At 63.1% G+C, this 57,671-nt stretch carries 50 protein-coding genes; 26 read left to right on the top strand and 24 right to left on the bottom strand.

Going from position 1 to position 57,671, the window contains the following annotated elements; translation table 11 throughout:
- Positions 1-72: 72 nt before the first annotated feature.
- Positions 73-378: an ArsR/SmtB family transcription factor gene (locus BLR25_RS15050; protein WP_394701327.1), complete on the bottom strand. Its 306-nt coding sequence runs from the start codon at positions 376-378 to the stop codon at positions 73-75.
- 75 nt (positions 379-453) lie between these two features.
- On the opposite strand from BLR25_RS15050, the gene BLR25_RS15045 reads away from it, so the two are divergent.
- From BLR25_RS15045 to BLR25_RS15035, 3 genes are read left to right on the top strand one after another with little or no spacing between them, the layout of a single operon-like run.
- A complete protein-coding gene (locus BLR25_RS15045) occupies positions 454-1,806 on the top strand; it encodes a murein hydrolase activator EnvC family protein (protein ID WP_091938719.1) in 1,353 nt (450 codons plus the stop codon).
- Positions 1,807-1,827: 21 nt separating this feature from the next.
- Positions 1,828-3,249 (top strand): S41 family peptidase, encoded by a 1,422-nt coding sequence (locus tag BLR25_RS15040; RefSeq protein WP_091938718.1) that lies wholly within the window; start codon positions 1,828-1,830, stop codon positions 3,247-3,249.
- A gap of 30 nt (positions 3,250-3,279) precedes the next feature.
- Positions 3,280-3,708 carry a hypothetical protein gene (locus tag BLR25_RS15035; protein ID WP_091938717.1) on the top strand — a complete coding sequence of 143 codons (429 nt, stop codon included), beginning with the start codon at positions 3,280-3,282 and terminating at the stop codon, positions 3,706-3,708.
- A gap of 35 nt (positions 3,709-3,743) precedes the next feature.
- Here the strand turns inward: BLR25_RS15035 and ribD are convergent, their stop codons facing one another.
- Genes ribD through glyA form a run of 3 tightly spaced genes read right to left on the bottom strand, consistent with a single transcriptional unit; the run spans position 3,744 to position 6,625 of the window.
- A complete protein-coding gene (ribD, locus tag BLR25_RS15030) occupies positions 3,744-4,841 on the bottom strand; it encodes a bifunctional diaminohydroxyphosphoribosylaminopyrimidine deaminase/5-amino-6-(5-phosphoribosylamino)uracil reductase RibD (RefSeq protein ID WP_091938716.1) in 1,098 nt (365 codons plus the stop codon).
- Positions 4,842-4,849: 8 nt separating this feature from the next.
- The gene (gene nrdR / locus BLR25_RS15025; protein ID WP_091938715.1) at positions 4,850-5,323 is read right to left on the bottom strand and encodes a transcriptional regulator NrdR; all 474 of its coding nucleotides are present in this window, start codon (positions 5,321-5,323) and stop codon (positions 4,850-4,852) included.
- 51 nt (positions 5,324-5,374) lie between these two features.
- On the bottom strand, positions 5,375-6,625 hold the full coding sequence (gene glyA / locus BLR25_RS15020; RefSeq protein WP_091938714.1) for a serine hydroxymethyltransferase: 1,251 nt from the start codon (positions 6,623-6,625) through the stop codon (positions 5,375-5,377).
- A 298-nt stretch (positions 6,626-6,923) separates the two neighbouring features.
- Here glyA and BLR25_RS15015 point away from each other — a divergent pair, with 298 nt between their 5' ends.
- Together BLR25_RS15015 and BLR25_RS15010 are read left to right on the top strand one after the other, a co-directional pair.
- The gene (locus BLR25_RS15015) at positions 6,924-7,517 is read left to right on the top strand and encodes a TRAP transporter small permease subunit (RefSeq protein ID WP_091938713.1); all 594 of its coding nucleotides are present in this window, start codon (positions 6,924-6,926) and stop codon (positions 7,515-7,517) included.
- The gene (locus BLR25_RS15010; protein WP_091938712.1) at positions 7,517-9,142 is read left to right on the top strand and encodes a TRAP transporter large permease; all 1,626 of its coding nucleotides are present in this window, start codon (positions 7,517-7,519) and stop codon (positions 9,140-9,142) included. The genes BLR25_RS15015 and BLR25_RS15010 overlap by 1 nt, the downstream gene beginning before the upstream one ends.
- Positions 9,143-9,236: 94 nt before the next feature.
- Here BLR25_RS15010 and BLR25_RS15005 read toward each other — a convergent pair whose 3' ends face one another.
- The 3 genes from BLR25_RS15005 to pmbA all read right to left on the bottom strand — a co-directional run bounded on the left by BLR25_RS15005 (position 9,237) and on the right by pmbA (position 13,110).
- Positions 9,237-10,319, bottom strand: a complete 1,083-nt coding sequence (locus BLR25_RS15005) for a TRAP transporter substrate-binding protein (protein WP_091938711.1) — start codon at positions 10,317-10,319, stop codon at positions 9,237-9,239.
- 172 nt (positions 10,320-10,491) lie between these two features.
- A complete protein-coding gene (locus tag BLR25_RS15000) occupies positions 10,492-11,574 on the bottom strand; it encodes a TRAP transporter substrate-binding protein (protein WP_091938710.1) in 1,083 nt (360 codons plus the stop codon).
- A gap of 162 nt (positions 11,575-11,736) precedes the next feature.
- On the bottom strand, positions 11,737-13,110 hold the full coding sequence (pmbA, locus tag BLR25_RS14995; RefSeq protein WP_091938709.1) for a metalloprotease PmbA: 1,374 nt from the start codon (positions 13,108-13,110) through the stop codon (positions 11,737-11,739).
- 89 nt (positions 13,111-13,199) lie between these two features.
- On the opposite strand from pmbA, the gene yjgA reads away from it, so the two are divergent.
- From yjgA to BLR25_RS14980, 3 genes are read left to right on the top strand one after another with little or no spacing between them, the layout of a single operon-like run.
- Positions 13,200-13,751: a ribosome biogenesis factor YjgA gene (gene yjgA, locus BLR25_RS14990; RefSeq protein WP_091938708.1), complete on the top strand. Its 552-nt coding sequence runs from the start codon at positions 13,200-13,202 to the stop codon at positions 13,749-13,751.
- 37 nt (positions 13,752-13,788) lie between these two features.
- On the top strand, positions 13,789-14,610 hold the full coding sequence (locus tag BLR25_RS14985; protein WP_091938707.1) for a thymidylate synthase: 822 nt from the start codon (positions 13,789-13,791) through the stop codon (positions 14,608-14,610).
- A 1-nt stretch (position 14,611) separates the two neighbouring features.
- Positions 14,612-15,085, top strand: coding sequence for a dihydrofolate reductase (locus tag BLR25_RS14980; protein WP_091938706.1), 474 nt, complete (start codon positions 14,612-14,614; stop codon positions 15,083-15,085).
- A 58-nt stretch (positions 15,086-15,143) separates the two neighbouring features.
- Here BLR25_RS14980 and BLR25_RS14975 read toward each other — a convergent pair whose 3' ends face one another.
- Both BLR25_RS14975 and dcd read right to left on the bottom strand, forming a co-directional pair.
- The gene (locus BLR25_RS14975; protein ID WP_091938705.1) at positions 15,144-17,390 is read right to left on the bottom strand and encodes an arginine/lysine/ornithine decarboxylase; all 2,247 of its coding nucleotides are present in this window, start codon (positions 17,388-17,390) and stop codon (positions 15,144-15,146) included.
- Positions 17,391-17,478: 88 nt separating this feature from the next.
- Positions 17,479-18,048, bottom strand: a complete 570-nt coding sequence (dcd, locus tag BLR25_RS14970) for a dCTP deaminase (RefSeq protein WP_091938704.1) — start codon at positions 18,046-18,048, stop codon at positions 17,479-17,481.
- Between the two features lie 221 nt (positions 18,049-18,269).
- On the opposite strand from dcd, the gene BLR25_RS14965 reads away from it, so the two are divergent.
- Entirely contained in the window at positions 18,270-18,869 is a 600-nt protein-coding gene (locus BLR25_RS14965; RefSeq protein WP_091938703.1) for a 6TM ABC transporter family protein, read from the top strand.
- Between the two features lie 54 nt (positions 18,870-18,923).
- Entirely contained in the window at positions 18,924-19,073 is a 150-nt protein-coding gene (locus BLR25_RS21350; RefSeq protein ID WP_176785921.1) for a hypothetical protein, read from the top strand.
- Positions 19,074-19,198: 125 nt separating this feature from the next.
- Here the strand turns inward: BLR25_RS21350 and BLR25_RS14960 are convergent, their stop codons facing one another.
- A complete protein-coding gene (locus BLR25_RS14960; protein WP_245715579.1) occupies positions 19,199-19,732 on the bottom strand; it encodes a superoxide dismutase family protein in 534 nt (177 codons plus the stop codon).
- Positions 19,733-19,956: 224 nt separating this feature from the next.
- On the opposite strand from BLR25_RS14960, the gene BLR25_RS14955 reads away from it, so the two are divergent.
- Positions 19,957-20,916 carry a sensor domain-containing diguanylate cyclase gene (locus BLR25_RS14955; RefSeq protein ID WP_176785920.1) on the top strand — a complete coding sequence of 320 codons (960 nt, stop codon included), beginning with the start codon at positions 19,957-19,959 and terminating at the stop codon, positions 20,914-20,916.
- Here BLR25_RS14955 and apbC read toward each other — a convergent pair whose 3' ends face one another.
- Positions 20,917-22,008 carry an iron-sulfur cluster carrier protein ApbC gene (gene apbC, locus BLR25_RS14950; RefSeq protein ID WP_091938701.1) on the bottom strand — a complete coding sequence of 364 codons (1,092 nt, stop codon included), beginning with the start codon at positions 22,006-22,008 and terminating at the stop codon, positions 20,917-20,919.
- A 145-nt stretch (positions 22,009-22,153) separates the two neighbouring features.
- Between apbC and metG the strand changes: the two genes are divergently transcribed.
- The 11 genes from metG (at position 22,154) to BLR25_RS14895 (ending at position 33,639) form a co-directional block, all read left to right on the top strand.
- The gene (metG, locus tag BLR25_RS14945) at positions 22,154-24,286 is read left to right on the top strand and encodes a methionine--tRNA ligase (protein WP_091938700.1); all 2,133 of its coding nucleotides are present in this window, start codon (positions 22,154-22,156) and stop codon (positions 24,284-24,286) included.
- Between the two features lie 76 nt (positions 24,287-24,362).
- Positions 24,363-24,626 (top strand): hypothetical protein, encoded by a 264-nt coding sequence (locus BLR25_RS14940; protein ID WP_091938699.1) that lies wholly within the window; start codon positions 24,363-24,365, stop codon positions 24,624-24,626.
- Positions 24,619-26,625 carry a hydrogenase 4 subunit B gene (gene hyfB / locus BLR25_RS14935; protein WP_091938698.1) on the top strand — a complete coding sequence of 669 codons (2,007 nt, stop codon included), beginning with the start codon at positions 24,619-24,621 and terminating at the stop codon, positions 26,623-26,625. The genes BLR25_RS14940 and hyfB overlap by 8 nt, the downstream gene beginning before the upstream one ends.
- A 7-nt stretch (positions 26,626-26,632) precedes the next feature.
- Positions 26,633-27,580 carry a respiratory chain complex I subunit 1 family protein gene (locus BLR25_RS14930; RefSeq protein WP_091938697.1) on the top strand — a complete coding sequence of 316 codons (948 nt, stop codon included), beginning with the start codon at positions 26,633-26,635 and terminating at the stop codon, positions 27,578-27,580.
- A 2-nt stretch (positions 27,581-27,582) separates the two neighbouring features.
- Positions 27,583-28,263 (top strand): formate hydrogenlyase, encoded by a 681-nt coding sequence (locus BLR25_RS14925; RefSeq protein ID WP_091938696.1) that lies wholly within the window; start codon positions 27,583-27,585, stop codon positions 28,261-28,263.
- The gene (locus tag BLR25_RS14920) at positions 28,260-29,711 is read left to right on the top strand and encodes a hydrogenase 4 subunit F (protein WP_091938695.1); all 1,452 of its coding nucleotides are present in this window, start codon (positions 28,260-28,262) and stop codon (positions 29,709-29,711) included. Before BLR25_RS14925 ends, BLR25_RS14920 begins: the two co-directional genes overlap by 4 nt.
- A gap of 3 nt (positions 29,712-29,714) precedes the next feature.
- Positions 29,715-31,262 carry a hydrogenase large subunit gene (locus BLR25_RS14915; RefSeq protein ID WP_091938694.1) on the top strand — a complete coding sequence of 516 codons (1,548 nt, stop codon included), beginning with the start codon at positions 29,715-29,717 and terminating at the stop codon, positions 31,260-31,262.
- Between the two features lie 2 nt (positions 31,263-31,264).
- Positions 31,265-31,813 (top strand): NADH-quinone oxidoreductase subunit B family protein, encoded by a 549-nt coding sequence (locus tag BLR25_RS14910; protein ID WP_091938693.1) that lies wholly within the window; start codon positions 31,265-31,267, stop codon positions 31,811-31,813.
- The gene (locus BLR25_RS14905) at positions 31,786-32,079 is read left to right on the top strand and encodes an acylphosphatase (protein ID WP_091938692.1); all 294 of its coding nucleotides are present in this window, start codon (positions 31,786-31,788) and stop codon (positions 32,077-32,079) included. Before BLR25_RS14910 ends, BLR25_RS14905 begins: the two co-directional genes overlap by 28 nt.
- Before the next feature lie 180 nt (positions 32,080-32,259).
- Complete coding sequence (locus BLR25_RS14900) at positions 32,260-32,862, top strand: peroxiredoxin (RefSeq protein ID WP_091938691.1); 603 nt, start codon at positions 32,260-32,262, stop codon at positions 32,860-32,862.
- 213 nt (positions 32,863-33,075) lie between these two features.
- Positions 33,076-33,639, top strand: coding sequence for a Yip1 family protein (locus tag BLR25_RS14895; RefSeq protein WP_091938690.1), 564 nt, complete (start codon positions 33,076-33,078; stop codon positions 33,637-33,639).
- A gap of 36 nt (positions 33,640-33,675) precedes the next feature.
- Here the strand turns inward: BLR25_RS14895 and BLR25_RS14890 are convergent, their stop codons facing one another.
- A complete protein-coding gene (locus BLR25_RS14890) occupies positions 33,676-34,143 on the bottom strand; it encodes a WbuC family cupin fold metalloprotein (RefSeq protein WP_245715578.1) in 468 nt (155 codons plus the stop codon).
- Positions 34,144-34,154: 11 nt separating this feature from the next.
- A complete protein-coding gene (gene dnaE, locus BLR25_RS14885; RefSeq protein WP_091938688.1) occupies positions 34,155-37,652 on the bottom strand; it encodes a DNA polymerase III subunit alpha in 3,498 nt (1,165 codons plus the stop codon).
- 154 nt (positions 37,653-37,806) lie between these two features.
- On the opposite strand from dnaE, the gene BLR25_RS14880 reads away from it, so the two are divergent.
- Complete coding sequence (locus tag BLR25_RS14880; protein WP_218122765.1) at positions 37,807-38,250, top strand: hypothetical protein; 444 nt, start codon at positions 37,807-37,809, stop codon at positions 38,248-38,250.
- A gap of 227 nt (positions 38,251-38,477) precedes the next feature.
- Entirely contained in the window at positions 38,478-39,398 is a 921-nt protein-coding gene (locus BLR25_RS14875; RefSeq protein WP_091938687.1) for a hypothetical protein, read from the top strand.
- Between the two features lie 63 nt (positions 39,399-39,461).
- Here BLR25_RS14875 and BLR25_RS14870 read toward each other — a convergent pair whose 3' ends face one another.
- The 6 genes from BLR25_RS14870 to ahpC all read right to left on the bottom strand — a co-directional run bounded on the left by BLR25_RS14870 (position 39,462) and on the right by ahpC (position 45,554).
- On the bottom strand, positions 39,462-40,466 hold the full coding sequence (locus tag BLR25_RS14870; protein ID WP_091938686.1) for a M48 family metallopeptidase: 1,005 nt from the start codon (positions 40,464-40,466) through the stop codon (positions 39,462-39,464).
- Positions 40,463-41,563, bottom strand: a complete 1,101-nt coding sequence (locus BLR25_RS14865; RefSeq protein WP_218122764.1) for a YjgN family protein — start codon at positions 41,561-41,563, stop codon at positions 40,463-40,465. Before BLR25_RS14865 ends, BLR25_RS14870 begins: the two co-directional genes overlap by 4 nt.
- Before the next feature lie 15 nt (positions 41,564-41,578).
- Entirely contained in the window at positions 41,579-42,205 is a 627-nt protein-coding gene (locus BLR25_RS14860) for a ParA family protein (RefSeq protein ID WP_091938685.1), read from the bottom strand.
- 1 nt (position 42,206) lies between these two features.
- Positions 42,207-43,181 (bottom strand): quinone oxidoreductase family protein, encoded by a 975-nt coding sequence (locus BLR25_RS14855; RefSeq protein WP_091938684.1) that lies wholly within the window; start codon positions 43,179-43,181, stop codon positions 42,207-42,209.
- A gap of 160 nt (positions 43,182-43,341) precedes the next feature.
- Positions 43,342-44,898 carry an alkyl hydroperoxide reductase subunit F gene (gene ahpF / locus BLR25_RS14850; protein ID WP_091938683.1) on the bottom strand — a complete coding sequence of 519 codons (1,557 nt, stop codon included), beginning with the start codon at positions 44,896-44,898 and terminating at the stop codon, positions 43,342-43,344.
- Between the two features lie 89 nt (positions 44,899-44,987).
- Positions 44,988-45,554, bottom strand: coding sequence for an alkyl hydroperoxide reductase subunit C (ahpC, locus tag BLR25_RS14845; RefSeq protein ID WP_091938682.1), 567 nt, complete (start codon positions 45,552-45,554; stop codon positions 44,988-44,990).
- Positions 45,555-45,690: 136 nt separating this feature from the next.
- Between ahpC and BLR25_RS14840 the strand changes: the two genes are divergently transcribed.
- Together BLR25_RS14840 and BLR25_RS14835 are read left to right on the top strand one after the other, a co-directional pair.
- Positions 45,691-46,608 (top strand): hydrogen peroxide-inducible genes activator, encoded by a 918-nt coding sequence (locus tag BLR25_RS14840; RefSeq protein WP_091938681.1) that lies wholly within the window; start codon positions 45,691-45,693, stop codon positions 46,606-46,608.
- A 69-nt stretch (positions 46,609-46,677) separates the two neighbouring features.
- The gene (locus tag BLR25_RS14835) at positions 46,678-46,932 is read left to right on the top strand and encodes a SemiSWEET transporter (protein WP_091938680.1); all 255 of its coding nucleotides are present in this window, start codon (positions 46,678-46,680) and stop codon (positions 46,930-46,932) included.
- Positions 46,933-46,956: 24 nt separating this feature from the next.
- Here the strand turns inward: BLR25_RS14835 and BLR25_RS14830 are convergent, their stop codons facing one another.
- The 5 genes from BLR25_RS14830 to BLR25_RS21345 form a co-directional block, all read right to left on the bottom strand.
- Positions 46,957-49,203, bottom strand: coding sequence for a UvrD-helicase domain-containing protein (locus BLR25_RS14830; protein WP_091938679.1), 2,247 nt, complete (start codon positions 49,201-49,203; stop codon positions 46,957-46,959).
- A gap of 75 nt (positions 49,204-49,278) precedes the next feature.
- The gene (locus BLR25_RS14825; RefSeq protein WP_176785919.1) at positions 49,279-51,489 is read right to left on the bottom strand and encodes an SLC26A/SulP transporter family protein; all 2,211 of its coding nucleotides are present in this window, start codon (positions 51,487-51,489) and stop codon (positions 49,279-49,281) included.
- 23 nt (positions 51,490-51,512) lie between these two features.
- Positions 51,513-53,114, bottom strand: a complete 1,602-nt coding sequence (locus BLR25_RS14820) for a ShlB/FhaC/HecB family hemolysin secretion/activation protein (protein WP_176785918.1) — start codon at positions 53,112-53,114, stop codon at positions 51,513-51,515.
- Positions 53,115-53,121: 7 nt separating this feature from the next.
- The gene (locus BLR25_RS14815) at positions 53,122-54,537 is read right to left on the bottom strand and encodes a FecR family protein (protein WP_091938676.1); all 1,416 of its coding nucleotides are present in this window, start codon (positions 54,535-54,537) and stop codon (positions 53,122-53,124) included.
- The coding region (locus BLR25_RS21345; protein ID WP_245715577.1) for a beta strand repeat-containing protein at positions 54,528-57,671 on the bottom strand (3,144 nt) is incomplete at its 5' end. The genes BLR25_RS21345 and BLR25_RS14815, both read right to left, overlap by 10 nt.

Below are 57,671 nucleotides of genomic sequence, written 5' to 3'. Positions count from 1 at the left end.
AAGGAATTCCAAGAAAAGCTCCATCCAAAGAGGAAATCGAAGAAACTGGCGGAAACAGGCAGAGCCGACGACTCAGCCGCAAAAGACCTCGCGCATCATACCGATCAACTGCAAGGTCCGCTTGTCGCCGATGCGGTAATAGACCCGGTTGGCTTCCTTGCGCGTCACCAGAACGTCCTTGTCGCGCAGGATCGCAAGGTGCTGGGAAATATTGCTTTGCGACGTACCGACCGCCTCGACAATCTCTTGCACACAGGCTTCCTGATCGCCGACAACGCACAGTATTTTCAGGCGCAAAGGGTGCGCGATCGACTTCAGCGCGCGCGCGGCCGACTCGATGTGCTCCTGCTTGTCGATAAGACTGGTTTGAATCGCCACAATGCCCAACCCTCGTTAAACAAGGGGAATCATTATAGAATAATTCCCGTTCCGGGGGGCCCCCCTAGGCAATACATGAACCGACCCGACTTTTTGCGACCCCAGTCCTCACCGTCCGACCCCGGCGCTCCTCCGGCACGTCCGAAATTCGCCCGCCGACAACGCATCCTGGCTGCCATCATCAGTGCACTCTTGCTGCTCGATGCAGACGCACACGCGGCAAAGGAAAAAAAGAAACCGGCGCAGCATCCGGCCACGCAGAACGAAGTCACGGCGAAACAGGGCGACTTAAAGGAGGTTCGCAGCCAAATCGAATCGCTGCGTAAAGGCATTGCCGATACCGAGGGAAAGCGCGCCACCGCGGCAGACCAACTCAAGGGGGTCGAGCAGGAAATCTCGGCAACGCAGCGGGAACTTCATGCCCTGACGATTCAGCGGGAAAAAATCCAGGCGGCGCTCAAAGATCTTGCCACACAATCGAAAGAGCTGGAAAACCGCTTGTCCGGCCAGCAGGCACAGCTCCAGAATCTCGTCTATCGGCACTATGTGCGGGGCACACCGGACACGCTGCACACCCTGCTCAACGGCGACAATCCCAGCCAGGTCACGCGCGACCTTTACTATCTCTCGGTCATCGGCAAGGCGAGAAGCCAGCTTGTCCATGAAATCGAAACAACCTTGCAGCGCAAACAGGCGCTGGCGCTGAAGACACGGGAGCAAGCACAGGAACTCTCTGCCGTCGAAGGGCGCCAACGCGAGCAACACGCCAAATTGCTCGCTCAGCGCGAGCAGCGCAAGCTCATGCTGGAGAAGATATCGGCCAAGATCAGCGAGCAGCGGCGGGAAATCGGCGCCCTGCAACGTGACGAAAAGCGCCTGACGCAACTGATCGAACAACTTGCCAAGACGCTCGCCGCCAAAGCGGCACCGCGCAAGGAGTCGCGCCCGAGCAGCACATCCCTGCCAGGGAAGACACAGACGCCGGCAAGGGAACTCGTCAATGACAGCACACCGGAAGCCTCACTGGGCGGCGGCCTGAGCCAGTCCAAGGGGCAATTGCGACTGCCGGTGAAAGGCACGGTCACCAACCGTTTTGGCGCACCGCGCCAGGAAGGCAACGCCTGGAAGGGCCTGTTCATCCGGGCCGGACAGGGCACCAGCGTCCACGCCATTGCCGGCGGGCAAGTCGTCTTTGCCGACTGGATGCGCGGATTCGGCAACCTGCTGATCGTCGATCATGGCGGCGGCTACCTCTCGGTCTACGGCAATAATGACGCCCTGCTGAAACAGGTTGGCGACCGCCTGCACGGCGGGGACGTCATCGCCTCGGTCGGGAACAGCGGTGGCAACCCGGAATCCGGTTTATACTTTGAACTGCGCCATAATGGCCAGCCGCAAGACCCGCTCAAATGGGTCAGTCTCAGATGATTTTGTACTGGAGTCGAAGCGATGGGTAAGTTGAAACAGGCCGGTCTGATCTGCGCAGGAATGCTCGGCGGCATCCTCATCAGCCTGCAGATTTCGGCGCTTGCCGAAAAGGAAACCCGCGCCAGCCTCCCGATCGAGGAGCTCCGGACGTTCGCCGAAGTGTTCAATGCCATCAAGCAAGGCTACGTCGAACCCATCGAAGACAAGAAGCTGATCACCCATGCCATCAGCGGCATGCTCTCCAATCTCGACCCGCATTCGGCCTACCTCGACGCCGACGCGTTCAAGGATCTCCAGGTCGGCACGCAAGGCGAATTTGGCGGACTTGGCATTGAGGTCGGCATGGAAGACGGCCTCGTCAAAGTCATTTCGCCGATCGAAGACACCCCGGCCGACCGCGCCGGCATCAAGTCGGGCGACCTGATCTTCAAACTCGACGACACGCTGGTCAAAGGCCTCACACTCTCGGACGCGGTCAAGCGCATGCGCGGAAAGCCGAAAACGCAGATCAAGCTCTCGATCCTGCGCAAGGGCGAAGCCAAGCCGCTTGAAATCACCCTGACGCGCGAAATCATCAAGGTGCAGAGCGTCAAGTCGAAGCTCGTCGAACCCGGCTACGGCTACCTGCGCGTCACCTCGTTCCAGGAAAACACGGCGGCATCGGTGGCCAAGCATCTGGGCGATCTCTACAAACCCGGCCAACTCAAGGGACTGGTTCTCGATCTGCGCAATGACCCGGGCGGATTGCTCAATGCGGCCATCGGCGTCTCAGCGGCTTTCCTGCCGCCCAAGACACTGATCACATCGACAGATGGGCGCACCCCCGACGCGAAGCATCAGTTTTACGCAGCGCCCGAAGATTATCTGCGGGGCACACGCGACGACTTTCTCAAGGCGCTGCCTGCTGAAGCGCGTAGCGTGCCGATGGTCGTGCTGATCAACGGCGGCTCGGCCTCGGCTTCCGAAATCGTGGCGGGCGCCCTGCAAGACCATAAGCGTGCGGTTCTGATGGGAACGACGAGTTTCGGCAAGGGTTCCGTGCAAACGGTGCTGCCGCTGCCCAACAATACTGCCATCAAGCTGACGACCGCTCGCTATTTCACCCCGTCGGGCCGCTCGATCCAGGCCAAGGGTATCGTTCCCGACATCGTCGTCGAAGAATCCGCCAACGGCACCTCGGCCATGCGCCTGCGTGAAGCCGACCTCGAACACCACCTCGAGAACGATCGGGATCCCGGCAGCGACAAGGCGGCGCCAGCAGCCAAGCCGCAAAGCAAGGCGCCTGGTGCGGCAAAACCGAAGGGCGCGTCTCCGGCCAAGGATGACGACGACAGCGGTGAACCGCCGATGCGCGAAATCGCCTCGAAGAAGGATTACCAGCTCAACCAGGCGCTCAACCTGCTCAAGGGCTTGCAGATCATGCAAGGCAAGCCGAGTTCCTAGTTCCTGCGTCGCATCCCTCCGGAGTCCGTCATGAAACGTCCGCCGGCTGCCCCACCTCGAACCCCTCCGCCCATCCGGAAGGAAAGGACGATTTATTTTTCCGAGATCCCTCCGGGCCAGGTCGAGGAAGCCACCCGCTTCCTCGCCGGCCTCAGCGGATTGAGTATCGTCCCTCACCCGGAGCGACTGAGCATCGATGTCAGCTACGACCTCCACGACCACTCGCTGGAAGAGCTCGAAACGGCGCTGATCGACAAAGGCTTCCACCTCGGCTGTGCGCTACTGGTCAAACTGCTGCGCGCGCTCTATTACTACGTCGAGGAAACCGAACTGCACAACCTCGAAGCGCCCGAACGCCTGCTCAAGAAATCACAGAATCAGGCCTACATCCAGGCATGGGAACGCCATCCGCACGGCGATCACGACGACACCCCGCCCGAGTGGCGGGAATACAAGTAGGCTGCGCTGTCCTTATTGCCGGAGGCGCTGCTGGCTCACGGCGCCTTCGCCGGCACAACTCGTGCGAGTATGCGCAAATCGTCGCCAAGCACACGTAAATCGCTGATCTTTAACGCCACTTTTTCTGCCAGCGAACTCAGCTCCGGCAAATCCACCAGCCCGCGCGCGTCGCTGCCCAGGAGGCAGGGGGCCATATAGAGCAGCAGTTCGTCAACAAGACCGGCGGCGAACAAGGCGCCGCTCAAGCCGCGCCCAGCTTCGACATGGACTTCATTGATCCCGCGCTGCGCCAGCAGGGTCAACAGTCGGGACAGATCGACCCGCCCCGCAGTATTCGCCAACGACCAGACTTCGGCACCACGCGCCCGCAACGCGTCAGAGAGCGCCCCTTCTTCCGAGGCCGTTGCGATAACGGTACCGCTGCCAAGAACGCGCGCCGACGGAGAAATTTCGAGACGGCCATCGACAACCACCCGCAAAGGCTGCCGCGTCGTATCAACGCCTCGCACGGTCAGTTGCGGATCATCGTCACGCACCGTTCCCATGCCGGTCAGGATCGCACAGGCGCGGGCTCGCCAGCGATGGCCGTCCTGACGCGCCGCCGCCCCGGTAATCCATTGACTCTGCCCATTCGCGAGCGCTGTCCGGCCGTCGAGGCTCGCCGCCATTTTCAGCCGCACCCACGGTCGTTGCCGGGTCATGCGTGAGACAAAGCCGATGTTAAGCTCGCGCGCTTCGGCTTCGAGCAAGCCGCAAACCACCTCGATGCCGGCTTCGCGCAGCATCGCGAGACCCCGTCCCGAAACCTCGGGATTCGGGTCCTGCATCGCCGCGACAACGCGCGACACCCCCGCATCAATCAACGCCTTCGCACACGGTGGCGTGCGACCGAAATGACTGCAGGGTTCGAGGGTCACATAGGCCACCGCACCGAGTGCGTCCGCCCCGGCAGCCTTTAACGCATGGATTTCCGCGTGCGCCTCGCCGGCGCGCCGATGCCAACCTTCGCCAACGATTCGCCCATCCTTGACCAGGACGCAGCCAACACGCGGATTCGGCGAGGTCGTCCACAGCCCAAGTTCGGCCAGGCGCAAGGCCCGCGCCATGAACTCGTGATCGGCGACGGAAAACATCCGCCGACCTACCGGCTGCGCCGTGCGACCGGACGGGGCGAGACCTCGCGGATGATGTCGGAAAACTCGTCGACATCCTCGAAGTTGCGATATACCGACGCGAATCGGATATAGGCCACCTTGTCGATCTTCTTGAGTTCGCGCATGACCATCTCGCCGATCTTTTCGGAAGGCACTTCGCGCTCACCAAGGGTCAACAGCTTTTCCTCGATCCGTATGATCGCAGCATCGACCGCCTCGACAGTCACCGGCCGCTTGCGCAGCGACAGCCACAAGCTGGCAGACAATTTCTCGCGGTCGTAATCGACACGCGAACCGTTCTTCTTGACGACCTGCGGCAGGCGGATTTCCGCCCGCTCATAGGTCGAAAACCGCTTGTCACAGGTCAAACAGCGGCGGCGGCGGCGCACGATATCGCCATCGTCGTTGATACGCGTATCGGCGACCGTGGTCTCCGCCGCACCGCAGAACGGACATTTCATGGCGTCACCTGCCGATCGACATGAGAGACGCGCGATTGCAAGACTGCCGCCTTAAGCACCGTAGACCGGGAACTTCTTGCAGAGCGTCGAGACATCCGCACGCACGCGCTGCAACACCGCTTCGTCAGTGGGCGCCTCAAGCACATCGGCGATCAAGTGCGCCACCTGCTCCGCCTCGATCTCGGTAAAGCCACGGGTCGTCATTGCCGGCGAGCCGATACGAACGCCGGAAGTCACCATCGGCTTCTGCGGGTCGTTCGGAATCGAATTCTTGTTAACCGTGATGTGCGCTTTGCCGAGTGCCGCTTCGGCTTCCTTGCCGGTGATGTTCTTGGCACGCAGATCGACGAGAAACACGTGCGACTCGGTCCGTCCGGAGACGATCCGCAGGCCGCGCTCCTCGGACAACACCCGCGCCATGACGCGCGCATTGGCCAGGACTTGTTCCTGATAGTCGATGAATTCCGACGTCGCCGCTTCCTTGAAGGCGACGGCCTTGGCGGCGATGACATGCATCAGCGGACCGCCTTGCAGGCCGGGGAACACCGCCGAATTGATCGCCTTTTCGTGTTCCGCCTTCATCAGGATGACGCCGCCGCGCGGGCCGCGCAGCGTCTTGTGCGTCGTCGAGGTGACGACATCGGCGACCGGCACCGGATTCGGGTAGCAGCCGGCGGCAATCAGCCCGGCATAGTGCGCCATGTCGACCCAGAAAATCGCGCCGACTTCCTTGGCCACCTTGGCGAAGCGCTCGAAATCGATTTGCAGCGAGTAGGCCGAGGCACCGGCGATGATGATGCGCGGTTTGTGTTCGCGCGCCAGCGCTTCCATGCGGTCATAGTCGATTTCCTCGGCGGCGTTGAGGCCGTAGGAAACCACGTTGAACCATTTTCCCGACAGATTCAGCGGCATGCCGTGCGTGAGGTGACCGCCTTCGGCGAGGCTCATGCCCATGATCGTGTCGCCCGGCTTGGCAAACGCCATCAGCACGGCCTGGTTGGCTTGCGAGCCCGAGTTCGGCTGGACGTTGGCGGCTTCGGCACCGAACAGCTGCTTGAGGCGATCAATCGCGAGTTGCTCGGCGATATCGACATATTCGCAACCACCGTAGTAACGCTTGCCCGGATAACCTTCGGCATATTTGTTGGTGAGTTGCGAGCCCTGGGCTTCCATCACCGCCTTGCTGACATAGTTCTCCGAAGCGATCAGTTCGATGTGCTCTTCCTGGCGACGATTTTCCTTCTCGATCGATTGCCAGATTTCAGGATCCATCTTCGCCAGAGTCTCTTTTGCAGAAAACATCGTGTGCCTCACAAGCCATTGAAAAAGTGGCCGATTATATCACGCAGCAATCAGGCACAACGACCATCGACGACGACTTGGTTCGTTGAAATTGCAACAGCACAGCCAATTCCGGCGCCATAACAACATCGTAATATCACTTCTGTGCAATAATAGAACGTTGTTTCAAAAACGCTTCTGGCCTCTCCGAGCGATCCTGGGACGAGTCCGCCCTCGCCGTAACTTCCGCGTGCTGTCACAAGCGCACGACGACAAGTCGGCCAATCATTCACACATTGGTTTTAACCAAGAATTTATCATGGACTCCCTACTCAAGTTATCGCGGTGGATCGACGCGCTAACCGAGCGCGTCGGTAAGACAGCCATCTGGCTGGTGCTCGTCGTCGTGCTGGTCAGCACCGGCAACGCCGTCCTGCGCTACACGCTCAACTACAGCTCGAACGCTTTTCTGGAAATCCAGTGGTATCTGTTCGGCGCCATCTTCCTCGCCTGCTCCGGCTATACGCTGATGCGCAACGAACACGTCCGCATCGACCTCATCGCCAGCAAGCTCTCGAAACGCGGACAGACCTGGATCGACATCCTCGGCATCCTCTTTTTCCTGATGCCGATGGCCTTCACCATCCTGATCCTGTCCTGGCCGGTTTTCATGCACGCTTTCGCGGCCAACGAAATGTCGAACAGCCCCGGCGGACTGATCATGTGGCCGGTACGCCTGATGATCCCCGTCGGCTTCGTCCTGCTGATCATGCAAGGCATCTCCGAACTCATCAAGCGCATCGGTTTTCTGAAAGGGCTCTGTCCTGATCCGACTGAAAAAGTCATCGCCATGACTGCCGAAGAAGAGCTTGCGGCCATCATCAAGGCACGCAAGGAAAAGGGAGAGGCGTAATGACTGAATTTCTGATCGCCAACATGGCGCCGATCATCTTCATCTCGATGGTCATCTTCCTGCTCGTCGGTTTCCCGGTGGCCTTCGCCCTGGCCGCCAACGGCATCGTCTTCGGCCTGCTCGGCATCGAGCTCGGCTTGCTCGGCCCGCAACTCTTCCAGGCCTTGCCTGACCGCATCCTCGGCGTCATTTCCAATGACACGATGCTGGCCGTGCCCTTCTTCACCTTCATGGGATTGATCCTCGAACGCTCCGGCATGGCCGAAGACCTGCTCGACACGATCGGCCAGCTGTTCGGCCCGGTTCGCGGCGGCCTCGCCTATGCAGTCGTCTTCGTCGGCGCGCTGCTTGCGGCGACCACCGGCGTCGTTGCCGCCTCGGTGATTTCGATGGGCCTGATCTCGCTGCCGATCATGCTGCGCTACGGCTATGACAAGCGCCTGGCCTCAGGGGTCATCGCCGCCTCCGGCACGCTGGCGCAGATCATCCCGCCGTCGCTGGTACTGATCGTCATGGCCGACCAGCTCGGCAAATCGGTCGGCGACATGTACAAGGGCGCATTTGTCCCGGGGCTTACGCTCGCCGGACTCTACGTCGGTTACATCATCCTGGTGTCCTTCATTCGCCCGAAATGGGTCCCGGCACTGCCGCCCGAAGCCCGCATCTTCAAAGAAGCCAACGGCAAGACAGGCGGCACGTCGCTGTTGATCCTCACCGCCCTGGCCATCGCCATCGGCGTCACTTTTGGCAAGACCCGGCCGGACGACCTGCCGACCGACGAACTGATCGTCATGTGCACGATGGTCGGCATCTTCGTCCCCTTCGTCCTGGCGCTGATCAACAAAACGCTGAAGCTGGGCCTCCTGTCGAAGATGGCCGAAAAAGTCACCTTCGTGCTGATCCCGCCGCTCGGCCTCATCTTCCTGGTACTCGGCACCATCTTTCTGGGCGTTGCGACGCCGACCGAAGGCGGCGCCATGGGAGCCACTGGCGCCTTGCTGATGGCGGTCCTGCGCCAGCGCCTCGACCTCAAACTGCTGCGCCAGGCGATGGAAAGCACGGCCAAGCTGACGACCTTCGTCGTCTTCATCCTGATCGGGGCGCGCGTCTTCTCGCTGACCTTCTACGGCGTCGACGGCCACCTGTGGGTCGAGCACCTGCTCGTCGATCTGCCCGGCGGACAGTTCGGCTTCCTGATCGTCGTCAACATCCTGATCTTCGTGCTGGCCTTCTTCCTCGACTACTTCGAACTGTCGTTCATCGTCGTGCCGCTGCTCGGGCCGGTCGCCGACAAACTCGGCATCGACCTGATCTGGTTCGGCGTACTGCTGGGCATCAACATGCAGACGTCCTTCCTGCATCCGCCCTTCGGCTTTGCGCTGTTCTTCCTGCGTTCGGTCGCGCCGCCATCGATCAAGACGAGCGACATCTACTGGGGTGCCATTCCCTTCGTCTGTATCCAAGTTCTGATGGTGCTGCTGGTGATCCTGTTCCCGCAGATCGTCACCTCGGGCCTCGACAAGGCCCAGGCCGTCGATATCGACTCGGTGCAGATGGTGCTGCCGGAAACGGATTACGACCAGCCCTCCGAGCCGCCGTCACTGGGCAGCGAGAACAGCAAGTAAGAGGCAAATGAGCGGAAATCGAGCGGCAATTGCCGACAACAAAAACGGGGGCCTGGCCCCCGTTTTTATTTGCCTTAAGTTACCTTAAGACCGCTCAGTTCTTGCGGCTGAACATGAACTTGGCGAACTCGTTCTCGGCGACGCGGAACCAGAAGTTCTGCTCGTCCATGAACTTCTTGTAGTCGTCATAGATCCTCTTGAAGTCGGGATACTTCGCCGAGGTCTCGGCATAGTATTCCATCGATGCCTTGTACGCAGCTTCCATCACGTCCTTCGGGAACGGCAGGATCTTGGTGCCGGAGGCCATCAACTGCCGCAGCGCGGTCGGGTTCTTGGCGTCGTAGCGGGAGACCATCTCGACCTCCGCTTCCGCACAGGCCGCCGTCAGCATCGCCTGATATTCCTTCGGCAATTCGGCCCACTTCCCGGCATTCACATAAACGCACATCTGCGCGCTGCCTTCCCACCACGACGGATAGTAGTAGTACTTGGCGACCTTGTTGAAGCCGAGCTTCTGATCGTCATACGGACCGACCCACTCGACGGCGTCGATGACGCCCTTTTCCAATGCCGGATAGATATCACCGCCGGCAATCAACTGCGGCACGACGCCGAGCTTCGAGAGCACCGCGCCGGCGACACCGACGACGCGCATCTTCATGCCTTTGAGATCGGCAATGCTCTTGATTTCCTTGCGGTACCAGCCGCCCATCTGGGCGCCCGTATTGCCAGCCGGAATCGAGACGATGTTCGACTTGGCCAGGAACTCGCCCATCAGCTTGCCGCCGTTGCCGTGCCGATACCAGGCCTTGACCTGCCGCGTATTCATGCCGAACGGGATGGCGCTGTCGATGCAATAGGTCGGCTCCTTGCCGAAGTAGAAGGCCGAATTGGTGAAGCCGGTCTCGACCGTACCGTCCTTGACGGCGTCATGGACGGCGGTGCCCGGGACGATCTCGCCGGCGGCGAAAAGCTGAATCTGGAACTTGCCGCCGGACATTTCGGCGACCCGCTTGACGAGGAACTCGGTGGCGCCATAAATCGTATCCAGGCTCTTCGGATAGCTCGAGGCCATCCGCCACTTGATCGTCGGCGCATTCTGCGCGAGCGCGGGCGCCGCCACGGCCCCCGCGGCCAAGCCTGCCCCGGCCTTCTTCAGGAACGAACGTCTTTCCATGCTTTTCTCCTAAAATTGTCGTGCGATCAGGACGCGCACATTGGCGACACGGTTCGCCGAACATCACACCGTAACGGCCTTCTTCCCCGATCATCGCGCCCGACGGGCGCCCTCACGAAGCCGAAAGCAAAAAAACGGGGGCATCGCCCCCGCCTTTTTTCTGCCAGCCGAATTAGCTCTTGCGGCTGTACATGAACTTCGCGAATTCGTTCTCGGCGACGCGATACCAGAAGTTCTGGTCGTCGAGGAATTTCTTGTAGTCCTCGTAAATCTTCTTGAAGTCCGGATACTTCGCCGAAGTCTCGGCATAGTATTCCATGGCGGCCTTGTAACTGGCTTCCATCACGTCCTTCGGGAACGGCAGCACCTTGGTGCCCGACGCCAGCAACTGCTTCAGCGCTGCCGGGTTCTTGGCATCGTAGCGCGCGCACATTTCGGTATCGGTCTCGGCGCAGGCCGCCTCGATGATCGCTTGGTATTCCTTCGGCAACTCGGCAAATTTCTTGGCATTGATGTAGGTCGAGATCTGCGGGCCGCCTTCCCACCAGGCCGGGTAGTAATAGTACTTGGCGACCTTGTTGAAGCCGAGCTTCTGATCGTCATAAGGACCGACCCACTCGACCGCGTCGATCGTGCCTTTTTCGAGCGCCGGATAGATGTCGCTGCCGGCGATCTGCTGCGGCACGACGCCGAGCTTCGAGAGCACCGCGCCGGCGAGGCCGGCAACGCGCATCTTCAGGCCCTTGAAGTCAGCCGCGCTCTTGATTTCCTTGCGATACCAGCCGCCCATCTGCACGCCGGTGTTGCCGCTCGGGAAGACGACGAGATTCGATTTGGCGAAGAATTCGCCCATCAGCTTGGCGCCGTTGCCCTGACGATACCAGGCCTTGACCTGGCGGGCGTTCATGCCGAACGGGATCGCCGTGTCGATGCAGTAGGTCGGTTCCTTGCCGAAGTAATAGTACGAACAGGTAAAGCCGATTTCGACCGTACCATCCTTGACCGCGTCATGGACGCCCGGTCCCGGGACGATTTCGCCGGCGGCGAATACCTGAATCTGGAACTTGCCGCCCGTCATTTCCGCAATCCGCTTGCTCAGGAATTCGGCGGAACCGTGCAGGGTGTCGAGGCTCTTCGGGAAGCTTGACGCCATGCGCCACTTGATCGTCGGCAAACTCTGCGCCAACGCGGGCGCAGCGACGGCGCCGGCCGCCAGGCCGACACCGGCCTTCTTCAGAAAGGAACGTCTTTCCATGATCTCATCTCTCCTGGGGAAACAAATCCATTGAACTGCCAAAAGGAACGACAACGGGAACCAACCGGGTGATTATAGCCAAAGGACGACGTCGTGGCGGACACAATTGAAGTGTCATTACGCCCTCCGGCACTCAGTCAAGCCGCCAATCGGGAGCGCAGCCTAGTTCCCGGCGATCTTCATTCCCTCGATCAGGATCGACCCGACCTGGCGCGAACCACGTACCAGAACGTCATTACCGACGGCGGCGATCTGGCGGAACATGTCGCGCAGATTGCCGGCGATGGTGATTTCCTCGACGGGATAGGCGATCTGTCCGTTCTCGACCCAGTAGCCGGCAGCCCCGCGCGAATAGTCGCCGTTGACGTAATTGACGCCGTGGCCGAGCAGTTCGGTCACCAGCAGGCCGCGGCCCATGCTGCGCAAGAGTCCTTCGAAATCGAGAGCGCCACCATCGACGATCAGGTTGTGGCACCCGCCGGCGTTGGCCGTGCAGGGCAAGCCGAGCTTGCGCGCCGAATAGGTTCCGAGGAAATACCCCTGCAAGACGCCGTCATCGACGACGAGGCGCGGACGCGTCGCCACGCCGTCGTTGTCGAACAGGCTGCTGGCCAGCGCGCCGGGCAGATGCGGCTCTTCGCGAATGCGCACGATCTTCGAGAAGACCGGTTTGCCGAGGCTGTCGAGCAGGAAGGAGGACTTGCGGTAGAGACTGCCGCCGCTCACGGCATGGACGAAATTGCCGATCAGCGACGCCGCCAGCGGCGCCTCGAACAGTACAGGCACCTTGCAGGTCGGGATCTTGCGCGCGCCGAGTCGCGCCAGCGCGCGTCGCGCCGCGTAGTCGCCGATCGCTTCCGGCGCGGCGATCCACTGCGGATTGCGCGCCGTCGAATACCAGTCGTCGCGCTGCATGGCGTCTTCCCGGCCGGTAATCACCGAACACGACACGTAGTGGCGGGACGTCGGAAAACCACCCATGAAGCCCAAGCTGTTGGCGGCGACGAAATGACCTTCCTGGATCGACACCGTCGCCCCTTCGGAATTCGTCACTTGCGGGCTGACGTCGAAGGCCGCCTGTTCGCAGCGCCGCGCCAGATCGATGCAGCCGTCCACGTCGAGACGCCAGGGGTGATAGAGATCGAGGTCACGGGCGCAATCGGCCGGGGCCGCGAGTACTGCGGCATCGGGCAAACCGGCACAGGCATCCTCGGCGGTATAGCGCGCGATCGCCAGCGCCGCCTCGACTGTCTCGCGCAGCGCCGACGGCGAGAAATCGGAAGTGCTCGCGTGCCCTTTGCGCTGCCCGAGATAGACGGTCACGCCGATGCCCTTGTCGCGGTTGTATTCGACCGTCTCGACCGCGCCGCAGCGGACCGTCACGGCCTGTCCGAGACCTTCGGAGACATCGACCTCGCAATCGCTGGCCCCCAGAGCACGCGCGTGCCCGAGAACGTCCTGGGCGAGCGCTTGCAGAACGGGCAAGGAATGGGCGAAACGTTGTTCGCCGCCGGGAGCGGGCACGGGTCGGGTCATGGAAACACAGTCGGAAGACGAAAGCCGTTATCATAGCAGCTTCGCGCCCGGCTTCCGGGCGCCCCCAGACAACCGCCCCGAACCTGCCGATGACCGATCAAGACGAAGACGCCCTCCCGATCTCCAAGACCCGCCGCAAGAAGGCCATGGAAGAGCTGCAGTCGCTCGGCGAGGAACTCGTTGCCTTGCCGACCGACCGCGTCAAGAAAATCGCCCTGCCGGACGACCTGCGCGACGCCGTGCTGACAGCGCAGCGCATGCCGCGCCACGACGAAGCGAGACGCCGGCAGCTCCAGTTCATCGGCCGACTGATGCGCGGCAGCGATGCCGAGCCCATCCGGGCCGCCATCGCCGAGGCACGCGGAGAATCCGCCGAGCAGACGGCACGCCTGCACCTGCTCGAAAAGCTGCGCGACGACATCCTTGCCGACGAAAAGGCGCTGCACCAGATCGCCAGCCAGTATCCGAGCGCCGACCTCCAGCATCTGCGCGCATTGCGCCGCTCGGCACTGAAAGAACAGGAACAGAACAAACCGCCGAAGAGCTTCCGGGCACTCTTCCAATACCTGAAGACGCTCGGCAACACCCCGGCCGACGACGAGCAATTCGTCGATAGCCCGGCCGAGGACGAGCAATCCTGACGCCGCCTCAAGAACCACGTCATACCCCCTGGATGCCATGAAAGCTTACCTCGACCTGATGCGCCACGTGTATGAACACGGCATCACCAAATCAGACCGCACCGGCACCGGCACGCGCTCGGTATTCGGCTGGCAGATGCGTTTCGACCTCGCCGCCGGATTCCCGCTGCTGACAACAAAAAAGCTGCACCTGCGCTCGATCGTCCATGAGTTGTTATGGTTCCTCCAGGGGGACACCAATATTGCCTACCTCAAGGACAACGGCGTGCGCATCTGGGACGAGTGGGCCGATGCCGAAGGCAATCTCGGCCCGGTCTACGGGTATCAGTGGCGCCACTGGAAAACGCCCGACGGCCGCGAGATCGACCAGATCGCCCAACTCGTCGAAGGCCTCAAGAAGAACCCGGATTCGCGCCGGCATATCGTCACGGCATGGAACCCGGCCGATGTCGATCGCATGGCGCTGCCGCCGTGCCACGCTTTCTTCCAGCTCTACGTCGCCCCGCCGGCCGATGACGACACCGACCGGCGTCCCAAACTGTCGTGCCAGCTTTACCAGCGCAGCGCCGACATTTTCCTCGGCGTGCCCTTCAACATCGCGTCCTATGCACTGCTGACGATGATGCTCGCCCAGGTGTGCGGTTATCGCGCCGGCGACTTCGTGCACACCTTCGGCGATGCGCACCTCTACAGCAATCATTTCGAACAGGTCGAACGGCAACTCGCGCGCGAACCGCGCGCCCTGCCGACGATGCGGATCAACCCCGAGGTCAGCGATCTGTTCGCCTTCCGCTTCGAGGACTTCACGCTCGAAGGCTACGATCCGCACCCGCATATTTCAGCGCCGGTCGCCGTCTGACATGCTCTCGCTGATCGCCGCCGTAGCCCGCCAGCGGGTCATCGGCAAGGACAATGCGCTGCTCTGGCACCTGCCCGAAGACATGCGCTATTTCCGCGAGACGACGCGCGGCAAGCCCGTCATCATGGGGCGCAAGACCTGGGAATCGCTGCCGGAGAAATTCCGCCCCCTGCCGGGACGACGCAACATCGTCGTCAGTCGCAACGCAGCGTATGTCGCGCCCGGCGCCGAACTCGCCGGCTCGCTCGACGCGGCGCTCGCCGCCACTCAAGGCGAGAACGAAGTGTTTGTCATCGGCGGCGAAGCGCTCTACCGTCTGGCGCTGCCGCATGCCGACCGTCTCTACCTGACCGAGATCGAACGCGACTACGACGGCGACGCTTTTTTCCCCGAGATCATTGCGCAAGAATGGCAGGAATGCTCACGCGTCGCCGGCGGTGCGGATTTCAGCTTCGCTATTTACGGCCGCGTCTGATCATGGCGAGAGCATGAAAAAAGCGGCCGCAGCCGCTTTTTTCTTTTCCACGAACCGATCACGCCTGCCGTACGCAATCGACATAGTAGCGGGCCTTGCCGTCGACGACTTCCTTGACCAGCCCGTGGATGTCGGTTTCGAATCCCGGGAACTGCTCGTTGAAGAAGCGCGCGAATTTGAGATAGCGCACGATCGTCGCATTGAAGCGCTCGCCCGGAATCAGCAGCGGAATGCCCGGCGGATACGGCGTCAGCAGGATGCTGGTAATGCGGCCCTCGAGTTCGTCGATCGGCACACGATCGATCTCGCGGTGCGCCATCTTGGCAAACGCGTCGGTCGGCTTCATCGCCGGGACCATATCGGAGAGATACATCTCGGTCGTCAGCCGGGCCACGTCGTTCTGCGAGTAGACGCCGTGGATCAGGTGACACAGGTCACGCAAGCCCATGCGCTCGTAAACCGGATGTTTCGCGACAAACTCCGGCAACACTTTCCACAAGGGCTGGTTCTTGTCGTAGTCGTCCTTGAACTGCTGCAATTCGGTCACCATCGTGTTCCACCGGCCCTTGGTGATGCCGATCGTGAACATGATGAAAAAGGAATAGAGGCCGCACTTCTCGACGATGACGCCGTGCTCGGCAAGATACTTGGTGACGATCGCCGCCGGAATGCCGGCGCCATCGGCGAAGTCGCCATCGACGTCGAGGCCCGGGGTGATGATCGTCGCCTTGATCGGGTCGAGCATGTTGAAGCCATCGGACAACTGGCCAAAGCCGTGCCAGCGCTCGCCCGGCTTGAGCATCCAGGCCTCGCGTTCCTCGATGCCTTCTTCGGAGAGATCGTCCGGCCCCCAGACCTTGAACCACCAGTCGGCGCCCCACTCCTCGTCGACCTTGCGCATGGCGCGGCGGAAATCGAGCGCCTCGGCAATCGATTCCTCGACCAGCGCGGTACCCGCCGGCGCCTCCATCATCGCCGCGGCGACGTCGCACGAGGCAATGATGGCGTACTGCGGCGAGGTCGAGGTATGCATCAGGTAAGCCTCGTTGAAAATCGCCCGGTCGAGTTCACGTGCTTCCGAATTCTGCACGAGGATCTGCGAGGCTTGCGACAAGCCCGCCAGCAGCTTGTGCGTCGACTGCGTCGCGAACACCATCGACTCCTTGCAGCGCGGCCGGTCTTCGCCGATCGCGTGGTAATCCCCGTAGAAATCATGGAAGGCGGCGTGCGGCAGCCAGGCTTCGTCGAAGTGCAGGGTATCGATACGGCCGTCGAGCATCTCCTTGATTTCCTCGACGTTGTACAGGATGCCGTCATAAGTGCTCTGGGTGATCGTGAGCACGCGCGGCTTGGCCTTGACGTCACGGGCGAACGGATGCGCGGCGATCTTTCTTTCGATATTTTCCCAACGGAACTCGTCCTTCGGAATCGGACCGATGATGCCAAAGTGATTGCGCGTCGGCATCAGAAAAACCGGGATCGCGCCGGTCATGATGATCGAGTGAAGCACCGACTTGTGGCAGTTGCGGTCGACGATGACGACGTCACCGGGCGCCACGGTCGAGTTCCAGACGACCTTGTTCGAGGTCGAGGTGCCGTTGGTGACGAAGAACAGGTGATCGGCGTTGAAGATGCGCGCGGCATTACGCTCGGAGGCCGCCACCGGGCCGGTGTGGTCGAGCAGCTGGCCGAGTTCCTCGACGGCGTTGCAGACGTCGGCGCGCAGCATGTTCTCGCCGAAGAACTGGTGGAACATCTGGCCGACCGGCGATTTCAGGAAGGCGACGCCGCCCGAATGGCCCGGACAGTGCCAGGAATACGAGCCATCCGCCGCGTAGTGCGTGAGCGCCCGGAAGAAGGGCGGCGGCACGCTGCGGAGATAGGTCTTGGCTTCGCGCACGACGTAGCGACTGATGAACTCGGGCGTATCCTCGAACATGTGAATGAAGCCGTGCAACTCGCGCAGCACGTCGTTCGGGATATGCCGCGACGTCCGCGTCTCGCCGTGCAGGAAGATCGGGATGTCCTCGTTGCGGCAACGGATCTCCATGACGAAAGCACGCAGCTCGTCGATCGTCTTCTGCGTCTGGTCGCCGCTGAACTCCTCGTCGTCGATCGACAGGATGAAGGCCGACGCGCGGCTTTGCTGCTGCGCGAACGAGGAAAGATCACCATAGCTGGTAACGCCGATGACCTCCATTCCCTCTTTTTCAATCGCTTCCGCCAGTGCGCGGATGCCCAGTCCCGAGGCGTTTTCCGAGCGGAAATCCTCGTCGATGATGATCACCGGAAAATTGAATCGCATGATTTGACCTTCGATAAGAAGAGACCCGCCGCGGCGGGTCAACGCTTGAATAGGGTGAATCGGTCGTCGCTAAGGTAGGGCGGCGCCGTCAGATTTTCGGCAGGGTCACGCCAATCTGACCCTGGTATTTGCCGCCACGATCCTTGTACGAGGTTTCGCAAACCTCGTCGGATTCGAAGAACAGCACCTGCGCGCAGCCTTCGCCGGCATAGATCTTGGCGGGCAGCGGCGTCGTGTTGGAGAACTCGAGCGTCACATAGCCTTCCCACTCCGGCTCGAACGGCGTCACGTTGACGATGATGCCGCAACGCGCATAAGTACTCTTGCCGAGGCAGACCGTCAGCACGCTGCGCGGAATGCGGAAATACTCGACGGTACGGGCGAGCGCGAACGAATTCGGCGGAATCACGCAGAAACCCTTGCCCGACACTTCGACAAAGGACTGCGGATCGAAGGCCTTCGGATCGACGATCGTCGAGTTGATGTTGGTGAAGACGCGAAACTCGTCGGCGCAGCGGATATCGTAGCCATAGCTCGATGTGCCGTAAGAAACGATCTTCTTGCCATCGACCTCGCGTACCAGATCCGGCGCAAACGGCTCGATCATGCCGTGCTGCTCCGCCATACGGCGGATCCATTTATCGGATTTGATGGCCATCGCTGTAAACCCCGGAAACCATTGAAGGAAAGGCGCGTATTGTACGATTTACCGGAGGGCGGGGGAAAAGTTTTTTCCCCCGTCCCCGCCGGCGTGCTACCGCATGCCCGACATCACGCAACTTGCGTCCGGGCCGAGCCCCCCGCTCTCGACGCGAAGCTCAATATTCAGGCAGGTGCGCGGGCACTCGGACGGTTCGGTCTGTAGTTTTGGCGACATTCATGTCGAATGTATTCGCCTTGGTCATGCCGTTTTTCGCCATGAATGTCTATGACCGCGTCGTGCCGAACAATGCGACCGATACCTTGTGGGCGCTGGGCGTGGCGCTCGCGGTCGTCATGGATTTCACGATTCGGGTGATGCGCGGGCATTTCATCGATCTGGCCGACGCGCGGATAGATCTCGAACTGTCGGCCATTCTGATGGGACGTATTCTCGGATTGCGCATGGAAAAGCGGCATATCGGTCGGCGCCTTTGCTGCGAATCTTCGCTCGTTCGACTCCGTTCGGGATTTCATCGTATCTTCTTCTGTCGCCACCTACGGCATCGTCGTCTCCGGCGGCGACCTCGTTCGCGATGCCGACCGAATTATCGATGCCAGGGTCGTCGCCCTCGACACCAGCGGCAATGCGGCGACTGGAACCACAACACGAAGCCACGCCACCCGCCGATCGCGACGATCAGCGTCGACACCGTCACCTCGGATACCGGCCTGCGCAATGACATCCGCCTCGGGTTTCGGATCAATTTCAATCATCGGGATCAGTTCAATACCGGACGGCGCACCCAGCCCGACCTCCTGAACACCCAAAATGAGTAGTTCGATGCGCGCCGGGCACTGGCCAATGCCAATATCGACCTGGCGATCGCCTACTTGCGCAGTTATGCGGGGATGGGCCGTCTGCTCGACAGCCTCGGATTACGGCGCCTCGACGAGGGTGCCGACGAGTCCGAGATTTCCACCGCCGAGCGGTATCCGGCAATCGGCGCCGCCGACACAAGCTTCCCGCACGACGACATCTGAGACGATCGCAGCGGCCGCTTTCCGGCCGGGTTCGGAAGCGGACCAGGGGAAAGCACCGCGCTCGGTTCCATCACCGGTGAGCGCGGCCACTGGAGCAGCGGCGCCTGGCGCGATTTGAACGCGCCCTAGCGCCCGGCGATCACGCCACAGGCCACCCGCGCCCCGGAATTGCCGGTCGGCTGCGTCTTGAAATCGTCGGCAACGGCATGCACGATGACGCCGCGACCGAGGATGCTGGACGCCGCCTCGCCGCCCACCGACACACCCGGCAGACGCACCTTCAGGCTGGCCGCGCCGCTTGCGTCGGCGACCAGCATCGGCATGTCGCCGGCATGGTGATCGCCATGTTCGGGATGTCCGTGCGGTTTGGCGCCCGGATTGAAGTGCCCGCCGGCGCTGGTCGCGTCCGGCGCGCTGCAATCGCCTTTTTCATGAATGTGGAAACCGTGCGCGCCCGGCGTGAGTCCCGTCACGTTCGCCGTCACGACGACCGCATCGCCGTCCTGCCGGAACAGCACCGTCCCCTGCGCGCTGTTGCCTTGTGTCGGTTTCAAGACCGCCTCGACGCCACGATCGGCGCTGCCCCCGGCACACCCGGCCAATATCGCTGCCACTATCGCCGCCAACGGCAGCACCGCCCGCACGTTCCGCATCTTCATCACCGCATTCTCCTCGAAAGTGTCATCGCCCCGGTTGCCGGAAGAGAAAGTCCTCCAACGATGACGCTGACACTCCGGGTCGGGATTGGTTCAGCCGCGGCCGTCCCGGCCGCGCATGCCCGCCCGGAAGAAGCTACGAAAGTCGCGCAACTCGCTGTATGCTGACGTCTGCTCAAGCGCTCACGGCCCCGCTCCTTACCCCCATGACATCACAAGAATCGGACATGCGGTCCCGCCAACAACTCGCCGACGAACTCGAGGCGCTCCGTGCCGTGGAACAGGAATACCGCCTGCTTCTCGACGAATCGAGCGATCCGATTTTCGCTTTCTTCCCCGACGGCACGTACCGTTACGTCAACCGTGCTTTTGCTCAAGGCGTAGGGCGAACACCCGAGCACATCATCGGTCACCGCATTTGGGATGTCTTTCCCCAGGACGAGGCGGACAAGCGTTTCGCCGTCGTCCGCACGGTCTTCGCCGAGGCCGAGACCAAAGTCATCGAAGTACGCGTGCCGAACCCGGTGGGAGACCGGTATTACCTCACCACCGTCAAACCGATCATCGACGAGCACCGGAACGTCATCTCGGTCATCTGCGTTTCCAAGGACATCACCGATCGCAAGCACATGGAACAACGGCTTGCGCACATGGCGCAGCACGATGCGCTGACCGACCTGCCCAACCGCACGCGCTTCAGCGATCGGCTCAGTGCGGCGATTGCCGGCGCACGCCAGGATCGTTCGGGCTTTGCCCTGCTATCGCTCGACCTCGACCACTTCAAGCCGGTTAACGACAATTTCGGGCACCTGGCCGGCGACCGACTGCTCAAGGCCGTCGCGCAGCGGCTGCTCGCCGGTATCCGCGAAACCGACAGCGTCGGCCGCATCGGCGGCGACGAGTTCCTGATCCTGCTGCCCCACCTCGGCAGCGCGGAAGAAGCAAAACGGGTCGCCGCGAAAATCCACGTCCTGCTCAACGACCCGTTCGAACTGCCCGAGGCGGGCCCGGTCCGGATCGGATCGTGCATCGGCATCGCTCTGTTCCCCGATCACGGCGGCAGCGAACTCGAACTGTTCAAGCATGCCGACGCCGCGCTCTACCATGCCAAGCGGCACGGGCGGAACCGAATCGTCCTGTTCGAGGCGGGGACGATGCCGGTCCCCGGCATCTCGCTCCCGGCCTGATCAGGTGTTCTTGACGACGATGTTCGGGAACTTGCTCGTCATGTCCTTGGCGCGTTCGGCAACCTTGACCGCGACACGACGGGCGATCGCCCGGTAAATCTCGGCAGCACGCGAATCCGGCGCCCCGACTACGGTCGGCTTGCCGGCATCGGTCATTTCGCGGATCGAGAGTTCCAGCGGCAGCGCACCGAGCAATTCGGCACCGTAATCCTGCGACATGCGCTCGGCGCCGCCATGGCCGAAGATGTGCTCTTCATGGCCACACTGCGAGCAGATATGGATGCTCATGTTCTCGACCAGCCCGAGGATCGGGATGCCGACCTTGTCGAACATCTTGAGGCCCTTGCGCGCGTCGATCAGGGCGATATCCTGCGGCGTCGTGACGATCACAGCGCCGGTCACCGGCACCTTCTGCGCCAGGGTCAGCTGCGTGTCGCCGGTGCCCGGCGGCATATCGACGACGAGGTAGTCGAGGTCCTTCCAGTTCGTCTGCTTGAGCAGTTGCTCGAGCGCCTGCGTCACCATCGGCCCGCGCCAGACCATCGGCGAGTCCACATCGACCATGAAGCCGATCGACATCGTCTGCAGGCCGTGCGCCATCAAGGGCTCCATCGACTTGCCGTCGACCGATTCGGGCTGCTGGCCGGCCAGGCCCATCATCTGCGGGATCGACGGCCCGTAGATGTCGGCATCGAGCAGGCCAACCGAGGCACCTTCCTGCGCCAGCGCCAGCGCCAGGTTCGCGGCCGTCGTGCTTTTGCCGACGCCGCCCTTGCCCGAAGCGACGGCGATGATGTTCTTGACGCCGGGCAGCGGCTTCAGCGTCGCCTGCACGGCATGCGCGACGATCTTGACCGTCACGTTCGCCGCCACCGAGGCAACGCCCGGCACCGCCTGGATGGCGCCGACGACCGCCTGCCGCAGGGCGTCGATCTGACTGTTGGCCGGATAGCCGAGTTCGATGTCGAGCGACACGGCGCCGCCGTCGATGCGGATGTTCTTCGCCGACTTCGTCGCCACGAAGTCCTTCTGCGTGTTGGGATCGATGACCTGCTTGAGCGCCGCGAGAACGGCTTCCTGCGTGACTGCCATGGAACGACTCCTTGAGGAAAAACGTTATACCTGACTAATTTTGTCTAGTTTAACCGAAAAAGCCGGGCGCTGCACAGGCCAACCCGGACGGCAAGCACCGGCCTTTGATAAAATCGAGGTTTTGCCTCGATCGAAGAATTCGCCCATGTCCCGCAAAATCCTCGTCACTTCCGCCCTGCCGTACGCCAACGGCGCGATCCACCTCGGCCATCTCGTCGAATACATCCAGACCGACATCTGGGTCCGTTTCCAGAAGATGCAGCCGAAGGACGCGGTCGCCGAATGCTGGTACGTCTGCGCCGACGACACGCATGGCACGCCGATCATGCTGCGCGCCGAAAAGGACGGCATCACGCCGGAAGCGCTGATCGCGCGGGTGCACGCCGAGCATTCGCGGGACTTCGCCGGTTTCCACGTCGCCTTCGACAACTTCTACAGCACGCACTCGCCCGAAACGCAGGCTTGCGCCAACACCATCTACGGCCGCCTGCAGCAGGCCGGCCTGATCGAGAAGCGCACGATCGAGCAGTATTACGACCCGGTCAAGCAGATGTTCCTGCCCGACCGCTTCATCAAGGGCGAATGCCCGAAGTGCGGGGCCAAGGACCAGTACGGCGACAACTGCGAATCCTGCGGCGCCGCCTACACGCCGAACGAGCTCAAGAATCCGTATTCGGCCGTCTCCGGCGCCACGCCGGAAATGCGCCACTCCGACCACTATTTCTTCAAGCTGTCGAGCGATTCCTGCCAGAGCTTCCTGCGCCGCTGGACGCGCGAACCGGGACGCCTGCAATCGGAAGCCTCGAACAAGATGCAGGAATGGCTGGGCGTCGAGGGCGAAAACAAGCTGACCGACTGGGACATCTCGCGCGATGCGCCGTACTTCGGCTTCGAGATCCCCGACGCCCCCGGCAAGTATTTCTACGTCTGGCTCGACGCGCCGATCGGCTACATGGGCTCGTTCAAGAACCTGTGCGACCGGAACGGCCTCGATTTCGACGAGTACTTCAAGCCCGATTCGACGACCGAGTTGTATCACTTCATCGGCAAGGACATCCTCTATTTCCACGCGCTGTTCTGGCCGGCCGAATTGCAGCACGCCGGTTACCGCACGCCGAGCGGCCTCTTCGTGCACGGCTTCCTGACCGTCGACGGCGCCAAGATGAGCAAGTCGCGCGGCACTTTCATCACTGCCGAGAGCTACCTCGACACGGGCCTCAATCCGGAATGGCTGCGTTATTACTACGCCGCCAAGCTCAACAGCACGATGGAAGACATCGACCTCAATCTCGATGACTTCATCGCCCGCGTCAATTCCGACCTCGTCGGCAAGTACGTCAATATCGCCAGCCGCTGCGCCGGCTTCATCGGCAAGCGTTTCGACGGCCGTCTCGCCGCCACCGACGCCGATTGGCTCAAGCCCTTGCGCGACGCCGCCGGCACGATTGCCGAAGCCTATGAAGCGCGCGAATTCGGCCGCGCCTTGCGCGAAGTCATGGCGCTCGCCGACGCCGCCAACGTCTTCGTCAACGACAAGAAGCCCTGGGAACTCGCCAAGCAGGAAGGCCGCGACGCCGAACTACACGCCGCCTGTTCGCAGGCGATCGAAGCCTTCCGCCTGCTGACGCTCTACTTGAAGCCGGTGCTGCCGAAGGTCGCCGAGGCCGTCGAAGCCTTCCTCGCCATCCCGCCGCTGACCTGGAGCGACGCCGCGACGCCGCTGCCCGCCGGCCACGCGATCCAGGCCTACAGCCACCTGATGACGCGCATCGACCCGAAACAGGTCGCCGCGCTGGTCGAGGCCAACAAGGCCTCGCTCGCCCCGGCCGCGCCGGCGCCGCAAAAGGCGGCCGCAAAAGACAAGAGCGCGGAAAAGGCAGAGAAAGTGGAGAAGGCGGCCAAGCCTGCCGAAGCCGCCAAGGCGCCGGCCGAAGCCGGTGAATTCATCTCGATCGACGACTTCATGAAGGTCGATCTGCGTATCGCCCGCATCGTCGACGCCGGTCATGTCGAAGGCGCCGAGAAACTGATCCGGCTGTCGCTCGACATCGGCGAGGAAAAGCCGCGCCAGGTCTTCGCCGGCATCAAGTCGGCCTACGATCCGGCGACGCTGGTCGGCCGCCTGACGGTGATGGTCGCCAACCTGGCGCCGCGCAAGATGAAGTTCGGCCTGTCCGAAGGCATGGTCATGGCGGCCTCCGACCCCGAGGGCAAGACCGCCGGACTCTACCTGCTCAGCCCGGACAGCGGCGCGACGCCTGGCATGCGGGTCAAGTAAGCGCCCATTTCGGCGGGGCTCGTGCGGCGCACGAGCTCTACCGAAACAGGCGCCAAGGCGTTAGAATCGGGACATCATGCAGAACACACCACGCATCCGGCCGACGCCGGCCATCCTCTATTACGCAATGATCGACGTCATCGGCATGGTGCTGTTCGCCACCGGCGCGTTGTGGCTGTTCCAGGATGGCATGCACCTCTTCTGGCGCAAGTTCCCGTCGTCCACCATGGAAGCGGCGCTGTCGATGAGCGGCGGCCTCTTCCTGATGGTGATCTCGGTTGCCAAAATCCTGCGCGAAGTCATGACCCGCGCCGCGAGTACGCTACGCAAAGATGAGTGAGCTACGACTCCTCGACGGTATCCTGATCGCAGCCCTGGGCTGGTTGCTGATCGGGGCTGTCGGAGTCGTGTTCCCGCGTCGCTTCACCCTGATCAGCAAGATCCTTTTCCCGCTCGGCGCGGCGATCGGCATCGTCGTCGCACTGCTGGCGCTGTCAGCGATGATGGCCGCGCCAGAAACGCGCCAGCTGCCGCTCGGGCTGCCCGACCTGCCCTTCCATCTGCGCGTCGATGCGCTGTCGGCCTTTTTCCTCTTCCTGCTCGGCGCCACCTCGGCCGGCATCTCGATCTACGCCGCCGGCTACATGCGCCGCAGCGAGGGCGCCCAACTCGGGCTGCAATGCCTGCTCTACCACGCTTTCCTCGCCAGCATGGCCTTCGTCATGCTCGCCGACGACGGCTACGCTTTCATGGTCGCCTGGGAGACGATGGCGCTGACCTCGTTCTTCCTCGTCACCGCCGAACACCGGCACGAGGAAATCCGCCGCGCCGGCTACCTCTACCTGCTGATCGCCCACGTCGGCGCCGTCGGCATCCTGCTCTCCTTCGGCGTCATGGCCGGCAGCGCCGGCGACTACACCTTCGACGCGATGCGCGCCTTCTCGCGCACCGGCATCTGGCCGACGATCGCCTTCCTGCTCGCGCTCTTCGGTTTCGGCGCCAAGGCCGGCGCGCTGCCGATGCACGTCTGGCTCCCGGAAGCGCACCCGGCGGCGCCCTCGCCGGTCTCGGCGATGATGAGCGGCGTCATGCTCAAGACCGCCATCTACGGCCTGCTGCGCGTCAGCTTCGACCTGCTCAACGCCCAACTCTGGTGGTGGGGCGTGCTGCTGCTCGTCATCGGTCTCGCCACGGCGCTGTTCGGCGTCATCTACGCGGCAATCCAGACCGACATGAAACGCCTGCTCGCCTACTCGTCGATCGAGAACATCGGGCTGATCCTCGTCGGTTTCGGCCTCACGCTGGTCTTCAAGTCCTTCCGCCTGCCGGCCCTGTCGGCGCTGGCGCTGACGGCGACGCTCTACCACTGTCTCAACCACGCCTTCTTCAAGAGTCTGCTGTTCCTCTCGACCGGCTCGGTGCTGCATGCCACCGGCGAGCGCAACCTCGGCAAACTCGGCGGGCTGATCCACGCCATGCCCTGGGTCGCCTGGCTCGCCCTCGTCGGCGTGCTCGCCTCGGCCGGCTTGCCGCCGCTCAACGGCTTCGTCTCGGAATGGCTGCTGTTGCAGAGTTTCCTGTTCACTTCCGGTCTGCCGCACGGTTATCTGAACATGCTGCTGCCGGTCGTCGCCGCCGCCATCGCGCTGATCGCCGCGCTCGCCGGCTTCGCCATGGTCAAATTCTTCGGTGTCATTTTCCTCGGCCAACCGCGCGAGGAAAAACTCGGCCAGGCCCACGACGCCGGCCGCCTCGAACGCATCGGCCTGCTCTGGCTCGCCAGCGGCTGCTTCCTGCTCGGCCTGGTGCCGCACATGATCATCGCCCTGCTCGACCCGGTCGCGCAGCTGCTCGTCGGCGGCGGTCTCGGCGAGGTCACGCCGCACGGCTGGTGGCTGCTCGCGCCGATCCACCCGGACCGCGCCAGCTACAGCGCCGCCGTGTTCTTCGGCAGCCTCGCCTGCTTCATCCCGCTCGTTTATTGGCTCGTGCATCGCTTCCTGCACGGCCGCTTCACGCGCGTCCCGCCCTGGGATTGCGGCTTCCCGCTGCAAACACCGCGCATGCAGGACACCGCCGAAGGCTTCGGCCAGCCGATCCGGCGCATCTTCACCTCCTTCCTGCGCCGCACCCGCGAACATCCGTCGCCCTTCGACACGGCGCCGCGCTACCGCAGCATCGTCGAGGACCCGATCTGGTATGCGGTCTACCTGCCCGTCGCCCGCCTCGTCGAGCGCGCCACCCGGCTGATCGCCTTCCTGCAGCAGGGCCGCATCGCCATCTACCTGATGTACAGCTTCGTCACGCTGCTGGTACTACTGGTGTTGACGCGAGGCTAGCCACGACATGAACGCCTACGCCATCCTCGCCCAACTGCTCGAACTCGCCACCGCGCTGGTCATGGCGCCGATCCTCGTCGGCTGGGTCAACCAGTGCCGCGCCTGGATGCAGAACCGCTCGGCGCCGCCGCTGCTGCAAACCTATTACACGCTCAACAAGCTCTTCCACAAGGAAGTGCTGCTCGCCCACAACGCCTCCTCACTCTTCCACAGCGCGCCCTACATCATCTTCTCGTGCATGGCGCTGGCGGCGGCGATCGTACCGACGCTGTCGACCGACCTGATTTTCTCGCCGGCCGCCGACGCCATCGCGCTGGTCGGCCTCTTCGCCCTCGCCCGCGTCTTCATCGCGCTGGCCGGCATGGACGTCGGCACCGCCTTCGGCACGCTCGGCGCGCGCCGCGAAATGCTGATCGGATTCCTCGCCGAACCGGCGCTGCTGATGGTCTTCTTCACCGCCTCGCTGATCTCGCAATCGACGTCCTTGTCGACGATCGTCGAGACGCTGGCGCACAAGGAGATCGCCATCTACCCGAGCCTCGCCTTCGCCGGCGTCGCCTTCACCATGGTCTCGCTCGCCGAAAACGCGCGCGTCCCGGTCGACAACCCGACGACACACCTCGAACTGACGATGATCCACGAGGCGATGATCCTGGAATATTCGGGACGCCATCTGGCGCTGATCGAATGGGCTGCCGCGCTCAAGCTTTTCGCCTATTCCTGCCTCGGCATCGCGCTCTTCTTCCCGTTTGGCATCCCCGAGGCCTCGGACCCGCTGTCGCTGACGCTGGCGGCCATCATTCTCGTCGTCAAGCTCGCGATCGGCGGCTTCCTGCTCGCGCTGATCGAAACACTGAGCGCCAAGATGCGCATTTTCCGCGCCCCCGAGTTTCTCGGCACCGCCTTCCTGCTCGCCGTGCTGGCGATGCTCGTGCATCTGCTGCTGAGGGCCTGACGATGACACTCGCCTACCTCACGTCCAGCGCCTTCGCCAGCCAACTCATCAACCTCTGCGCCGCCATCCTGCTGCTGCTCGGTTTCGCCATGCTGGCGCAGCGGCGCGTGCTGTCGCTGATCAACCTGTTCATGATGCAGGGCCTCGTGTTGTGCACCTCGACGCTGATCGTCGCCATCACCACGCACCAGCCGCACCTGTACTGGTCGGCAGGACTCACCTTCCTGCTCAAGGTGCTGGCCCTGCCCTACATCCTCCACCGCCTGATCCGGCGACTGTCGGTCAAATGGGATATCGAAACACTGCTCAACATTCCGACGACGATGCTGATCGGCATCTTCCTCGTCATCATCGCCTTCAACGTCGCCCAGCCGATATCGCTGCTCTCGGGCACGATCACGCGGGCGACGATTGGCATCGCGCTCGCCTGCGTGCTGCTGTCATTTCTGATGATGATCACGCGCAGCAAGGCGGTGCCGCAGGTCATCGCCTTCCTCGCCATGGAAAACGCGCTCTTCTTCGCCGCCACCAGCGCCACCTACGGCATGCCGATGGTCGTCGAACTCGGTATCGCGCTCGACGTCCTCGTCGGCATGGTCATCCTCGCGGTCTTCTTCTTCCAGATCCGCGAACAGTTCGACAGTCTCGACATCCGCCACATGGAAAAGGTGCATGAAGAATGATTGAGCTGGCCCTCGTCCTCGGCACGCCGCTCGTCACCGCCATCATTCTGGCGCTCGTCGGCCACCGCCGTTATGCCGCCGAGATCAACGCCGCCGGCAGCCTGCTGACCTTGATCAGCGCGGCGCTGCTGACCAGCCGCATCATCGCCAAGGGACCGATGTGGTTCTACGAGATGCAGTTCTTCGTCGATCCGCTCAACGTTTTCCTGATCGCGCTGACCGCGCTCGTCGGCTTCACCACCTCGCTGTTCTCGCGCCCCTACATGCGCATCGAGCATGACCACGGCAGGCTGTCTTCGGGGCGCCTGCGCCTCTACCACAGCATGTTCCAGATGTTCATGTGCACCATGCTGGTGGCCTTGTCGACCAACAACCTCGGCATCCTCTGGGTGGCCATGGAAGCAGCGACGCTGACGACCGTACTGCTCGTCGCACTGTACCGCACACCGGCCAGCCTCGAAGCGGCCTGGAAGTATTTCATCCTCTGCGGCGTCGGCATCGCCCAGGCGCTGTTCGGCACCATCCTGATCTACTTCGCCGCCGAGCGGATTCTCGGCCACGAGGGCAATGCGCTCCTGTGGACGCACCTCAACAGCCTGCGCATGCAGCTCGAACCGACGACGCTCTCGCTCGCTTTCGTCTTCCTGATCGTCGGCTACGGCACCAAGACCGGCCTCGTGCCGCTGCACAACTGGCTGCCCGACGCCCACGCCGAAGGTCCGACGCCGGTGTCGGCGGTCCTTTCCGGCCTGCTGCTCAACGTCGCGCTCTACGCCATCATCCGCTGCAAGGTGCTGGTCGACGGCGCGCTCGGCACGCGCTTCGCCGAAAACCTGATGATGGCCTTCGGCCTGCTCACCGTCGTCGTCCCGGCCTTCTATCTCTCGCGCCAGAAAGACATCAAGCGCCTGTTCGGTTTTTCCTCGATCGAACACATGGGCCTCATCACTTTCGCCTTCGGCATGGGCGGCCCGGTCGCCAGCGTCGCCGGCCTGCTGCACATGACCGTGCACTCCTTGACCAAGTCGGCCATCTTCTTCGCCGTCGGCCACGCCGCGCAGATGGCCGGCACACAAGTGATCGACGACATCCAGGGCCTGCTCAAGCGCTCGCCGACGATCGGCTGGGGCCTGATGCTCGGTACGCTGGCCATCCTCGGCATGCCGCCCTTCGGTGTGTTCACCAGCGAATTCATGATCCTGACGACGGCGATCAAGCATCACCCCTGGGCGACGCCGATTCTGCTCTGCGCCCTCGGCGTCGCCTTCGCCTCGATGTTCCACAAAGTCCAGGGCATGGTCTTCGGCGAACCGACGGTCAAGCCGCTCGCCCACAACCCGGCGCTGGTGCCGGTCTTCCTGCACCTCGGCCTGGTGCTGATGCTCGGTCTGTGGATTCCGCCCTATCTCTCGGACTGGTTCCGCCAGGCCGCCAAATTCATCGGGTGAGCCATGCCATTCCTCGACTTGCCGATCGATTTCGTCGCGCTTCCCGACCACGCGTCGCCGACCTTCACGGCACGCGTCGATGCCACCCAGCTCGTCGCCGCCTGTAACGCCGCCCGCGCCGCCGGCCGTGCGCTCGTCAGTCTGTGGGGCAGCGACGAGCGCGACCGCGACGCTAGCGCCGGTTTCGAGCTGCATGTCGCATTCGACTTCGAGGAAGGCCTCGTCTGCCTGAGTCTGCCGCTCGACCGCGATGCGCCGACGTTCCCGGACCTGGCGGCGATCTATCCCAATGCCAATCGGCTGCAACGCACCGCCTGCGACCTGCTCGGCCTCAAGCTGGAGAGCGGCGATGCCCGCCCGTGGCTGCGCCATGCCAACTGGCCGGCCGACTACTTCCCGTTGCGCCGCGACACGCCCGACCGCCGTTTCCCGACCGAGAACGAGGAATACGCTTTCGTCCGCGTCGAAGGCGACGGCGTGCATGAAATCGCCGTCGGCCCGATCCATGCCGGCATCATCGAGCCCGGCCATTTCCGCTTTTCGGTCATGGGCGAGAGCGTACTGCGCCTGGAGCAGCGACTCGGCTGGAAGCACAAGGGTGTCGACCGGCGCTTCGCCGGCATGGGGCTTGCCGACGGAGCGCGCCTGGCCGGCCGCATCTCGGGCGACTCGACCGTCGCCTACGCCTGGGCCTACTGCCAGGCTGCCGAGGCGATCGCCGGCGCCGAGGTACCGGAACGCGCCCGCTGGCTGCGCGCCTTGCTGCTCGAACGCGAGCGTGTCGCCAACCATCTGGGCGATCTCGGCTACCTCGGCAACGACGTCGCGCTGGCTTTCGGTCTCGCGCAGTTCATGCGCCTCAAGGAAGACTGGGTCCGCCTCAACGCGACGCTGTTCGGTCATCGTTTCCTGATGGATCGCATCGTCCCCGGCGGCGTCTCAGTCGATCTCGACGCGCAGGGCATCAACGCGCTGCGCCAGCAATGCCTGGCGATCGACACCGAAGTCCGGCGACTCAAGAGCATCTACGACGAGCACGCCGGCTTGCAGGACCGGTTCCTGACGACCGGCCGCATTCCGCCCGAACTGGCGCTGCGACTCGGCGTTACCGGCCTCGCCGGACGCGCCAGCGGACAGGCGCGCGACCTGCGCAGCACCCATCCCTGCGCGCCCTACGCCACGCTGGGGCCGATGCTGGCGCTCGAACACAACGGCGACGTCGCCGCCCGTTCGCTCGTCCGCTTCGCCGAAATCAACGAATCGCTGCGCCTGATCGGCCGCATCGTCGACGACCTGCCGCCCGGCGAACTCCGCAGCGAGGTGCGCAGCGCGCCCGACAAGCGCGGCTTCGGCTGGGTCGAGGGCTGGCGCGGCGACATCCTCGTCGCGCTCGAAACCGGCCAGGACGGCAAGCTGCGACGCGGCCATTGCCAGGACCCGTCGGCACACAACTGGCCGGCGCTCGAACACGCCGTCATCGACAACATCGTTCCCGACTTCCCGCTGATCAACAAGTCGTTCAACCTTTCCTACTCCGGCCCGGACCTGTAGCCATGTTCCCGATCCTCCGCCAGATCCTGCGCACCGGCATCGTCAGCGAGCCGGCACCGGACGCCGATCCCGCCCTCGTTCTCGTCAAGCAGCGGCTCGACACCGCCATGCGCGAGAAACTCGGCCGCGCGCTCGTCATCCGGCATGTGGACGCCGGCTCCTGCAATGGCTGCGAACTCGAAATCCACGCCCTCGGCAATCCCTATTACAACCTCGAAGCCATCGGCATCAAGTTCGCCGCCAGTCCGCGCCACGCCGACCTCCTGCTCGTCACCGGCCCGGTCGCCAAGAACATGGAGGTCGCGCTCAAGCGCGCCTACGACGCCACCCCGGCGCCGAAGCTTGTCGTCGCCGTCGGCGACTGCGGCTGCACCGGCGGCGTCTTCGGCGAAAGCTACGCCTCCTGCGGCCGTGTTGCCAACGTCATTCCGGTCGATGTCGCCATTCCCGGCTGCCCGCCGACACCGCTGCAACTGATGCAGGGCATCCTCGCCGCGATCGCCCCGCCCGCGGACGACGGCGCATGCGCGTCATCACCCGCCGACTGCTGATCGAGGGACGCGTCCAGGGCGTCGGCTTCCGCTGGTCGCTGCACGCCGAGGCGCTGACGCTCGGCCTGCGCGGCTGGGTGCGCAACCGCAGCGACGGGCGCGTCGAAGCCCTGGTCTGCGGCGACGAAGACGCCGTCAACGCGCTCACCGGCTGGGCACACCGCGGCCCCGACCAGGCCCGCGTCGATCGCGTCCTGTTCAACGACGAACCGGACGACGGGGCATTCCGCGACGACCCGAGCTTCCGCCAACGCCCGACGCTTTAGGCGCCTATTCCGACAAAACTCGCGATCCCTGCGGCCCTCGGCGCTCAATGCCATTGCCATGGCAATTCCCCTGAAAATTTTGTGGGAACTTGCGGCACAGCGCGCTGACTAAGCGGTATCCGTTTTCACACCCGGCGGCGGAAAAGCGCCGATTTCGACAAAAACCTCAAGGAGATAGACATGGCTGTTCTGGTTGGCAAGGCCGCACCCGACTTCACCGCGAATGCGGTTATGGGCAACAACGAAATCCGTTCGTTCACCCTCTCGAAGGAAATCCAGGGCAAGTACGCAGTGATTTTCTTCTATCCGCTCGACTTCACCTTCGTCTGCCCGTCCGAACTGATCGCTTTCGATCACCGTCTCGACGAATTCAAGAAGCGCGGCGTCGAAGTCATCGGCGTTTCGATCGACTCGCAATTCACCCACCTCGCCTGGAAGAACACGCCGGTCAACAGCGGCGGTATCGGCCAGGTGCAGTATCCGCTCGTCGCCGACGTCAAGCACGAGATCTGCCGCGCCTTCGACGTCGAATTCGGTGCTGCCGGCGTCGCCTTCCGCGGCTCCTTCCTGATCGACAAGAACGGCGTTGTCCGTCATCAGGTGGTCAACGATCTGCCGCTCGGCCGCAACGTCGATGAAATGCTGCGCATGGTCGACGCGCTGCAATTCACCGAAGAACACGGCGAAGTCTGCCCGGCCGGCTGGAACAAGGGCAAGGCCGGCATGAAGGCCTCGACCGCTGGCGTCGCCGAATACCTGGCGCAGCACGCCAAGGAACTGTAAGCATCCACCGTCGCAGCCAAGACCGCTGCGAACACCGCTGCTAATACCGGCTCCCACGCCCCGCCCGCGTCATCGCGGCGGGGCGTGTTGCTTCTACCGCCGCCTGCAGGGCCCGATAGAAGCCCCCTTTCGCAAAAAGGGCAAAGAGGAGTAAGCTTCTGCGCTGTTTCGTGGAGCCCGCTCCCCGCCGCCGTTTCTCGCAGAAAGGTTCTCATGGTTGTTGTTCAACGCGTCAAGGATATCCTGCTCCACCCTAAACAGACTTGGCCGCTCATTGCCGCCGAGGAATCGGATATCACGACGATCTACACGCAGTACGTCATGATTCTCGCCATGATCCCCGCCATCGCCGGCTTCATCGGCATGTCGCTGGTCGGCACCAACATCGGGGGGCAGACGGTCCTGGTTCCGCTGTTCAGCGGCGTGCTCGACATGGTCATCAGCTACGTGATGTCGCTGTTGATGATCTATGCGCTGTCCCTGCTCGCCGACCGGCTCGCTTCGAATTTTTCCGGTGAAAAAAACATCGTCAGCGCGCTGAAACTGATCGCCTACAGCAGTACCTCGGGCATGGTCGGCGGCATCTTCTCGCTCTTCCCCGGTTTCTGGTTTCTCGGCTTCGCGGCGTCGCTGTATTCGCTCTACCTGCTTTTTACCGGCGTGCCGGTGATGATGAAGTCACCGACGGAAAAGGCGCTCCCCTACACGGCCTTCCTGGTCGTCGGCGGATTGATCGCCAACATCGTCCTCGGCCTCATCTCGGCCATCTTCCACTGAGCGCCGCACGCGGCGAAAATTGACGGACGCGCCGACTCAGCGCCCGTCGACGCGTGCCATCAAGGTGCGCAGATACGCCGTCGCGCCGTCGCTGCCCTCGGCCGGCGCCCACGGCGCCCGCTCTTCCGACGACAAGGGCATGAACGGCCCGCCCTTGCTTTCGAACATCACCGTCTCCGGCACACAGGCAAACACCGTGTGATAGACGCCGTGCGGGATGTCAACGCCACAGGCCGGCCCGGTCGCCGACAGCGCCGTCGCCTGAACCACGCCACCGTCATCGTCGAAGATGACGAGGCCGAGCACCCCGCGCAGGACCAGGATCGTCTCGTCCTTCGCCGCATCGAGATGGCGGTGCGGGACGACGTAGGACCCCGGCTCGAAGGCATTGAGCAGGCGATGCGCCGGATCGGCATTGTCGCCGTGGAAATTGAAATTCTTGCGCCCTCTCGGGCTGCTCGCCGCCTCGCTGCAGACCTGGGTCAGCAGGGCGTGGTCAATCATTCGAACCGTTGTCATTGGTATTCGATGCGTACGTTTTCAGGATTCAACCAGTCACCCAGCGCCATCAGCAATTCGTCTTCAAGCCGAACCCGGCGGTCTTCGCCAAACGCCAGTTCGCAGGTCGCCTCGGCATTCCGATAGCTGAGCCGTACCGGACAATTGCCCGGCGTAAATGGCGCCAGCAAGGCATTCAGGCGCTGCGCCGCGGTGCGGGCATTCGGCCCGCTCGCCTGGCCGTTCAGCGCAATCCGCAGCTGACGGGCAAAGCGCCCGCGCGCGTCGGCGAGACTCAACAAGCGCTCTGCGACGACACGGATCTTGCCCTCGCCGGCAAAGTCGTCTTTCTGGACCTTGCCCTCGACGATCAACACCTCGTCCTCGCGAATCTTGGCGCGATCCTCCTCGAAGATCTCGTTGAAGACCGAGACTTCGAGCGAACTCGTGCCATCGTCGAGCTGGATGAACGCCATCTTGCCGCGCGAGGTGATCTTGGTACGCACGCCGACGACAAGCCCGGCCAGCATCTGCGGCTCCTTGCGCGGTTCGAGCGAGGCCAGCGGCCGGCGCACGAAACGCATGACCTCGGCCTTGGCCTCGTTGAACGGGTGGCCCGAGAAAAAGAATCCGAGCGCCAGCTTTTCCTCGCGCAGCTTGTCGCGCTCCTTCCAGCGCGGCACCTCGATGTACTGCGGCCCGTGTTCGGCCTGCGCCGCCGAATCGAAGACGTCGAACAGGCTGACCTGCATGGCGTTGCGCTCGGCCTGCTCGGCCGCCTCGATCGCCACGCCGACCGACGCGATCAGCCGGGCGCGATGATCGTCGATCGAATCGAAGGCGCCGGCACGAATCAGCGCCTCGATCGTGCGCCGGTTGACCGTGCGCTTGTCGACGCGCAGGCAGAAATCGAAGAGATCCTTGAACGGCCCGCCTTCGGCCCGCGCCTTGAGAATCGTGGTGACGGCCTGCTCGCCGGCCCCCTTGACGGCGCCGAGACCGTAACGGATTGTCTTGCGATCGACCGGCACGAAACGGTACTCGGACGCATTGACGTCGGGGCCGAGCACGGTGATCTTGTTGGCCAGCGCATCGTCATAGAAGATCTTGACCGTGTCGGTGTTGTCCATGTCCGACGACAACGTCGCCGCCATGAACGCCGCGCAATGGTGCGCCTTGAGCCAGGCCGTCTGATAGGTGACGACGGCATAGGCGGCGGTGTGCGACTTGTTGAAGCCGTACTCGGCGAACTTCGTCATCAGGTCGAACAGCTGTTCGGCCAGTGCCGGATCGTAGCCTTTCTTCTTGGCGCCCTCGGCGATCTGGCCGCGGTGCGCCGCCATTTCCTCCGGCTTCTTCTTGCCCATCGCCCGGCGCAGCATGTCGGCGCCGCCGAGCGTGTAGCCGCCGATGATCTGCGAGATCTGCATCACCTGTTCCTGATACACGATCACGCCATAGGTCGGGTCGAGGCAGTCTTTCAGGTCCGGGTGGAAATAGTCGATCTTCTGCTGCCCCTTCTTGCGCAGGATGAAGTCGTCGACCATGCCTGAACCGAGCGGTCCGGGGCGGTAGAGCGCGAGCACGGCGATGATGTCTTCGAAGCGGTCCGGCTGCAACTTCTTGAGCAGCTTCTTCATGCCTTCCGATTCGACCTGGAAGATCGCCGTCGTGTTGGCTTCCTTGAGAATCTGGTAGGCCCGCGGATCGTCGAAGGTCAGCGCGTTGAGATCGGGACGCGTGCCGGTCAGCCGTTCGACATAGCGCACGGCGAGATCGATAATGGTCAGGTTGCGCAGGCCAAGGAAGTCGAACTTGACGAGGCCGACCAGTTCGACGTCGCCTTTGTCATACTGCGACACCACCGAGGCGCCGCCGTCGCCCGAATAGAGCGGGCAGAAATCGGTCAGTTTGCCCGGCGCGATGAGCACGCCGCCGGCATGCATGCCGACGTTGCGGGTCAAGTCTTCGAGCTTCCCGGCCAGATTGAACAGCTCGCGGACTTCCTCCTCGCTCTCGATGCGTTCCTTGAGCTGCGGTTCGGCCTCGATCGCCTTGTCCAGCGACAAGGGCTTGTTCTGCTCGACCGGGATCAGCTTCGACAACTGGTCGCAGAAGTTGTAGGGCAGGTCGAGCACGCGGCCGACGTCGCGGATGACCGCCTTCGACGACATCGTGCCGAAGGTGGCGATCTGCGACACGGCATCCTTGCCGTATTTCTCGCGCACGTATTCGATCACGCGCCAACGGTTGTCCTGGCAGAAGTCGATGTCGAAGTCGGGCATCGACACCCGCTCGGGGTTGAGGAAGCGCTCGAACAGCAGGGCGTACTGCAAGGGATCGAGATCGGTAATACCGAGCGAGAAAGCGACCAGCGAACCGGCACCCGAGCCCCGTCCCGGACCGACCGGCACGCCATTGTTCTTGGCCCAGTTGATGAAGTCGGCAACGATCAGGAAGTAGCCCGGAAAACCCATCTGGATGATGGTCTCGGTCTCGGTCCTGAGGCGCGCTTCGTAGGTCGGCCGCTGTTTTTCCAGTTCGGCCGGATCGGGAAACAGTTGCAGCATCCGCCGCTCGAGCCCGCGGATCGCTTCCTGGCGGAGAAACTCGTCGAGCGAGATGCCGTCGGGCGTCGGAAAGAGCGGCAGGTAGTTCTTGCCGAGCGTGATCGTCAGGTTGCAGCGCCGCGCGATCTCGATCGTGTTCTCGATGGCCTCGGGCAGATCCGGGAAGAGCGCCAGCATCTCGTCGGTCGACTTGAAGTACTGCTCCTCGGTGTAGAGCCGCGGCCGCCGCTTGTCGCCGAGCATGTAGCCTTCGGCGATGCAGGTGCGCGCCTCGTGCGCCATGAAGTCGTCACGGTCGAGAAACTGGATCGGATGCGTCGCCACCAGCGGCAGATCCAGCAGCGCTGCCAGTTCCACCGTCGCCGTGATCAGTGCCTCCTGCGGCGCATGGCCGCGCAGGTTGGGGCGCTGCACTTCGAGATAGAACGCATCGGGGAAAAGCTCGGCCCAGTAACGCGCCCGGCTCTCGGCCAGCGCCATGTTGCCCATCGACACCGCTTCGGCGATATCGCCGAGCGACGCCCCGGACAAGGCGATCAAGCCGTCGACGCCGACTTCCGTCAGCATCTGCCGCGTGATCTCGGCGCGTCCGCGCACGCGCGGCACCAACTGCGAACGGGAGAGCAATTCGCACAACTGCAAATAGCCCTTATGCGAACGGCACAACAGGAGCAAGCGGTACGGCCGGTCGGGATCGACCTCGTTGGCGATGAACACATCGCAACCGAGAATCGGCTTGATTCCGTGCGAACGGGCAGCGGTGTAGAACTTGACCATCCCGAACAGGTTCGAGAGATCGGTCAGGGCCAGCGCCGACATGCCGTCGGCAATGGCGCGTGAAACCGGCGGGCAATCGTGATTTTTGCCCGCATCGAGACGCACCGTCCCATCGGTGACGGAGTATTCGCTGTGGAGACGGAGGTGGACAAAGCGCGGTTGAGGCATCCCGCCATTTTACCCCGATGCCCGATCGCTCCGTCAGCAGAAAAATGCAGGCGCGTGTATTCCGGAAAGACCATCGCCGCGTTAACCAGACAACCGGCGCGCGCCGCATCCCGCGAAGCACACCGGAAACGCAACAGAAACAAGGAGCAGCACCATGAAAAAGACATTTGGCATGACCCTGGCCCTGACCCTCGGACTCGTCGGCTCGACCGTCGCGCTCGCCAATGACGCGGTGGTCGGCGCACTGATCGGCGGCAGCGCCGGCGCCGTTATCGGACGGGCCGTCGGTGGCCGCAACGCCGCCGTCGTCGGCAGCGTCATCGGCGCCGCGACCGGCGCAGCCATGGCCACGGAACCGCGCTCGTACTATTACGCCGACCAACCGGTCAACTACTACGCCCCGCCGCCACGCCCGGCGCCCGTGTATTACGGACCGGCGCCCGCCTATTACCCGCCGCAGAACGTCTATTACGCGCCGCCACCGGTTCGCGTCGTCGCCCCGCCCCCCGCCGTCTACGTCGGCGGCTACTACGGCGGTGGGTACGGCGGTGGTTACTATGGCGGCGGCTACGGCCACCACCATCGTCATCACTGGTAGGCGCATTCCGCTTCCCCAAGCCGCGCCGTGTGCGCGGCTTTTTCTTTTCCGGTTCCCACCACGCCTCCAGCACATGCCGCGCCGACAGACACCGCCCCCGAAATGCAAAATCGGTTTGACATTGGAATTTTCGAAAACTAGCATGGATCAGCACAATTTCTTTCGTTAACGAAAAAAGTGCATTCGGATTCCGTTATCAAACCACCCACAGGAGGGAATCAAACGTCATGGCTATCCGAGTTCATTACGCAGCGCTGACCGTGCTGCTCGCCGCGCTGTCGGCGACCGTTCCGGCCCAGGCCGCACCGCCCCTGGTCACCCAGCCGACCTACAGCTACCAGTTGATCGACACCTTCGAGGTGAAGGGACGCCAGGGCGTCGCCAGCGATGGCAATTTCTACTATGTGAGCGGCAGCAAGGCGCTGTACAAGTACGACAAGAAGGGCACGCTGATCCAGTCGAACGAAGCGCCCTTCGAAGGCTATCCGATCGCCGCCAACCACATCGGCGGCATCGACGTCTTCAACGGCGAAATCTTCGTCAGCGCCGAAAACTTCATGGACGGCGTCGGCAAGGACATCCAGATCGCCATCCATGACGCGGAAACCCTCAAACTGAAGCGCTCGTTCAGTTTCGAACCGTCGAGCGGACAACAGGAAGTCTCCGGCATTTGCGTCGACACCGACAAGCGCACGGTCTGGATGGTGTCCTGGGTCGGCGAGGAAAGCGGGCGCTATATCTACGAATACAGCCTCGACACCGGCAAATATCTGCGGAAGGTGCATCTGCAACCGCCGCCCCAGTGGATCCAGGGCATCCATTACTGGAAGGGCAAGCTGTTCGTGACCGCCGACGACGGCACCGCCGATGACGAAGAACCCGACAACCTCTATCGGATCGACGTCAGCGACAAAAGCTATGCGCCGGTGGTGCGCGAAAAGGTATTCACCGAGGTCAAACGCCAGGGCGAAATCGAAGCGGGCGGCGTCGATCCGAAAACCGGGGAATTCCTCGTTCTCTTCAATCGCGGCTCACGCATCGTGCTGGGTATGGTCAAGGGCTTCTATCCCGGCTACGACCGGGAAATTTCGGAAGTCTATCGCTTCCGCCTGACGCCGTTCCCAAGCGGCAAGCACAGCAAGAAATAAGCGCTCACCGCGCGCGACAACAGGCACGGCCAAGGTCATCATCCCGGGCCGTGCCAGGACGCTTCATTCGCAGGCGCCGCCGACCAGCGCTTCGCTACGCCGAATCGTTTCGGGATGCGTCGACAAAAATTCGGGCGCACTGCCCGCAGACGACTCCGCATGATCCAGCCGCTGCAAAATGTCGACCAGACAGCGGGGAGAGATGCCATTCGCTTGAAGCAGGCGTTCGGCAAAAAGGTCCGCCTCGCGCTCGGCATCGCGCGAATACTTGGCTTCGAGCAGGACTGCCGGCGCCGCCGCGACGACGCTGCTGACATCGCCAAGAAACCACGCGGCGAGCAGGCCGACAAGCGTGCTCTGGACTGCCTGGCGCAGACCATGACGCTCCTCGACATGCCCCAGTTCGTGCGCCAGAACCGCCATCAGTTCATTGTCACGACGCGCCAGGGCCACCAGGTCGTCGGTCAGGATGATCGTTCCTGACGGCAAGGCCAGCGCGTTCGCCGACATCGCGCGGTTGGCGCGAAAGACGAGATGCGCCCGAGCGACTGGCTCCCCCGGCATCGCCAGCGCCGAAAAACGGGCGGCGATCGCCGCTTGTCGGGCTTCCGGCAGGCGGCTCGGCGCCAGATAGCGCTCATCCAGCACGGCCAGCACACGATCGCTGACGGTTTCCGCAACGCTGTCGGGCAAGGCATCGGCGACCCGGGCCGACACCCAGGGCAGGCCCCAGCGATACGCGGCGAACAGCGCGGCCAGGCAAAACAGGCTGGCCACGGCGATCCAGCGCACACTGAACTGCCAGCGAACGACGCAGGCATCGCGATGACCGGTCTCGGCAAGCAGTCGCTGCAAGCCGGCATGATCGCGAATCTCGCAAAAGGCGCCGTCGGAGAAGGTCACCAGCCGCGGCGCCGCCCCCATCGGCTCGGAAAGACGCAAGGCTGCGAGCGCTTCACGGCGTTCGACGTCGTCGCCGCGCACCTGCAGAAAACCGCGGTCATGATCGAGCGTCACGCGGCGGCGCCGCGTCGAGCGCCCGTCGTAATAATCGCCGACGACGCTCACAGGGCGATATCGATATCGAAGAGCTCGGCCGCTTCCTCGCCGGTCGCGCCGACCGGATCCGTGCTGCCGGCTACGAAGGCACCGAGATCGCCCGCCGCCAGCACGGACACCGTCTGCAGGCGATAGCGCAGCAGGCGGACGACGGCAAAGGGATGATAGAAGCCCAGCGTAAACAGCACGGCAAACAGGTTCGTCAGCCGAATCCAGAACAGTCGCCAGACCGAGGCCGTGCTGACGAAACGATGTTCGCCAAGCTGCGTGTGGTTCCAGACCAGATTCTGCGACAAGGCTTCGAAAAACGGGCGGATGAAGAAAAACAGCACCAGCAAGGCGATGAGCGGGAACACCGCGATCAGCCCGGCGCCGAGCCGGCCGCCGCCGAGCGTCTGCGCCGCCCCATGCAGACCGACGCCAAGGACAGCGATCAGGACGCCGCCCAGCACCAGGGCGCCGGCCATCTTGAAATACAACGCGTAAAACGCCCGAACCGGCGCACTGAACGCAAACCGGGTCTGGCCAAAGACGGCATTACCGTGCTGGAACTGTTTGAGCCGCTGGTGACAGAACGGAGCGAGCAGATAGAGCGTCACAAAGGCGAGCAGCGGCCAGCCGAGGAAGACGCGATAGGCGTCCTTGAGGCGGGCGTCGAAGCGAAAACGCAAACCGCGATAACTGCTGTTGGCGAGGCGGAACTGCAAGGAACGCAGCAGCAGGCGCGGCAGCACCAGCGCAAGCGCGACGGCCACCAGCGCCCCCAATCCGGGATGCACGCCGCCGGCGACCTGATAGGCGATCAGCATGGCGACGGCAATCACGCGCCCCTTGAGAATCGCACGCGGATTACCGTGATAGTCGAAACTCGCGCCGGCGAGCTGCGTGTTGCGATAGAAGTACTGCAGACGGCGCACCTTGGCCCAGGCCGAATAGATACCCAGGGTCAGGAGGGTCAGCAGGAGATTGACGATCCAGATGCCGAAATAGTCACCGCCACGACCCGTAAACTCCAGCGGAAAGCACTCTCCGCTCGCGTCGCCCGCCATAACCGGCATCGCCGCCGTGTCCTCCGGGCGTTCAGCCCCCGTGTCCGTTTGCTCCATCCGGCACCTCCCCGGTCATGACTGCTCGACCCAATCGATGATTGGCTGCCACTGCTCGACGTCCCGCGCCGCACGCGACGGCGCCAGATCGAACAGCGTCATGCCGTTGGCGCTCGTCTGCACGTACAACTGGGTGTCGCGCAAGTAGGTGAGCACCGGCAGATCGTAGTACGAGAGAAAGCGCTCAAGCTCCGACGCCGCGCGTGTGCGCGCATCGACACGCATGCCGACGACGGCGACGCAGGTCTTCTCCTTGCGCACGCATTTCTCACCGAGCAAGGTATCGAGGAAGTGGCGCGTCGCCAGGATGTCGAAGAGCGAGGGCTGCACCGGCACGATGACCCGGCGCACCTGACCGAGCACGCGGTCGAGTTGCTTGCCGTGCAGCCCGGCCGGCGTATCGAGGACGACATGCGTCGTCTCTTTCGGCGGCCTGGCCGGCTGATCCTTGGCAAGATCCCAGCTCTGGATCGGCGGCAGCACCTCGGGGCGGATCGCCAGCCAGTCGCGCGACGAATGCTGCCGATCGACGTCACCCAACATGACGCGATGACCGCGACGGGCAAAATAGCCGGCGAGATTCGTCGCCAGCGTCGTCTTGCCCGACCCGCCCTTGGGATTGGCGACCAGGAAGGATTTCATGTCAGGGCAGGAAAATCGTCGATCCCGTCGTCTTGCGCGCTTCGAGGTCGCGGTGCGCCTGCGCCGCTTCGGACAAGGGATAGGTCTGATTCACTTCGATCTTGACCTGACCGCCGACGACGACGTTGAACAATTCCTGGCCGATGTCGAGCAATTCGTCGCGGCGCGTCGTGTAATCGGCGAGCTTCGGCCGCGTCAGGAAGAGCGAGCCCTTTTGCGTCAGCGTCAGCGGATCAAAAGCCGGCACCGCCCCCGAGGCATTGCCGAAGGTCGCCATCATGCCGCGCGGACGCAGGCAGTCGAGCGACGCCGCGAAAGTGTCCTTGCCGACACCGTCATAGACCACGGCAACGCCTTCGCCGCCGGTGATCTCGCGCACGCGCTTGACGATGTCCTCACGGGTATACAGGATGACGTGATCGCAACCGTGCTGACGCGCGAGTTCCGCCTTGGCTTCGGTCGACACCGTGCCGATCACCGTCGCACCGAGCGCCTTCGCCCATTGGCAGGCGATCAGCCCGACGCCGCCGGCCGCCGCATGGATGAGCACGGCATCGCCCGGCTGGACGCGACAGGTACGGCGCAGCAGATAGGCCGCCGTCATGCCCTGCAGCATCATCGCCGCGCCGGTGCGAAAATCGATCGACGCCGGCAACTTGAGCAGGCGATGCGCCGGCATGCAGCGCACCTGGCTGTAGGCGCCGACCGGCCCGCCGGCATAGGCGACGCGATCGCCGACCTGGATGTCGCTGACACCCTCGCCGACCGCTTCGACGATGCCGGCGCCCTCAAGACCGATACCCGAAGGCAGCGGCATCGGATACAGCCCGGTACGGTGGTAGGTGTCGATGAAGTTCAGCCCGACGGCTTCATGGCGAACGCGCGCCTCACCGGCCACCGGCGCACCGACGGAAACTTCCTCCCAGCGCAGCACTTCGGGACCGCCGGTCTGATGAAAACGAATCGCAAACGTCATGCCAATCTCCTGAAAAAGGTCGAACCGGCGCGATTCTCGCACCGGTATTCAAAAGCATTAGCCTAGCCCCGGAAAGGCGCGACGGCAAGCCAAAAGCAGCCAGGACGCACGACAAAAAAAAGCGCGGCCCGACAGCCCGGACCGCGCTTTGACGGATCGCTCAGGCCGGCAAGGGCGAGCGGATCAGATGCTCGAAGGCCGCCAGCGAAGCCTTGGCCCCCTCGCCCATGGCGATGACGATCTGCTTGAAAGGAACGGTCGTGCAATCGCCGGCGGCGAACACACCGGGCAAGGAGGTCTGACCGCGCGCATCGACCTCGATCTCGCCGTGCGCCGACAGATCGACCGAGCCCTTGAGCCAATCGGTGTTGGGCAACAGCCCGATCTGCACGAACACGCCTTCGACTTCCAGCGTCCGCGCTTCGCCGCTCGTCTGATCGGTGTAGGCAAGGCCGGTGACCTTGTCGCCGTTGCCCACGACCTCGCCAATGCGGGTATGAGTGATGACGTCGACATTGGGCAAGCTGGCCAGGCGCTTTTGCAACACGGCATCGGCACGCACGTCGTTGCGCGCCAGCAGGGTGACATGGCCGACGATGCCGGCGAGATCGATTGCCGCCTCGACACCCGAATTGCCGCCGCCGACGACGGCAACGCGCTTGCCCTTGAACAGCGGGCCATCACAGTGCGGGCAGTAAGCGACACCGCGTCCGGCATAGGCTTCCTCGCCGGGCACGTCCATCTTGCGCCAGCGCGCACCGGTCGAAATGATGACGCTGCGGCTCCTGAGCGAGGCGCCGCTCGCCAGGCCAATTTCAGCCAGCCCGTCGGCGCCGACCGCGAGCGACTCGGCGCGTTGCAGGTTCATGATGTCGACGTTGTAATCGCGGACATGCTGTTCGAGTCCGGCGACGAGGCGCGGCCCTTCAGTCGACTTGACCGAGATAAAGTTCTCGATCGCCATCGTATCGAGCACCTGGCCACCGAAGCGATCGGCGACGAGTCCGGTGCGGATGCCCTTGCGTGCGGCATAAATCGCCGCTGCCGCGCCGGCCGGTCCGCCGCCGACGATGAGCACGTCGAACGGCGCCTTGTCGGCGATCTTGCGCGCCTCGCGTTCGACGAGGCCGACATCGAGCTTGGCCAGGACTTCCTCGAAGCTGGTGCGCCCCTGACCGAAGGGCTCGCCGTTGAGCAGGACGGTCGGCACCGCCATGATCTTCTCGCGCTCGACCTCGTCCTTGAACAGGGCGCCGTCGATCATCGTGTGGGTGATGCCGGGATTCAGCACGGCCAGCAGGTTCAGCGCCTGAACGACGTCGGGGCAGTTGTGGCAGGACAGGGAAATATACGTCTCGAAGCGGAACGTCCCGGTCAGCGCACGCGCCTGCTCGATCGCCGCCGGATCGGCCTTGGGCGGATGACCACCGACCTGCAGCAAGGCCAGCACCAGCGAAGTGAACTCGTGTCCGAGCGGCAGACCGGCAAAGCGGATGCGCGCCGCCTCACCCGGACGACCGACCGAAAAGGACGGTCGGCGCGCGTCATCACCGTCGTAGCGGACCGATACCTTGTCCGACAGCGCATCGATCTCATCGAGCATCGCGCGCATTTCGCCGGCTTTGTCGCTGGCATCGAGCGTCGCCACGAGTTCGATCGGCTCGCGGATGCGTTCGAGATAGGCTTTGAGTTGGGTCTTGATGGCCGCATCAAGCATGCTGTTCTCCCTTGGAATGCTGTTGGATTAATGAATCACCCCGGCACGACGCCGGGGTGAGAGATGCTGTGACAGGTGCTTCAGGACAATCAGATCTTGCCGACGAGGTCGAGCGAGGGGGCGAGCGTCGCGTCGCCTTCCTTCCACTTGGCCGGGCAGACTTCACCCGGGTGCGAGGCGACGTACTGTGCCGCCTTGACCTTGCGCAGCAGTTCGCTGGCGTCGCGGCCGATACCGCCGGCATTGATCTCGATGATCTGGATCTTGCCGTTCGGGTCGATGACGAAGGTACCGCGCTCGGCCAGGCCGGCTTCCTCGATCATGACGCCGAAATTGCGGCTGATCGTGCCGGTCGGATCGCCGACCATGACATAGTCGATCTTGCGGATCGTGTCGGAACTGTCGTGCCAGGCCTTGTGCGTGAAGTGCGTGTCGGTCGAGACGCTGTAGATTTCGACGCCGAGCTTCTTGAATTCGGCATAGTTGTCGGCGAGGTCGCCCAACTCGGTCGGGCAGACGAAGGTGAAGTCGGCCGGGTAGAAGAAGACGACCGACCACTTGCCGCGCAGGTCGGCATCCGACACTTGAATGAACTTGCCGGCGTGGTAAGCGGTGGCGTTGAAGGGCAGGACTTCGGTATTGATCAGCGATTTCATGAGGTGTTCTCCTTGTGTGTTAAGTGAGGTTGTCGTGAAGCGATGGATGAATCTTAAGACCGCCGCGATTATTTATCTAATTTATTGTGATAATATTTTCGATAGCCAATGACTATTGACACCCCGAACGACCGCCATGACCCTCACCGAATTGCGCTACATCGTCACCCTGGCCCGCGAACGCCACTTCGGGCGGGCCGCCGAGAAATGCCACGTCAGCCAGCCGACGCTGTCGGTAGCCTTGAAGAAAGTCGAGCAGCGCTTCGGCATCACGCTGTTCGAGCGCAGTTCGGCCGACGTGCGGCTCACGCCGATCGGCGAGCAGATCGCCGCGCAGGCCGAGCGCGTCCTCGAAGAATCGGCGCGCCTGCAGGAAATCGCGCGTCAGGGGAAGAATCCGCTGGTCGGCCCCTTGCGCCTCGGCGTCATCTTCACCATCGCGCCCTACCTGCTGCCGCGCCTGATCCCGTCGCTGCACGCGCGGGCGCCGGACATGCCGCTACATCTGCAAGAGAACTTCACCGTCCGCCTCGGCGAGCAACTGCGACGCGGCGAACTCGATGCCATCGTCGTCGCCGATCCCTTCGTCGAACCCGGCATCGTCACCGGCGCGCTTTATGACGAACCGTTTGCCGCGATCCTGCCGTCCGGACATCCGCTGACCGCCAAGGAAATCCTGGCGCCGCGCGACATCGTCGGCGAGAATCTGCTGCTGCTGGGGCCGGGAAACTGTTTCCGCGACCAAGTCGTGCAGGCCTGCCCGCAACTCTCGGAACCCGGCGGCACCGAAGGCGCGCGCGAAGGCAGTTCGCTCGAAACCGTGCGTCATATGGTCGCGAGCGGCGCCGGCATGTCGATCGTGCCGATCTCGGCGGCACTGTCCTGGCCGGCGCAGGACGAACTGCTGCAACTGCGCCGCTTCAGCGAACCGGGACCGCAACGGCGCGTCGTCGTCGCCTGGCGGGCGAGCTTCCCGCGTCCGCAAGCCATCGACGCGCTCCGCCAGGCGGTTGCCGACGCCCTGCCGGCCAGCGCCGTGCCGGTGCGTCGCTGACCATTCCTTCGTCATGATGCCTAGACTGCGTCGACGCTCCCGCAAACACCACCGTAACGATAGAAACCCATGATTCCCGTCGAATGGATCGGCTATCTCGCCGCCACGCTCACCACTGTCGCTTTCGTGCCGCAGGTCTGGCAAATCTGGCGCAGCAAGCGCACGCAGGACATTTCACTGCGCATGTATGTGCTGTTCACCTGCGGCATCGCCGCCTGGCTCGTCTATGGCCTGATGATCGCGGCCTGGCCGGTCGTCGTCGCCAACGCCATCACCTTCGTGCTCGCCGGCATGGTGCTGGTGCTCAAGCTGCGGCACGGCTAGGCGCCGCGTCGAAGGCGCCGGCGGCTATACCGGCGTCAGCTTGGCGTAGGCGAGCGCCAGCCATTTCATGCCGTGCGCGCCAAAATTGATCTGCACCCGCGCGTCGGCACCGCCCTCGGCCGAGACGATGACGCCGAGACCGAACTTGGCGTGCTGCACGCTCTGGCCGATACGAAAACCACCGACAGTCGACGCCTCGCGTTGGCGCGTCGGGGCCGCTGAATACGCTGGTGCCGGGCTCGCCGCAAAGGACGGGGTCGCCCCCACCCGGCGCAACAATTCCTCAGGCAATTCTTCGAGGAACAACGAGGACAGGCAATAGCGCGTCTGCCCGTGCAACATGCGCGTCTGCGCATGCGTCAGGTACAGACGGCGGCGGGCGCGCGTCACGGCGACGTACATCAGCCGGCGCTCTTCTTCGAGGCCGTCGCGCTCCTGTGCCGAATTCTCGTGCGGGAACAAGCCCTGTTCCAGGCCGGTAATGAAAACGGCATCGAACTCCAGACCCTTGGCGGCATGCACCGTCATCAACTGCACCGCTTCCTGCCCCTCGCCGGCCTGGTGCTCGCCGGCCTCGAGCGAGGCATGCGCAAGGAAGGACGCGGCTGCGTCGGATTCTTCCGGATGCGCCAGGGTGCCTTCCTCTTCCTGCACGAATGCCGTCGCCGCGCTGACCAGTTCGTCGAGGTTCTCGAGCCGCTCGCGGCCTTCCTTTTCGCCGAGGTAATACGCGCGCAGGCCGCTGCGGTCGATCAGATGCTCGATGACTTCCGGCAAAACCAGCGCCGCCGTCTCGGCACGCAGGGTTTCGATCAACCGGATGAACTGGCCGACCGCCGCGCCGGCCTTGCCGGTCAGGCTTGCCGCCGCGTTGTAGAGGCTCGAATTGGCGCGATGCGCCGCTTCCTGCAAGGCCTCAACGCTGCGACTGCCGATGCCGCGCGTCGGGAAATTGACGACCCGCGCGAACGCGGTGTCATCGTCGGGATTGGCGATCAGCCGCAGGTAGGCAAGCGCATGCTTCACTTCCTGACGATCGAAGAAGCGCAGGCCGCCATGCACGCGGTACGGCACCCCGGCGCTGAACAGTTGATGCTCGAGCACGCGCGACTGCGCGTTCGAGCGATAGAGCAGCGCGATCTGCGTCGGCGGGAAACCGTCACGAATCAGTTCGCGCACTTCATCGACGGCGAAGCGCGCCTCGTCGATATCCGAAAACCCTTCAAAGACGCGGATCGGCTCGCCGGCGCCGGCATCGGTCCACAGGTTCTTGCCGAGGCGTCCGCGGTTGTTCTTGATCAGGGCATTGGCGGCATCGAGGATGTTGCCATGCGACCGATAGTTCTGCTCCAGACGAATGACATTGGCAATCCTGAACTCGCGCTCGAGATCGCGCATGTTGCCGACTTCGGCGCCGCGGAAGGCATAAATGCTCTGGTCATCGTCGCCGACGGCGAAGATACACCCGCCCTCCCCGCGCTCATCCGACGCAAGAAGGGTCTTCTCGTCATCACCGCCTTCCGTCCGCCCTTGGGACGGCCCTGCGGCCGGACTGCGTTCTCCGTAACTCGCGAGCAGCTTGAGCCACTTGTACTGCAGGACGTTGGTATCCTGGAACTCGTCGACGAGAATATGCCTGAAGCGCGCCTGGTAATGGCGGCGCAGCGGCTCGTTGCGGCACAGCAACTCGTAGGTGCGCAGCAGCAGTTCGGCGAAATCGGCGACGCCTTCGCGCTGGCACTGCGCCTCGTATTCAGCATACAGCTCGACGCGCCGGCGCGTGTAATCGTCATAGGCTTCGGCCTGCGCGGCGCGGATGCCCTGTTCCTTGTGCGCATTGATGAAATGCGCGAGTTCGCGCGGCGGGTATTTTTCGTCGTCGACGTTGAGGTTCTTGAGCAGGCGCTTGATCGCCGACAACTGGTCGGCCGAATCGAGAATCTGGAAGGTTGCCGGCAGACCGGCCTCGCGGTGATGCGCGCGCAGCAGGCGATTGCACAGGCCGTGGAAGGTGCCGATCCACATGCCGCGCGGATTGATCGGCAGCATCGCCGACAGGCGCGCCAGCATCTCCTTGGCCGCCTTGTTGGTGAAGGTCACCGCCAGCACACCGTGCGGTCCGACTTGCCCGGTCGAGATCAGCCAGGCGATGCGCGTCGTCAACACGCGCGTCTTGCCACTGCCGGCGCCGGCAAGGATCAGCGCATGCTGCGGCGGCAGCGTCACCGCCGCCAGTTGTTCGGGGTTGAGGTTCGCGAGCAGATCGGACATCGGAAGGCGTTTCACGGAAGGGAGCAGCCGCGATTATACAGGCCCGCCCAGACTGCCCGCATCTGCCCGCCGGCCTTACCCTTCCGCCTGAAGACGCAAGGCCTGTGTCGTCAGCCGCAAACGCCCGGCGAGAATCACGCTCAGATTGTGCAGCACCTGACAGGCGATTTCGGGATGCGCCTGCATGATCTCGTCGAGACGATAGCGGGCTAGCTCCAGCACCGCGCTCGGCCCCTTGACAACGGCATCGGCTGAACGCGGCTTGCCTTCGAGCAAGGCCATCTCGCCAAAAACGATTCCCGGTGCGAAGCTCGCCACACGCTTCTGTCGCCCGTCGTTCAGCGGAATCAGAATATCGACGACGCTGTCGGTCGCGACAAACACGCTTTCCCCGGCATCGCCCTGCCCGAAAACACGCCCTTCCGACGCCAACACGCGGCGGTTCATGTACCCGGACAGGATATCGACCTGCATCGGTGTCAGTCCGGCCGTCAGCGCCGTCTCCGATAGTCTGACCGTCGCATGGCAATCGTCGACGCCATGTTTTGCCAACAACTCGTCCTCGGCGCACTCAAGCGCGACATCGAGATCGGCATGCCAGTCCGTCACCGGGATCTCGACACTCAGTCCCATCGCCGTGAGGAAGGACTCGATCAAGCGAGGGGCTCCGGCAATCGCCACCCGCACTTTTTTCCCGCGCAGTTTGCGGGCGATCTGCAGCAGCGTGCGCGCGCCGGTCGGGTCGACATCGCGAACGCGCTGCATGTCGATGATGATCAGCGAGGCCTCCGACGCCACGCGCTCGGCCTCGACGGCGAGCCGATCGGCGGTTCCGAAAAACAGCGTCCCGTCGACCTCGATGACGGCAATCCGCCCGCCCTCGGCCTCAAGGATCTCCATGTGCGCAGGCGTCCGCACCTTGAGCGAACGGCAATTCTTGCAAGCGTATACGCGACGGATCGGCGGTTTCATGCTGCTATGCACAAAGATCACCACCGCCGCGACCACGCCGACGCCGACCGCCTTCATCATGCCGCCGAAAACCGCAACGAGTGCCACCAGGAAAACGACCGTCACATTAACCAGCAACGTTCGGTACTGCTCGGGAGCGAACTGCGAACGCTGCCGCATGACCTGCCGGACAAGACGGCGAACGCCATCGTCAACCATTGCATTGGCATAGAACAGCAGAATGCCGGCGGTCACCGCGCTGGGGACAAGACCGACCCAGTGCCCGGCGACGAGCGCCACCAGCGCCATCACTGCAGCATACGCCAGGCCGGATACGGGCGTTCTCCCTCCGGTTGAGACGTTCATCACGACGCGCGACAGATTGCCAACCGCCGGCGTAGCGCCGAAACTGCCTGCCAGCAGATTCGCCAAGCCCTGCACACGCAGTTCACGATCGCCATTGGCACGGACATGCGTCGCTGATTCAATCGACGAGAGACACAGCATGGTTTCCAGCGATGCAAACGCTGCGATCGACAAGGCAAACGGCGCCAAGGTCGGAACCCAGTCGATCAGCATGGCCGGGCCAAATTCCCGCAACCCTTGCAACACCGACAACTCGGGCACCAGGCCGTCAATATGCCCGGAGGTGCTTCCCAGCATCCCCACGCCGAACAGCGCCACGAGCGCATGATGCACGGCCGTGCCGACGAACAAGGCGAGAACGACACCGGGAATCCTCTTGGTCAATTTTGGCCCCTTCACGCACACGGCCAGTGTCACGAAAGCAACGATCGCGCTCAGGGGATGCCAGACGCCAAAGACATTCGACCATGGCGTGCCATTGCCGACGCCGACAATCGGACGCAAGGCCGACAAGGTCATCAGACAGGCGACCCCGCACAGCAGTCCGGCCAACACCGGATAAGGGACAAACTTCAGCGCCCGGCCGACCCGGGCGACGCCGAACAGCCACTGCATGGCGCCGGCAAAGGCTGTGCATGACAACAGGAGGATAAAAATCAAGGCCAGCGGATCGCGTGCCGATTGAATATCGGGATGATGCAACAAAGAGGACGCCAGCGCCCCGAGGATCAGTCCGGTCGCCGGCCGACTCCCGGTCAGCATGCCACCGGTACAGCGGAAAACGGCGCCAAGCAGCCCCCCCAGTACGCACCCCCAGACAGCGGCACGCAACCCATGGTTGGCATAGACGCTGCCTAGCGGCGCCACGGCAAACAAGCCATAGACCAGCTCGACCGGCACCGCCGCCAGCGCCGCGGAGGCGCCCCCCATCAAGTCACCCTTCCAGTTCCAGTTCTTGCCGGCTGTCATTCCCAAAATCGCCCTCATCATTGTCAAAAGTACGCGGTGATCGACGCGTGAATCATCTTGCTCCCCTCCTCGCGCGCATCGCGTCCCTTATCGACGACGGCGAAGTCCAGACGCAGGCTCAGGTTCTTGGCATAAACAGCACGCACACCGACGCCGTGGCTGGCGATTTGCAGCGCGCTGACCTCGCTCGCCAGCGCCTGGCGACGGCGCAGCCAGGCCGTGTCGTAGAACGCCAGCAGGCGCATCTTGGCGGCACTGGCGAGCGAGGCACCCAGATCCGGCGTCTGGAGTTCAACCGTGACGCGCTGGCCATAGTCGTTAACAACCGAACGCTCGTTAAAGCCGCGCACGGAATCCATCCCGCCCGCCCCGAACTGCTCACCGCTGATCAGCGCCTTGTCGGTCATCTGCCCCTGCAGCGCTCCACGCAAGCGCCAATCTCCGGGCAGCGGCTGGATGCCATTGGCGGTATACCGCCACAGGTGATAGCCGGCGGTCGCGCCCTGACGCGCCCCCGTCTTGTTGAAGTCAGCCGTTGTCCCGTCCGCCCCCCCTGGAATGTTCTGCACTGCGCTGACCGAAAGATCGACATCCCGTCCGGCCAGCGTGCCACTGCCGAAGTAGGTCAGCGAAACCGGATGCACCGTCGCGTCGGGAACCAGGCTGTCGCTGCTGCCTTCCGCCATGATCCGGCTCGAATACGCCTTGTAGTCGATTCCATACGACAGTTTCTGCGACCAGCCTCCCCATTTCGGCAGACTCTGGTTGTAGCGCGCCATGAAGAGTTGGCCGCTGCCGCTGATGCCGAAGGTCCCAGCCGCCGTCGCCAGCTTTCCCGAATTGACGTTCGAATAGGCATAGGCAAACGTGACATCATCTCCATAGGCATACAGCGGAATGCGATAACCAAGCCCGAGAATCGTCACTTTGTCGAAATGATCGGGCGAAGTCAGGTACTGCAGCGACAAGGCGTGATCGCGATCAAACAGATTGCTGTGCTGCAGAACTACGCCGGTGCGGAAGCGGCCCGTGGCATATTTGCCGTCTGACGAGGCGATACCCGTATTGTCCATTGACACTGACAACCGCAGCGGCGAGTCATCGGCCACATTGAGCATGGCATCGACTTCGCCTTCGTTCTGGTTGCGGCGGAACACGAGTCCGGTGTTCTTGCCGCCGTTTTCGTTGGCCAGACGCAACTGATCGTCGATGCGCAACATATTCGGCGTTTCGCCCTCGCGCAGGCCCGGAACACTCCGACGGATATTCTCGTCGGAGAAATACGTGTTGCCGCTGATGATGATGCTGCCGATCTTCGCTTCGACGACTTGAAGCCGGATCAATCCCTGATCGACATCCTGCTCGGGGAGAAAAGCCTTGACCGCGCCATAACCCGATTTCGCGTAAAACGCTTCGAGCGCGGTGATTGCCTCCTGGATCGTCGAAAAGCTTGCCTCCGGGCCGGTATAGGCCAGCAGGACCGCCTCGACCTGATCGCGCGGCAGCAAGGTATTGCCTTCGACCACATACCCGCGAATCTCAAAGGCCGGCTCGTCTTCCTCCGCGTGAGCACCGGCACAGCACAAGGCGACAAGGACAGATAGCAGAATTCGTTTGATCGTCATCGGTAATTCATCGGCAGGTCGCAGGATCGACATTCATGCTGCGCAAATACGCGTCCTGATTGATAAATGGCGGTGGGATGGCGATGCGCATCAGCCCACGTCCCTCGATTCCGGCAAAGCCCGTTTCGCCGGCCTTCAATTCAACCGCTTCGCCGCTGCGTTGCGTCAGCGCCACGCGACCGTCCCTGACCGACACATACAACCCGGCTTCCTTCATCTGGCTGGCATCCTTGCCGAAGAGCTCCTGATGATTGACCTTGAACTGTTCTGGTTTCGGCGCCGGCAAGTTCTGTAGAAAATGCGGGACATTGGGAAGTAGTACCGGCCGCGCCCCCGGCCCATCGATATAGCCGACCTGACCCGAGGGTACCAGCATCCGGCTTTCGCCCGAGGCCACTTCGATCGTCCCTTCGCGCGTGCTGGCATAAACGCCCTGGCGGCAACTTACGCCCATCTGCGGCACGTCGAGCCCGGAAGCACCGCCTTGCGCGCCTGACGGCGTGCACACCATGTCGAAGTTCGTGCCGCGAATACCGATCGTCGCCGTCACGGTGTCATAGCGCACCGCCGATGGCTGCGCCTTGCCGATCAGCCCCGTGACCACCCGCAAGCCCCCTTTGATCAATTCAGTAAACATCTGGTTGCGTTCCTTGTTCGCCGGCGCATAGCGATAAGCCACAATCTTGTAGATGCTGCCGCCATTGACGACGACGCGCGATTCATCGCTGAACACCAGCGTGGCATGGCCCGAAGCCGCCGCCTCGACGGTGTCGCCAACATAAACCGGATCCCCCTGCGCCAACGGCTTTGCCGTGCCGCCCAACGGCGTCACCAGCACGGGGCCTTCGGCGCTGAACAGTCTCGCGGCGATCGGATTCGGCATCTCATCCTCTCCGTCGGCGGCCTTGCGCGGCGGCGTTGCGCTCGCGCATTCCAGGCCGCAGACGCGCGCGACAAAGTCGGTCCCGCGAATCCCGATCGTCGCTGTTGCGCCTTCGACCTTGTAGGCATCCTGATTACCGCGCTTGCCGATCAAACCCGTCACCGTGCGCAAGCCGCCCTTGATCAGACGCATCGAGAAGCTGTCGTTATTCGGCTGCCATTCCTGATAGTGATAGTCGTTCACGCGCAACGATGAAGACGGGCGCACCGCCAGTTCGCTACCGTCGGTGAACCGCAGCCGTGCATAACTGTCTTTCTCTGTCGTCAGCGTGTCGCCAACCTCGACTTTCGAACCGTTCGAAAGAATCCGCCGTTTCCCGTCGGCCTGGCGGACAAACACCGTTCCATCCGCGACTTCCACAGTGGCAATTGGATCGGCATGGCTCGCACCGGCAAACGCCAGGGCAGCACAACACACGACAAAGCCTCGCCGAAGCATCCGGACGAGCAGTGATATCTCTCGCCCCCCGTTCAGCGACATTGGCGCAATCCTACCCGGGCCGGAACGGTGCTCTGATTCGTTCCGTCGTTCGCCGCCGTCGCCTGGGCCAGCGTCTGACTGACAGCCGCCACCGTTTCCGTATCGCTATCGACGATTTCGGCAATCGCCGTCGAAACGGCATTCGTCGCCAGCGTTTCCGGTTTCTGCGCCGTCACCTGCTGCAGAGTCTGCAGGTAGCGAAGCTGCGGCACTTCGGTCAACGCCGCTTGCGGCATGCGTAGATCGAAGGCGCTGCCGGACAGTCCCACGCTCATTCCCCAATCGCCCGGAACCGTTACTGCCGCAAATCTCCCATTCGTTTGTTGCGCGTTCAGGAAGCGGTAGGCCGTTCCGGCCGTCGGCGTATAGCCGTGATAACTGCTCACGTTTAGACTTCCGTTGAGGGTCGCAGTGCCGGCAACGTTGATCTGATCGTATCCTGTTCCCGGCATGTCGCCGCCAAGTTCGATAACCGTCGAACTGCCCGGTGCCAAGGTCAGATTACCGCCCACATTGAGCAGGCCAGGCGAGAAGCCAACCGATAACGCTCCACCGTTGATGGCGACATCACCGCTGACGCTGCCCGATCCGCACAGCGATCCTCCGGACAGATCAACGTTGCCGGCCAGCGTCCCACCTCGCATTTGCAGGTCACCGCCGCTTTGGCGCAATCCGCCCGCCACGGTTGTCGTGCCTGCACCGACTGCAACCAAGCCGCCGTTGTTCGTCAGCACCTGGTCGAACCGGACGTTATTGCCGGTGAGCAAAGTTCCGGCATTGTTGAACGCGGCCGAGATCGTCGCAGTACCCGTTGCATCAACGACGGACCCAGCCAACGCATTGGTCGTCACCGCCAGCGTACCGGCAGACAAAGTGGAAGCCCCTGCGAGATTGAGCACGCCGCTACCGGAGAACGTGCCACCGGATTGTGCGTAAGACGCGGTATTCAACGTGCCATTGAGCACGTGAGTGCCGCCGATAATCGACAGGGTGGCGCCACTTTCGAGGGCGGACACATCGGCTCGCGTCGTCCCCAAGGTCAGCGCACTGGCATTAGCGAGCGTGATACTGCGCTGAGAGATCAATGTCTGCAGGCGCGTCGGCGTATCGGCATCGAACACGATGGTGCCGCTCCCCGCGGGTATCGACGCATTGAGGACATTGGCCGCTTCCGGGGCGATATTCGACGCCCAGTTGGCCGGATTCTTCCAGCTGCCATCACCTACCGCGCCCGTCCACACCGCCAGCGCCTTCGGCACAATGACACCGACGTTGCCACCGAGCGTTGTCGGGACCAATTGATAATTAGCGGCCAGCGTTCCCGTGAGCGACAGAGCGCCAAAACTCACCTGGATAGCGGTACTGGCATTCTTGTCGGCATATTGACCGCTCGCCGCTGCCAACGCCACCGAGCTCTGATCCGCCGCAAGAACGTTGCTCAGCGCATAGTTGCCGCCGAGCGTCGCGTTCGTCGTCGCATCGTATTCCTTGGAAATACTGCCGACCAAGGTTGCGCTGATCGGCCGCGGGCTGATCGACAGGGTGCTGCCGCTATAACTCAGCGTGTAGTTGCCGCTTGCCGCGAGGCTGCCCTGGTTGATGGCGTAGGCGCCGACGTTCTCGCCACTTGTACGGCTCAAGGCGCCGCTCAAGCTGTCGCCATTGACGAGTCCCGAGCCACCTACCGCGTAACTCAGCGTCGGATCGGCGTTGCCATACACCTTGCTCTGCGATTCCGCTGTCACACTGATCGGACGCTGCGTCACCGCCAGCGCGCCATTGACATAATTGAACGTGTAGTTCGACGCTGCCGCACCGTTGCCAGTAACGGCGTAGTTGCCGACATTGCTCGTGGCATTGGCCGTCGTTGCGTAGCTCGGTGCTGTCGTCAGTACGCTGGCCGTGTCGCTGAACTTGAAGCCACTGATCGTGCCGCTCAGCGCCGGGTTGGCGTCGCCATAAACGCGGCTTTGATTGTCCGCCGTCACCGTCAGCGTTGCCGGGGTGATCGACAGGTTGTTGCCCGTATAACTCAGCGCGTAGTTGCTGCTCGCGACGAGGCTGCCCTGGTTGATGGCATAGGCGCCGACGTTCTCGCCATTGGTACGGCTCAAGGCACCGCTCAGGCTGTCGCCATTGACGAGTCCCGAACCACCGACCGCGTAGCTCAGTGTCGGCTCGGCGTTGCCATACACTTTGCTCTGCGCTTCCGCTGTCACACTGATCGGACGCTGCGTCACCGCCAGCGTGCCATTGACATAATTGAACGTGTAGTTCGACGCTGCCGCGCCGTTGCCAGTAACGGCGTAGTTGCCGACGTTGCTCGTGGCAGTGGCCGCCGTCGCGTAGCTCGGCGCCGTCGTCAGCACGCTGGCCGTGTCGCTGAATTTGAAGCCGCTGACCGTGCCGCTCAGGGCCGGGTTGCCATCGCCATAAACGCGGCTTTGATTGTCCGCCGTCACCGTCAGCGTTGCCGGGGTGATCGACAGGTTGTTGCCCGTATAACTCAGCGCGTAGTTGCTGCTCGCGACGAGGCTGCCCTGGTTGATGGCGTAGGCACCGACGTTCTCGCCACTTGTACGGTTCAAGGTGCCACTCAGCGCGTCACCATTGACGAGTCCCGAACCACCGACCACGTAGCTCAGCGTCGGATCGGCGTTACCATACACTTTGCTCTGCGCTTCCGCTGTCACATTGATCGGACGCTGCGTCACCGCCAACGTGCCATTGACATAGTTGAACGTGTAGTTGCTCGCGGCCGCGCCGTTGCCAGTTACGGCGTAATTGCCGACATTGCTCGTGGCATTCGCCGTCGTTGCGTAGCTCGGTGCCGTCGTCAGTACGTTGGCCGTGTCGCTGAATTTGAAGCCGCTGATCGTGCCGCTCAGCGCCGGGTTGGTGTCGCCATAGACACGGTTCTGATTATCCGCCGTCACCGTCAGCGTCGCCGGGCTGATCGACAGGGTGCTGCCGCTATAACTCAGCGCGTAGTTGCCGCTTGCCGCGAGGCTACCCTGATTGATGGCGTAGGCACCGACGTTCTCGCCGCTTATACGGCTCAAGGCGCCGCTCAGCGTGTCACCATTGACGAGCCCCGAACCACCGACCGCGTAGCTCAGCGTCGGGTCGGCGTT

Source organism: Propionivibrio dicarboxylicus, assembly GCF_900099695.1.
GTDB lineage: Bacteria > Pseudomonadota > Gammaproteobacteria > Burkholderiales > Rhodocyclaceae > Propionivibrio > Propionivibrio dicarboxylicus.
Note: the sequence above shows the minus strand (reverse complement) of the source record. Positions and strands in the feature narration are given on the sequence as shown.

Bases quoted from the DNA above. Each gene is read 5' to 3' on its own strand.
- BLR25_RS15045 (WP_091938719.1), top strand. From the start codon at position 454: ATGAACCGACCCGACTTTTTGCGACCCCAGTCCTCACCGTCCGACCCC.
- BLR25_RS15040 (WP_091938718.1), top strand. From the start codon at position 1,828: ATGGGTAAGTTGAAACAGGCCGGTCTGATCTGCGCAGGAATGCTCGGC.
- BLR25_RS15035 (WP_091938717.1), top strand. From the start codon at position 3,280: ATGAAACGTCCGCCGGCTGCCCCACCTCGAACCCCTCCGCCCATCCGG.
- ribD (WP_091938716.1), bottom strand. From the start codon at position 4,841: ATGTTTTCCGTCGCCGATCACGAGTTCATGGCGCGGGCCTTGCGCCTG.
- nrdR (WP_091938715.1), bottom strand. From the start codon at position 5,323: ATGAAATGTCCGTTCTGCGGTGCGGCGGAGACCACGGTCGCCGATACG.
- glyA (WP_091938714.1), bottom strand. From the start codon at position 6,625: ATGTTTTCTGCAAAAGAGACTCTGGCGAAGATGGATCCTGAAATCTGG.
- BLR25_RS15015 (WP_091938713.1), top strand. From the start codon at position 6,924: ATGGACTCCCTACTCAAGTTATCGCGGTGGATCGACGCGCTAACCGAG.
- BLR25_RS15010 (WP_091938712.1), top strand. From the start codon at position 7,517: ATGACTGAATTTCTGATCGCCAACATGGCGCCGATCATCTTCATCTCG.
- BLR25_RS15005 (WP_091938711.1), bottom strand. From the start codon at position 10,319: ATGGAAAGACGTTCGTTCCTGAAGAAGGCCGGGGCAGGCTTGGCCGCG.
- BLR25_RS15000 (WP_091938710.1), bottom strand. From the start codon at position 11,574: ATGGAAAGACGTTCCTTTCTGAAGAAGGCCGGTGTCGGCCTGGCGGCC.
- pmbA (WP_091938709.1), bottom strand. From the start codon at position 13,110: ATGACCCGACCCGTGCCCGCTCCCGGCGGCGAACAACGTTTCGCCCAT.
- yjgA (WP_091938708.1), top strand. From the start codon at position 13,200: ATGACCGATCAAGACGAAGACGCCCTCCCGATCTCCAAGACCCGCCGC.
- BLR25_RS14985 (WP_091938707.1), top strand. From the start codon at position 13,789: ATGAAAGCTTACCTCGACCTGATGCGCCACGTGTATGAACACGGCATC.
- BLR25_RS14980 (WP_091938706.1), top strand. From the start codon at position 14,612: ATGCTCTCGCTGATCGCCGCCGTAGCCCGCCAGCGGGTCATCGGCAAG.
- BLR25_RS14975 (WP_091938705.1), bottom strand. From the start codon at position 17,390: ATGCGATTCAATTTTCCGGTGATCATCATCGACGAGGATTTCCGCTCG.
- dcd (WP_091938704.1), bottom strand. From the start codon at position 18,048: ATGGCCATCAAATCCGATAAATGGATCCGCCGTATGGCGGAGCAGCAC.
- BLR25_RS14965 (WP_091938703.1), top strand. From the start codon at position 18,270: ATGTCGAATGTATTCGCCTTGGTCATGCCGTTTTTCGCCATGAATGTC.
- BLR25_RS14960 (WP_245715579.1), bottom strand. From the start codon at position 19,732: ATGAAGATGCGGAACGTGCGGGCGGTGCTGCCGTTGGCGGCGATAGTG.
- BLR25_RS14955 (WP_176785920.1), top strand. From the start codon at position 19,957: ATGCGGTCCCGCCAACAACTCGCCGACGAACTCGAGGCGCTCCGTGCC.
- apbC (WP_091938701.1), bottom strand. From the start codon at position 22,008: ATGGCAGTCACGCAGGAAGCCGTTCTCGCGGCGCTCAAGCAGGTCATC.
- metG (WP_091938700.1), top strand. From the start codon at position 22,154: ATGTCCCGCAAAATCCTCGTCACTTCCGCCCTGCCGTACGCCAACGGC.
- BLR25_RS14940 (WP_091938699.1), top strand. From the start codon at position 24,363: ATGCAGAACACACCACGCATCCGGCCGACGCCGGCCATCCTCTATTAC.
- hyfB (WP_091938698.1), top strand. From the start codon at position 24,619: ATGAGTGAGCTACGACTCCTCGACGGTATCCTGATCGCAGCCCTGGGC.
- BLR25_RS14930 (WP_091938697.1), top strand. From the start codon at position 26,633: ATGAACGCCTACGCCATCCTCGCCCAACTGCTCGAACTCGCCACCGCG.
- BLR25_RS14925 (WP_091938696.1), top strand. From the start codon at position 27,583: ATGACACTCGCCTACCTCACGTCCAGCGCCTTCGCCAGCCAACTCATC.
- BLR25_RS14920 (WP_091938695.1), top strand. From the start codon at position 28,260: ATGATTGAGCTGGCCCTCGTCCTCGGCACGCCGCTCGTCACCGCCATC.
- BLR25_RS14915 (WP_091938694.1), top strand. From the start codon at position 29,715: ATGCCATTCCTCGACTTGCCGATCGATTTCGTCGCGCTTCCCGACCAC.
- BLR25_RS14910 (WP_091938693.1), top strand. From the start codon at position 31,265: ATGTTCCCGATCCTCCGCCAGATCCTGCGCACCGGCATCGTCAGCGAG.
- BLR25_RS14905 (WP_091938692.1), top strand. From the start codon at position 31,786: ATGCGCGTCATCACCCGCCGACTGCTGATCGAGGGACGCGTCCAGGGC.
- BLR25_RS14900 (WP_091938691.1), top strand. From the start codon at position 32,260: ATGGCTGTTCTGGTTGGCAAGGCCGCACCCGACTTCACCGCGAATGCG.
- BLR25_RS14895 (WP_091938690.1), top strand. From the start codon at position 33,076: ATGGTTGTTGTTCAACGCGTCAAGGATATCCTGCTCCACCCTAAACAG.
- BLR25_RS14890 (WP_245715578.1), bottom strand. From the start codon at position 34,143: ATGATTGACCACGCCCTGCTGACCCAGGTCTGCAGCGAGGCGGCGAGC.
- dnaE (WP_091938688.1), bottom strand. From the start codon at position 37,652: ATGCCTCAACCGCGCTTTGTCCACCTCCGTCTCCACAGCGAATACTCC.
- BLR25_RS14880 (WP_218122765.1), top strand. From the start codon at position 37,807: ATGAAAAAGACATTTGGCATGACCCTGGCCCTGACCCTCGGACTCGTC.
- BLR25_RS14875 (WP_091938687.1), top strand. From the start codon at position 38,478: ATGGCTATCCGAGTTCATTACGCAGCGCTGACCGTGCTGCTCGCCGCG.
- BLR25_RS14865 (WP_218122764.1), bottom strand. From the start codon at position 41,563: ATGGAGCAAACGGACACGGGGGCTGAACGCCCGGAGGACACGGCGGCG.
- BLR25_RS14860 (WP_091938685.1), bottom strand. From the start codon at position 42,205: ATGAAATCCTTCCTGGTCGCCAATCCCAAGGGCGGGTCGGGCAAGACG.
- BLR25_RS14855 (WP_091938684.1), bottom strand. From the start codon at position 43,181: ATGACGTTTGCGATTCGTTTTCATCAGACCGGCGGTCCCGAAGTGCTG.
- ahpF (WP_091938683.1), bottom strand. From the start codon at position 44,898: ATGCTTGATGCGGCCATCAAGACCCAACTCAAAGCCTATCTCGAACGC.
- ahpC (WP_091938682.1), bottom strand. From the start codon at position 45,554: ATGAAATCGCTGATCAATACCGAAGTCCTGCCCTTCAACGCCACCGCT.
- BLR25_RS14840 (WP_091938681.1), top strand. From the start codon at position 45,691: ATGACCCTCACCGAATTGCGCTACATCGTCACCCTGGCCCGCGAACGC.
- BLR25_RS14835 (WP_091938680.1), top strand. From the start codon at position 46,678: ATGATTCCCGTCGAATGGATCGGCTATCTCGCCGCCACGCTCACCACT.
- BLR25_RS14830 (WP_091938679.1), bottom strand. From the start codon at position 49,203: ATGTCCGATCTGCTCGCGAACCTCAACCCCGAACAACTGGCGGCGGTG.
- BLR25_RS14825 (WP_176785919.1), bottom strand. From the start codon at position 51,489: ATGACAGCCGGCAAGAACTGGAACTGGAAGGGTGACTTGATGGGGGGC.
- BLR25_RS14820 (WP_176785918.1), bottom strand. From the start codon at position 53,114: ATGACGATCAAACGAATTCTGCTATCTGTCCTTGTCGCCTTGTGCTGT.
- BLR25_RS14815 (WP_091938676.1), bottom strand. From the start codon at position 54,537: ATGTCGCTGAACGGGGGGCGAGAGATATCACTGCTCGTCCGGATGCTT.